Raw genomic sequence first — 57671 nt, forward strand, 5'->3', positions numbered from 1 at the left:
CTGGGGGTTTTCTTATACAAATAAGAAACAGCCCCTTTCCGCTCGACGGGAGGGGCTGTTCGCTGAGGAAGCAGCGGTGCGAGGGCATTCAAGTGAGTTAATATTACTCACTTTGGAGTCGGTCGCGCGGTGCGGGGAGCTCAGTTGAGTTAATTTCACTCATCTCAGGGCGGTTGCGCGGTCCGGGGAGCTCAGTTGAGTAAATTTTACTCATCTCAGGACCGGTCAAACGGTGCGGTGCATTCAGTTGAGTAAATATTACTCATCTCAGGGCGGTCGTGCGGTACGAGGAGTTCAGTTGAGTAAATTTTACTCATCTCAGGACCGGTCGAGCGCTGCGGGGAGTTCAGTTGAGTAAATTTTACTCATCTCAGGACCGGTCGAGCGCTGCGGGGAGTTCAGTTGAGTAATGGGCCGGTCTGTCATACAGTCTGTAGCATTCGGTCGGGTCCTTTGCGTCTCATCGATGGTCGAGCATGCAGGCATGTCGTCAATAGGAGCTCATGCCCCAGAGCGAGAAGGAGCAAGAACATCCCTGCTTCCCCTCTCTTCCGGTTGCCTCAAGCGATCATAGCAATCCCGGCAGCAGCCCAGGGGGAACTCGATCCGATAGAAGCCCGTCTTGAAGACGGCCGCGGATTGCGCCATCTCCTTCATTAGCTCGCAGCTTAAACAATAAAAGTAGTGCGTCTTCCCCATAGTCGAAGCTCCTCTACTATAACCACTTGGCAAGTTTCTTGCGCGAACCGCTGTCGATTCGGCTATCGTCCCGCAGCAGGTATCTCTGTTCGTTCCGATCGAGAACGACCCGCTCTCCGTTTGCCAGAGCCGTCACGCTCTCATAGAGAGGCCCCGTCAGAAATCGGAACTCGCCGGAATCCGTCTCGACCGTCCAGCTATAATCACCGAAGCGGCGCTGAATCGAAACGATCCTCTCGATTCTCGGAAGGAAGGGATTGAGGCGAAGCTCGTCGGACAGAGCAGCCATGCTGTACGGATCCAGGCCTTCCAGCGTAGGAAGCACTCCCCACTCGGATCCGTCCCGGTCTCCTACCCAGATAGAGCCGTTCGGATCGGAGAGAGGGAATAACCGCCGGACAAGAACCGGCCCTCCGCGATCGCCCCATGCGGCCGTCAGCATCCCTCCTTCCTCCTCCTTCCGGAAGCGAATGCTCTCCGGAGAGATCCAGCCTCTCGCAAGCCCGATCATACTCGAACTCATCTTCATTCCCCCAATACGCGTTCACCTGGCGACTTGCTCCGCCTTCGGAGGATCGCTTCTCGCGTCCAGAAGCTTGCTATAAATGCCGCCTCCGGCCGCGAGCTCCTCGTGGGTGCCTAACTCGACGAGACGCCCCTTGTCCAGCACCGCGATCCGATCGGCGCTGCGGATCGTCGACAGGCGATGCGCGATCGCGATCGTTGTCCTGCCTTGGCATAAATAATCGATCGCGGCCTGAATGTCGCGCTCCGTCTCCTGATCGACGGAGGACGTCGCTTCGTCCAGCAGCAGGATCGAAGGATCGAGCAGCAGCGTCCGCGCGATCGAGATTCTCTGCTTCTCGCCTCCCGACAGCCTTACCCCGCGTTCGCCGACCCGGGTGTCATAGCCGAACGGCAGGCGCTCGATAAAGGCGCTGGCGCGGGCCAACCGGGCCGCCTCCATGATCTTCCGCGGCGTCGCGTCCTCGATTCCGTATGCGATGTTCTCCGCGATCGTCCCGTCGAACAAGAACGTGTCCTGGAAGACGATTCCGATACGGCGACGAAGATCGGCGGGGTCCGCCCGCTTCAGATCGACGCCCCCGATTCGGATGCTTCCGGCATCCGGATCGTAGAAGCGGGCGAGAAGCTGCAGCAGTGTCGACTTGCCGGCCCCCGTATGGCCGGTGATCCCGAGCTTCTCGCCCGGCCGGATCGTCAGATGAATATCGCGCAGAACCTCCCGCCCGTTCTCGTACCCGAAGGAAACCCCGTCGAAAACGATCTCTCCCCCGCCCTTGGGCAGAGGCATCGTCGTTCCCCTTACCGGAAGCTCGTCTTCGGAATTCAGCAAATCCAATATGCGGTCGGCCGCGGCAAGCGAAGCGTTCGCCTGGCCGGCCAGGTTCATGTTCCATTGAAGCTGCCCGAGCAGCATCGACAAATAAGTCGTAAAGGCCACTAGAGTTCCAAGGCTGGCCGTACCCTGAATGACGAACTGGCCGCCGATCAGCCAGACGACGGCGATTCCGCCGGAGATCGCCAGGTTGATCATCGGCTGCAGCCATTGCAGCAGCCGCTGCTGCTCGATGGAACGGCGAACGGAGTCCTCGTTATATCGATCAAAGCGTCTCTTCTCTTCCTCCTCGCGGCGGAAGGCTTTAATGACACGTATGCCTTGAAGAGCTTCGCCTATATATTTCTGAAGCCGGTACTGCGTATTCCAGGTCCGGTTCATTAGCGAACGAATTCTCGGCCATAGCCAGAGAACGACGATCGCGCACACCGGAAGAAATGCCGCGACTCCAAGCGCGAGACGTCCGTCTATCGCGAACAATATCGCGAAGATAGCGCCCGCCAGGATAACTTGAGCCGCCAACTGCGAGATTCCTTCGCTGAGGAATCCTTGAACCCATGCGGTGTCGTTCTGAATGCGGCCGATGAACGGCGCGGTCGCTCTCTGTTCATAGTAGCGAACCGACAGCTTCATCAGCTTAGCGAACATGTCCTTGCGAATATGGCTCATCATTCGGTTGCCGATGGCGATTCCGATCATGGATTGATAAACTTGAAATCCGGCTTGCAGCCCATATACGATTATTAGAGTCGCGATGATTGCGATGAACTTCGACGTCGAGCCCTGCAGCACCCCTTCGTCGATCATAAGCTTCATCAGATAAGGGGGAAGAGTCTCGAGGCCGACGCCCGCGATCAGCACGGCAACGGATATCGCGATCGCCCTGCGATGCGGAGCCGCGTAGCTAAGCAAGCCAAGCAACGCCTTACCTCTTCGCTTCCACGTCAGCTTCTCTTCGGCGTTCTCCGGGCTGGGTGCGCGCTCCCCGGGAAGCGGAACCGAACCCTCCTCGTTCCTATGCGGATTCGCCCATCGTTCGATTTTATCCCGAAGCTCCCTTAAGCCATCCCGCCCGGCGAGCGCGCTCATCGCCAAGCGAACGGCTCCTCCGTCCTTCAGCTCAAGCTCCAACCATGCGCCTCCGCCCGTTTCCCGGATCGCCGCGCCGGCCGTCCGCTGCCGGTCAATCTTGCGAAGGCAAGCCCCCTTCGCGTCCCGAACCTCCAGCCTCGATGCGAGGAACAGTACTGTTCGGCGCTCCGTCCGGCCCGTCTCCGACAGGTCGGAGCTCCAGCTGTCGAGCGGCATCCCGCCCTCCTTCTCCTCATAGCCTCCGAGAGGCTTGTCCTCCGCTCGGGTCAAGGAACCGGTTAGAGCTGGCATCTTGTCGTCCTCCTTCGGCCGTGCCGGCCGTCTCGCGCCTTGCCCTCAGCTCCGAAGCGCGCGCCGTGATCGATAACAGCTTCGGGAAACGCACCGACCATCTCGACCACAGCCGTCTGGCAAGCCGCCTCTCCGAGATGATTTTCCCGTTGCGCTTAAGCTCGGACAGTACCCCGATTACTTGTTCCCTCCCCACCGGAACGTCCATGACAAAGTTGCCGTCCCCGCGCAGGCAATAACGCTCTCCCTCGTTCCCCGTCTCCGCGCGATGAAAACGATGAGAAGTGAGAACCCCTTCCGCGCTTACGAAGAGGCCGATCTGCCCGGGGCGGATACGTCCGGCGATCGGAACGAATCGGCATTCGTCCTCCGGCAGAATGTAGGGATACATGCTTAGTCCCGATGCCGGCAGGATCACTTCGCCTCGAGCGTTCATCAGGGCCAGGAATGTCTTCAGAAGCTCATCCCGCATTCCTGATCAGTCCGATGCCCGTCATCTGCTCGACGAAGCTCGCGATATCGGATCCGATCCGGCCGATATCGGCTCCTTCGTATTCCGCGGCCATGCGTTCGACCAGTTCTTCCTGCGTAAGCGAGCTCGAGAGCTGTTCCCAGATCCAGCTCGCCGAGCCGTTTAGCTTCGTCACCGCGAGCGTTTCTTGGTTCAACAGGATGATCTCTCCGTCAAGCTCCAGCATTTCTACCGATTGCAGCCTCTCCAGCTTCATGAGATTGCCTCCCAGAATCGATCGTTTTTCTGAAATTCAAGCTCATAGACCGGGATCCGATCCACGAGCGCTCTGCACAGGCGAACGACCTCGGTCGATTCCGACTGCTCGAAGGACCAGAACACGACCTTGTCGAACAAGGAGAACATCGCCTCGCTCTTCGACATCCCATGCTGCTTGATGTTCGAAGATTGCTTAATGAGATAGATTCCCTTGAGCGGCACCGGCCCGGCCGGATACGGCTCCTTGAAATCGTTGCGGAACGGGGAGTCGTGAATGAGAACCCGGCCGTCCTGCCGAATCTCCACCAGGGAGGTCTCGTCGGCCATGATCGGCCTCGGCCGCGACATCGAGGCGATCGTCGACTTGCCGGCGCCGGAATATCCCGAGAATAGGTAGGCTTGTCCGTCTTGAACGATACAGGACGAATGAATCACCAACCCCCAATTCCGTCGAGCCAGGATTCGGCTGTACCAGTTCAATAGTCCCGTCCGAAGTCCGAAATAGTCGTAAAAACGAAGTCGCGCGTCCTTCAGATCGGCGGCGGATTCCAACCGAAAGTCGGCTCGCTCGACCTCGATATCCCCGTGCTCGTTCTTTCGGTATGCGACAGGCGTCGCTTCGTCGTAGCTCTCCCCATAGCCGTCCTCTATCGTCAGCGAGTAATCCGGCTCGACGCCGGGCTTCGCGTCCACATATCGGTCCCCGATCGTGTACCGGACGAATGCGGCCGATCGTTCGTTCGCGAACCCTAGTCGGATCAGGAAACCGCCGATGAGCTGCCATTTCTCGACCACTGAATGCTCCCTCCTCTACCGGTAACTTGCGGGAGAGAGAGCGTGCTCTCTCTCCCCTTGCCGTTCATGCTTGCTTTCTCAGCGTCGGGTCGGGAGCGGATCAATGGCGACCGCGCGGCGGCCATTTACCGGACGGCCTTTGATGACCTTCGAACACGACGGCTTGATGAACCAGAACCTCAGGCTTCTCATAGGTTTTCAACTTGTATCACCTCGCTTTTCTGTCCTCATTTTATGATACATTATGTATCACTGTCAACACAATTTGTAACATTTCTGAACTTGCAACGACAGAAAAACCGCTTCGCCCGACATTATCGATTCCGGCCGACATCGCCAAGTAGGAAAGTTCGCCCGCTACAAAAGACTTATTCCGTTCGACAAGCCAAGCCGCGATCGCTATTGCCTGCGGATAAGGTTCGCCGATGACCGCCGGGTCATGGCTGGCCCGGAGGAGAACGCGATGATCGGGCGTATCCATAGCCGCGCGGCAATCGCGCGCATAGCCGGCTTTCGATTCATCGATCCTCCTCCTTGTGCCGTACAGCCGATAGTTCTGCAGGCCGGTCCTGCTCGAAGCCCCGATTCTCATCCTCGAAGCGGAAGGCGAGCCAAGAATTCCTTAAGGGCCGCCTCCCACGCTCTCATCGGCGGAAATCCGTTGCTTATGAGTTCCGAATGGTCCAGTACCGAATAAGCCGGCCTCGGAGCCGGTCGTTTGAACTGGTCCGACGTGACCGCGGACAAATCGACGGCGAGGCCGGTCAGCTCGAAGATCTTCTCCGCGAACTCGAACCAGGAGCAGGATCCCGAATTCGATACATGGTACGTGCCGTACTTCTCCGTCTCGAGCAGCCGGACGATCGTCTCCGCCAGATCCACCGTATACGTAGGGCTTCCGATCTGATCGCCGACGACCCGGATCGGGTCCCCTTTCTCCGCCAGCTTCAGCATGGTCTTCACGAAGTTCGAACCGTTCTCGCCGTACAGCCAGGACGTCCGTATGATGAAGAGCTTCGACAGCAATCCGGCCGCCAACCATTCCCCCGCCCGCTTCGACTGGCCGTATACGTTGATCGGCCTCGTCTCCTGGTACTCGTAGTAAGGCTTCTCCCCCATCCCCGGAAAAACGTAATCCGTGCTCACATAAGCCATCTTGGCCCCGTTCTTATTAGCCGCGAGCGCGACGTTGCGCGTTCCGGTCGCATTCACCTTGAACGCGAGTTCCGGCTCCGCCTCCGCCTGATCCACCTTCGTATACGCGGCAGCATGGACGACAGCCTCCGGCCGCGTTTCACCGAACATGGCCAGAACCGCGTCCAGATCGGTTACGTCCAGGGCGGCCCGATCCCAGGCAAGCACCTGCTCCGCATGCGGCTCCAGAGCCTTAACCATGTCGATGCCGAGCATGCCGCCTGCCCCCGTCACCGCCACCCGTCCGAACTTAAGTGCCATACGATCACTCCTTGGCCTTGATTTTCCGCCACCACTCTTGATTCTGAACGAACCAGTCGACCGTCCGCGCGAGCCCTTGCTCCAGGAAGATCGCCGGCTCCCAGCCCAGCTCCTCGCGAATCTTCGAAGCGTCGATCGCATAGCGGCGGTCATGTCCGAGGCGGTCGGTCACATGCGTAATAAGGGTTTCCGGCTTGCCCAGCCGCTTCAGCACGAACTTCACGATGTCGAGATTCGTCCTCTCGTTGTGCCCCCCGATGTTGTAAACCTCTCCCGGCTTGCCGCCGTGGAGCACCTTGTCGATGGCGACCGCATGGTCCTCGACATGGAGCCAATCCCGGACATAGAGACCGTCTCCGTAGACCGGTATCGGCTTATCCTCTATCGCGTTCGTTATCACGAGGGGGATCAGCTTCTCCGGAAAATGATACGGCCCGTAATTGTTCGAGCAGCGCGTAATGTTGACGTTCATTCCATAGGTTTCGTAGTAGGCGCGGACGAGCAGGTCGGCGCCCGCCTTGCTCGAAGAGTACGGACTGTTAGGGGCGAGCGGCGTCTTCTCGGTAAAATAACCGGTCTCGCCCAAGGTGCCGTACACCTCGTCCGTCGAAATCTGAACGTACTTTTTCACTCCAGCCCGGCGGGAGGCTTCGAGCAGCGTCTGCGTGCCGAGAACGTTCGTCCGCACGAAGAGCGACGCGTCCTCGATGCTTCGGTCCACGTGGGACTCCGCGGCGAAATTGACGACCGCGTCGAAGCCGCCTTCCCCGATCAGCTTGCCTACCAGCTCGCCGTCCGCGATATCCCCTCGGACGAAGGCATAGGGGGCATTCGCATCCAGCTCTCTCAGATTGTCCAAGTTCCCGGCATAGGTCAGCTTATCGAGATTCACGAGGCGATATTCCGGATATTTGGCGGCCATATAACGGATGAACTGGCTTCCGATGAACCCGGCTCCGCCAGTGACAAGCAGCTTCATGGATGATTCCCCTTTTCCGACTTCGAATTAGCCGTACTCTATATTCGATGCGGAAGAGCGGCTTCATGACCCATATATAAGCCTGTAATGGCGAATGCCGAAACGGTCCGAAGGATTGCGCCAATAGGTGATGGCGCAGTCCTTCGGACCGTCTCCGCGATGCGGCTTATGGTTCATTGGAGTGCCGATCGATCACGATTCGGCTTGCAGCTGGTTCTTTATCAGGTCATGGAGCCGATTCCGCTCCGCTTGTTCGACCAGGTAATAATACACGCCGTTGATCATGCTCCCCTTGCCTTCGACGAAGGTGCTCTCGATTCTATCGAGCTTCTTCCGGTACTTCAGCGCGATATCCTGGATTTCCCCGAAGCTCAGATTCGTGCGAACGTGATCGCCGACCGCGTCCAGGATCGGCAGCAGCGAGCTCGTATTCGTCCAACTCGTCGCGCGCTTGATAATATCCGTCGCCACTTGCTTCTGCCGGTCGTTTCTGCCGAAATCGCCGCGCGGATCGTCGTAACGCATGCGCGAGTATTTGAGAGCTTTCTCCCCGTTCAGATGCTGCGGACCCGCCGGGAACGATTCGCCTTCGTAATCGAAGGCGAAGGGATTGTCGACGTCGACGCCGTCCAGCGTATCGACGATCTGCTTGAAGCCCTCCATGTTGATTTCGACGTAATAATCGATCGGCATGTCGAGGAACTTCTCGACGGTCGCAAGGGAGCCTTCCACTCCGTCGTAAGCATAGGCGTGGTTGATTTTGTCCTCCATGTCCCGATAAACGAGCTCCGTCCGCGTATCCCGGGGAATGTTGAACATCAGAACCGTCCGATTATTCGGATTGACCGTCATGACCATGATGGTATCCGAGCGGCCCCGGTCGTTCCGGCGTTCGTCCACGCCCAAGAGCAGGACGGAGAACGGGCTCAGGCGATCCGTAACCGGCGGTTCCGGATCGGCGGGGATCTCCTTGTCGCTGCTCACGTACCTTGGCCTCTCGGAAGGAAGCGGCCTGTAGATTTCTTTGGCCGTCGCCTTCATCGACCAATAGAAGTAGCCGGCTATGCTGACGGCGCCTACCGTCAATACGAGCGCAACGCTGATGCTTATCCCGAGCCAACGTCTTTTTTTGCCACGCGCCATCCTCATTCGTCTCCTTGTAAGAATATGTCGGATTCGATCTTCAGCATTCGAACGGCCGCGGTTCCTTCGCAAGCTGGCGCCGCCGGCCCATATATTCTCTAAGCGCTTCCTCCCAGGCTCGCATCGGGGGGAAGCCGTTTGCCTTTAGAGCCATGTGATCCAGTACCGAATAGGGAGGCCTTGCCGCCGGCCTCTTGAACTCGGCGCTCGTCACCGCCGCCAGCTCGGCTTCGATGCCCGCCAGCTCGAAGATTCGCTCGGCGAATTCGTACCAGGAACACGACCCGGAATTCGAGATATGGTACGTGCCGTACTTCTCCGTCGCCAGCAGCCGCACGATCGCCCGCGCGAGGTCGGCGGCATAGGTCGGGCTGCCGATCTGATCGCCGACCACCCGAATCGGCTCCTTCCTCTTCGCCATGTTCAACATCGTCTCCACGAAGTTCGGTCCGCCCTCTCCGAACAACCAAGACGTTCGGACGATAAACAGCCGAGGCAGGAGGCTGCCGGCAAGCCATTCTCCCGCCCGCTTCGTCGATCCGTAAACGTTGACCGGCTGCGTCTCCCGGTATTCGTTCCAAGCGATGTCCCCGGTCCCGGGAAAGACGTGATCCGTGCTGACGTAAACCATTTTCGCTCCGACCGTCTCCGCGGCCAGGGCTACGTTGCGCGCTCCGATCGCGTTCGCTTGGAACGCGAGGTCCGGCTCCGACTCGGCCTGGTCGATCCTCGTATATGCCGCCGCGTGAACGACCGCTTCCGGACGGCGCTCGCGGAACATGGCCAGAACCGCGTGCAGATCCGTTACGTCGAGATCCGCCCGCTTCCAGGCGTATACCTGCTCCGCATGCGGCAGTAAGGCTTTGCTTACATCGTAGCCGAGCAATCCCCCCGCTCCCGTCACCGCTACCCGTCCGAATGCTCGTTCCATAAGACTTCTCCTCGAATTTTTTCTTCGGCCGTCATTTGCGTGAGACAACGACCGCACTGCTCCCGGTACAGCGTGTGAATCTTCGATTGTCCCGGGCACTGCTCGGTCAGCAAGCGGCCCAGCTCCTGGAGCAGATGAACCCTATCCCTCACGGACATCTCGAGAAAGCGCATGCCGTGCCGGTATAGGTTGCCTTCCCGCCTGCTCCAGACGATCTGCCCGACTATCCTCATTCGATTGCAGCCGGCATCCCATTCGATCTCCAATCCGATTCCGGGAGCGGCCGGAAACAGAAGGGCGCTGACAAACCCGCAGCCGCCCGGGCTAAGATCGAGCAGAAGCACGGTTCCCGGACTGGAGCGAACGCCGCTTGCGCTTACCCATACGATTCGAATGCTCGCTTTCATTCCGCTTGCGAGCCGTATCCGGACGTACATTCGCCGATTGGGCTCGGGAACCAGCCATTCTTCCGCCATGTGCCCCTCCATTAAGCCTTTTTCATGTATTAGGTTGACCGTACCGGGATAAACTGTATATAGATATGATACATAATGTATCCTTTGCAGTCTTAACGTTATGCTACTTAATGTAACTTGTCAAGGATATTCTGTTATTTTACCGCTTCAAATGTGACAATTTGTCTCATGCGAACAATTTTGCAACAAAACGTATTATTATGGATTTAGCGAATTGGAGGGAGAATTCAAGAGGATGAACATCGGTAACCGAATCGCGGAACTTAGGGATGCGAGGGCTCTCACTCAAGAGCAGCTCGCGACAACTTTAGGCATCTCTCGCGCCGCCCTTTCCCATTACGAGAAGAATAGACGGCAGCCGGATTTCGACACCTTGATCAAACTGGCGGACGAATTCAACGTCTCCGTCGATTATCTATTGGGTCGAACGAAGCGGCCCGAGATTACGCTTGATCCGGTCGTTCGCCAATTCGTGGACGATCTCGAGCTGTCCGAGCAGGAAATTCTGGAACGGTTCTCGCTTAAGGTGGACGGCACCAAGCTGAGCCCCGAAGAAGCCAAGCGATTCATTGCTTTCGTCAGGGCGGAGAGATCGATGGAAACGAACGGTTGATTCGAACAAAAGCCCCCGTCGGTTCGGTTCGAACCAACGGGGGCGATGCGAAACCCTTTATGTACGGTGCCTTATTATTGAAGCTCCGAATGATTGGGAGTCTTGTTGTCCAGCCACTTCTGGTAGCACAAACCGAGTTGATCGAGTATGGTGCGAACATCGACGTATAGCTTCTCCGTTATCTCTTCTCTATCCATCTTCTCCTTCTCCATCTCCATCTTCCTCTCCATCCCCATCCTCAACTTTGCCAAAAGTTAACTAAAACAACTTTTATTATACAGAGAACGTTGCGGATAACTTGTCGCAATGTAGGAAGATAGCGCCGACAAGCGGGTACTATTTTTGTCGAAGGGAACCGATCGGGCGTTTTCACGGGTATTTCATTTGCCGGAAGCCGCCCCGCCGATCATTTGGAGCTGGACACGGTAATCGGCCGCTTCTTCAAATCCTGGTCCGCTATCATGGCCAAGTACTTTCCGTATTCGTTCTTCATCATCGGTTCCGCCAAGTTAAGCAATTGCTCTCTCGTAATATAGCCCTTTTGGAAGGAAATCTCCTCCAGGCATGCGATTTTTAAGCTTTGCCTTTTCTCGATCGTTTCGATGAATTGCGCGGCTTCCAGCAACGATTCATGCGTCCCGGAATCCAACCAGGAGAAGCCTCGTCCCAAGATTTCCACATGCAGGTCGCCTTGGTCCAGATACGCCTTGTTCACGTCCGTAATCTCCAGCTCGCCGCGCGGGGAGGGCTTGATACTCTTCGCGATGTCCACGATTCGGTTATCGTAAAAGTAAAGCCCTGTCACGGCATAATTGGTTTTGGGCAACGCGGGCTTCTCTTCGATCGAAACGACTTTGCCCCTATCGTCAAAATCCACAACCCCGAAGCGGCCGGGATCGTTCACGTAGTATCCGAATACCGTCGCGCCGCGTTTTCTTCTGACCGCTTTCTCCAGCATCTGCTGCAACCCGTTCCCGTAAAACAAGTTGTCTCCCAGGATAAGCGCGACGCTGTCGCCGGCGATAAACGACTCGCCGATGATAAAGGCCTGCGCAATCCCGTCCGGCGACGGTTGAACGGCATAGGAGAAAGAAACGCCCAAATCCGATCCGTCCCCGAGCAGCCGCTTGAATCTCGGCGTGTCTTCCGGGGTGGAGATGATAAGAATATCGCGGATTCCCGCGAGCATGAATACGGAAAGAGGGTAGTAAATCATCGGTTTGTCGTAAACCGGCAGCAGCTGCTTGGATATTGCCCTCGTTAATGGATATAGCCTCGTCCCGCTTCCCCCAGCCAACAAAATGCCCTTCATTTCCTATCTCTCCTTTTTCTCCTTTGATCGTCTGCTTTTGATCGAAACGTTTCGTATCTAACTAAATCTAATCTATGATACATTTAGTATCATGTCAAGCATTTTGTTACGATCGGTGTCGAACTTGTCTTGACATGATACAATTTGTATCTTAAAGTGTGTGTAGATAGTCCCATTTAAGGAGTTGGGAAGTCGATGATCGTCCGCTTTTTGCAATCCCTTTATGACCCTGGGTTCCCCTTCGATCATTCGGAGGAGGAGTATCGGCAGCTTCTAACGGTTATCGAACGGTCCGCGATCGGAGCCCAGGCTTACACTCTTCTGAAATCCGGCGAACGATTGGCGCAGGTTCCCCCGTTTTTCCGCGATCGGCTTGCCGAGCTGTATCAGGCCTGTTTCGTGCAAAATTACCTCGTGAAGCGCGAAACGGATCTGCTTCTTCGCGAATTCGACCGAAATGGCATAGCGGCTATTCCGCTTAAGGGAACCGTTATGGCCGAACGGTTTTTCGGTCATTTTGCCGGCCGCGGCACTTCGGACATCGACCTGCTGATCAAGCCCGATCAGATGAAGGAGGCCATCGCCTGCGTTGGGAATGCCGGCTTCTCGACTCCCCTGGAGGAGAATCCGGAGCATTACCACCTGGAATGGGTGAAGAAGATTCCAAGCATGCCCGGCGCCTTAACCGTCGAGCTGCATTGGAGTTTGGCTCCCGATCGAACCTCCCGCATGAGGATGGAGGCTTCGTGGGAAACCTCGGAGCGGCTTCCCGGCTATCGGCATGCCCGGATTCTGGGAACGACTTATACGTTTTATTCCTTATGCTTGCACGGCGCCAGCCATCGGATGGACTCCCTGAGGTATGTGCTGGATCTTTATCATCTCCTGAATGGTCAACGCGAGAAAATAGATCTGGAAGAAGTCTGGCGGCAGGCTCGTTCGGATGGAACGCGGAAAAGGGTCGCGGCGGCATTATCCATCCTATATAGCTTATTTCCGGAGCTGCATAAGCAGCATAAGCTTCCCTTCCATCCGAAGGTTCGGTTCTGGAAGCCGGCTTACGTGCTGAATCCGCCCGATCCGGACGGGCCTCCCCCTAATCGCGCCCTAAACAAGCAGCTCTTTATGCTTGCCGCGATGGATTCTTGGCGCTATCGTTTCGCCTACCTGGCGCAAGCGGTATTCCCTTCCCGGGGACTGGCCCGTTACAGCATGGACGAAGCCGGACCCGCGGGCTCGCTTCCCGCGATGTATTACCGCCTCTATAAGCAGCGGCTCCGAAAGCTGTTCGGAGGAGCGCAGAGCTAACCTATTGTATGGAAAGAATCTCGTCTTCAGAATGGTGTGTTCGAGGAGGAGATGGTCGCAGACGGGACTATCTCTTCGGCAAGCATCGAAGCAGAAGCCGCCGCCAAAAGATCAGGGGCCGTCCCTAAGTCAATTTCGACGACTTATGGGACAGCCCCTTTTCCTTTATTCGATAGCGTTGCTCAGTCCGTCGATTTAAGCAGCCGGCCGATCATGACCGCCGCTTGCGCCCGATCGGCATAGAGCTTAGGCTTGAAGCTGCCGTCGATGCCCTGGATCAGACCTTGCGAGGTTGCGAGGCGGACAGACTCGGCCGCCCATTCGCTGACCTCGGCCGAATCGCGGAACGGCAACTCTTCGATAAGCTCATTCGAGCCTGCGGTACCGCCCTTGGCGTACGCGTACGCTTTCTCGATCAGTACCGCCATCTCTTCGCGCGTAATGCGGTCTGCCGGAGCCAAACGGTTGCCGCCGACTCCCTGTATCCATCCGGCCCGGTACGCCGCCGCGATGGCGTCATAGTACCAGTCGTCTTCATGGAGGTCCTCGAACGGAAGCTGCTCGTTCGCGGCATCCAGTTTGAGCGCCCTGGCGAGCATGACCGCGAATTCGGCCCGAGTGACTTCTCCCGCCGGATCGAATCGGTCGCTCGTCACCCCCGTTACGATTTGTCTGGCGGCTAGAGACTCGATCTCCTTCCTCGCCCAGTGGCTCGCGATGTCCTCGAAAGTCTTAACGGAGGTTAAGACGGCAACTTCCGAGAAATGCGACATCTCGAGCTTCAGGGCTCCGGCATCGACCGTTCCTCCGAGATAGATCCAGGTACCCTTCGTTTCGTCCAACAGATAGACGCCCGAGAGATCCGCATCCGGCTTTTCCGTTGTCGGTAGGCTTAAGCGGGCCGGCTTGGCCAATTCGGCGACCTGCACTCCGTTCCGCTGAACCGTAATAGCAAAGGCATTCGAAATAGGTTTGAGCGATTGACCGGAAGAGACGTTATCCCGGTCCAGAGATCTCTTGGCGATCGTGAACGTCAGCTTGTCTTTCTCTTCGACTTTCAGCCAACCCGGAGAAAGCTCTACCGCAAAGCCTCCCATTCGAATGACGATCGGCTTCTGCTTCTCGGCCGCCAGCTTCCAAACCGCTCCATCCAACCCGAATTCCAGCAGGTCGAACGGCTTGTCGGACGGAATGTCGAACGCCAAACGAGTTTCCGTTCCGTTCAGCGACTTCAAAGCCTCCTCGGCATCCGGCACCAATGTCAATTTAATGCCTTTATCCGTCGTTTCGTATTTCGCCGCCGATTCGCTTGGAGAAGGAGCAGCTCCGCCACCTCCGCCTCCACCTCCGCCTCCTGGCGGAGGCGAATCCGGTATTTTCCCGGTACTGAATTCGATCGCGGCGCCGATCTCGGATTCAAGCCCTTCTCCGAATATGGATTGTACGGCAAAGGAATACTTGGTGTCCGGAGTCAAGCCTTCGGCATGATAAGCCGTATCGGTTGTCGTCGCCACGCGCTTCCCATCGAGGTACACATGGTATCCGGTAGCCCCGCCAACCGGCGGCCACTGAATGTCGATCGAGCGAAGCGTATTTTGGGTCATGTTCAAGCCTAACGGCGCCTGAAGCTCCATCTTCACGTCAAGCGAACCTGACTTGAGCGTTTCATTCTGCTTCGTGTCCACCGCCGTAACCTGGAAGGAATACGTTTGTCCCGGCGTTAAGCCTTCAAACGAGTAGGAGGTTCGATCCGTCGTCACGACCGGCGAATCTTGCCTATAGATGCGGTATTCGGCGATTCCGTCCTTGTCCGTTGCCTCGTTCCAAGTCAGGGTGACGCCGGTCGTCGTTTTGGCCTCGACGCGCAGGCCGGATGGCGGCGCCGCCATGGTCTCGATCGAGACCGGTTCGCTGGCTTCCGACGCGTTCCCGGCGTGATCGATGGCTTTCACGTTGAATTCGTACGGGGTCTCCGGCGATAAACCGGTCAACTCGTAGCGGATTCGATTATCGCTGTCGTATACGACATTCGTTACGCTGACGGCAGAATCGCCATACCCGATCCGATATTCGCGAATCCCGACGTCATCGGCGGAGGAAGTCCACGATAGGGTAACCCCGTTGTGCGTAATGTCGGATGCAGTCAGCCCGGCAGGCGTAGAAGGAGGACTCAAGTCGATAGCGGCCGGTGTATCTATCCTAACCTTGTCGCTAACGGATTGGTTGCCGGCCTTGTCGACTGCCGCAACGGAGAAATAATAGGTAGTCGAAGGCGCAAGATTGGTTACGACGCCGTAGGTTGCGCCGGTAACGCTCGCCTTCTCGACGTCGTTCACGTAGATCTTATAGCGGTCGACGCCGATATTGTCGCTCGCTTCTTGCCAGGACAATTCGACGGCGCTATGATCCTCGCTCAGCACCGGCTCGTTCAAGACGGGCTTCGTCGGAATGCCTCCGGCCACATCGCCCGTGTTTATGACCGCGTCGATCGCGTCATACCATACCTCCGCCATGACCTTGTAGCCATCCGCGTTCGGATGAATGTCGTCGTTGCCGGGATCCTGGTAATATTGGCTGGTGACCATGGAATTCATGTCGACGATTCCGACTTTCTTGCCTTCTTCCCGCAGTTCCCGAACCACTTCTTTTAGTTCTTCGTTGTACTGTCTAACGAGAGGAATAAGCGTATTATCGAACAGATAAATGTCGGGGATGGCCGCCGTGATGACATAGGTATCCGGAAGGCTGTCCGTAATCCGTTCGATCATCCCCTTCATATGCCCGGCCTGGTTGCTGTAATGCATCATATAGTTCGTTCCGGCCATGAGAAGAACGTAATCGGGGGCATACACGGGTACTTGGCTGTCCACCACCTCGGCGATTTGTTCCGTCGTATATCCGGGGTGGCCTTCATGATCCGGATCGAAACCGGCCTTGTCCGCCTCGTTATCCTTCACGGAACCGACGAACAGCACATCCGAGCTTTCAGCCTGCAGCAGCTCCCAGAGAGGTCCCCGGTACCCCGGGGGGATAGGATATCCTAGCGTAAGGGAATCCCCCACCGGCATAATCGATATCGTATTCGCGGGCTTCTGAGTCGCAATGCGCAGCGTGTTGCTAGGCTGGGAGACCGGAGAGGAGCTTCCGTCCGGCTTGGCGACGACATAGAAGGAATAGGCCAATACCGCGTCCTTAAGGTTTGTCGGAGAGTACAATTCCTTCCATGTGTAGGAAGTGCTCTTCGTCTCGGCAATTTTCTCGTCGCCCTTTCCGTCGCCGGTTTCGTTCACCCGGTACACCTCATAGGCGTATCCGTCTCCGTAAAGAGGCTTGTCCCATTCGAGGCTGACGGAAGTATCCGTTTGGGCCGTCTTTCTAAGATGGGTCGGAGCCCATTGATAGGATAACTTAACATTGTCAAAGTAAGCCGTTCCTTTGGCATTCGCTTCATAAGCCTTGATGTCAAGCTCAACCTTGGCATAACGAGTGCCTTCCGGAGCGATTCCGTTAAGGAGCACCGTTTCAAAATCGCCGTTCGGTTGATAAATGTTTTTGCTAAAATGGGCGATATACGCTTCCTCGTAATTCAGATCGACAACGTCGAATTTCTCATCATAGAAATCGATCCGCACGGTAACCAGAGTAGGCAGCGTCGCATCGGTCGATTCGAAGAATACGTCGGTTGCCAGCTGGAAAGGTTGATTGGGCTTGGCTTCGACCACTTGATGGGCTTCCGCCACTCCCCATTGCACCGGAATTTGGTCCGCATGGATTTTCAACACGCGGTTCCCCGGCTCGGTTGGCGAATCGACGACTTCGATATCGTCGGTCGAAGGCCATTTTTCCCAAGAAGCGATCGTTCTCGGAGGCTCCGGAGCCTCTTCGAACGTGCCGTTGCCTAACAAATTGACATCGTACTCTTCGGGTTTGCCCTCAACGGTAGAAGCCTTTAGGTAATTCGCGGGAACGAACGAAAAGAATAGAACGACGATTAGACACCATCTGGCTGCAAGCTTCATTGATATCTCCCTTCATTTTTCCTATTCTCCCTAAATCGTCAAAGATGCGGCAACAGGAGGCGGCTTTGGGAGGAATTTATGTTACTGATTGTATCATCACGCTCGCATTTCGGTAAATAATGTTATTTTGTAACGTTTGGTATCATCATGTCGAAATAAAAAGGATAATCATTAGAATTCATTAATAAAGGTCAACCAGAAATCTCTGGCTGACCCGATTCGGATATGTCCGCCCTGCCCATGCTCGTTATTTTTGTCTGTTCAAGGCCACTTGGCAGGCAGTCACGTAGAAACGCGGCTGAAGCATGAGCCAAGTGTTCAGCCGCACTGCCTTGGCCAGAGCGCCCCAATTGCCCGAGCCTTTGGCATACCGCATATAGCTATAGCTTTTGATTCGATCCGGATTGCCGATATCCGCCAATTTCTTCTCGGCGATATGCAGCTCGCTCTTCAGCATCTTGTCTACGTTCCGGGATTGGTTGGCGTCATGCAGCCGATAGCTCAAGAGGTACCGGTCAAGGAAGACGAGCTTGCCGCCGCGGGCGTGGCGGAGCCACATGTCCCAATCGTCGGCTTGATCCGCGGACACGTCGAACCCCCCGATAGCGGCAAGCGAGTCGCGTTTTAACAGCACCTGGGAGGAAGTGCACAGCTGGTTGCCTTTAAGCAGCGACTTCAGCGTTAATTTCGGTTTGTTGATCCGGTACATGCGGCGAATCACGCGCCCTTTGGCATCGATCCGGTAGCCGTTCACCGCCACTCCCGTGCTTCCCGTACGGACGATCTCCCGCACGGCCGACTCGATGAAGTCGGGTTCGATCACGTCGTCTTGATCCAGAAATAAAATATACTCGCCGGTCGCAAGCGACAATCCGCGATTGCGGGTAAACGTCGCTCCCCTGTTCTCCTGCTCCAGAATGCTCACTCTTGGATCTTTCATTTTCTCGATAATGCTTGCGGAAGCGTCCTTGGTGCCGTCGATGATGCATATCACTTCAAGATCGGCATGGGTCTGGTTTAACGCGCTGCGAAGCGTCTCCTCGATGTACCTCTCCCCGTTATAGATGGGAATGACCACGCTTACGAGGTTTTTCTCCCGTTTCGCCATATTCGATGCGCCTTCCTTCTTTGCTTTTCCAATTTCGTAGCTTTCGAGCGGCAGCGTAATAGATGAGGAGCGCGACGCCGGCTCCCGCCGAATCGATCCCCGCATCCAGGATAGAGGGTCCTCTTCCTTCAACGAATACTTGATGAAGCTCATCCGTCACTCCGTAGGCCGAAGCGCCGATCCATGCCAACCAATAGGACCGCTTGGCTTCGTTCAGCATGGATTTAATAAAGACCGCAAGCAACGCGAACAGGAGGAAATGCGCGCTCTTCCTCGACAAGTAGTTAAGCGCGTTAACGACTTGCCCGTCGGAGATCCCGAAGAAGGCCGCGATTTTACCGTCGGTGCTTGCGGATGTAAATAAAGGCGATTGCGTGAAGTAGAATATGATTCCACACCACAGGATAGGGATCATAACCCAAATCTTTCTTTTCATGAAACGGGGGGGTTATCCGACGGAGATGATGCCACCGTACATCTCGCATTCCTTAATGATCTTATGCCACTTCGACAGCTCTTGGTACCAGCCCAGCGTGATGGTTTGTTCGTTCTTGACGAGCCCGCCGGTGACGAGCTTGTCGTAGATTTCGAGCGCCCCGTCCGCCGCCGTCCATTTTGCCTTCCAGTTCAGCGTCTTCTCGATCTTCTCGAAGTTGACCCGGTAAGAGCGATGATCCGGATCGCCATACCACGAGATGGTCACGTCGATGGGAAGCGCTTCGGCGATCTCTTCCGCCAATTGTCCCAATTGATAATTGTTCCGGTCGGAGCCGACATTGAAAATTTGGCCGTTGATCGCCGTCTCCTCGGCTTCCAGCAGCAGGCACATGACGTCCGTCGTATCCTGCACGTGCACCATCGGTCTCCACTGCGTCCCGTCTCTCATGAGAGGGATATCGCCCTTCTCCCATGCTCCGAGCGTCATCCCGTTGATCGCCAGATCGAACCTCATTCTTGGCGAATATCCGTATACGGTCGCCTGCCTGATCACGACAGCCGTGAAGGTAGCATCGGCAAGAGGAAGGATGTCGCGCTCCGCCTGCTCGTTCGCTTTGGCGTAGGTCGTCAGCGGATTGGTCGGCGACAGCTCGTCGACGATGACTCCGTTGTCCTGGAAGCCGTAAATGCTGCAGGAGGAAGGGAGAATGTACCGCCTTACGCCGGCTTGCTTCGCGAGCCTGGCGCAATTGGCCCGGGCAAGGTGGTTGATCTGATAGGTAGCCTCCTGGAACAATTCCCCGCTCGGATCGTTCGATATCGCGACCAGGTCGATGACGGCATCCACGTCTTCGAAGTGCTCCTCCGTCAACCTTCTGCAGTCTTCTTTGATCAAGGTCAGGTTGCCGTGCGAGGACAACTTATCGGTTCCGAAGAAAAACCGGTCGATCGCCTTCACGTGATAGCCTTTATTCAGCAGCTTAGGAACCAGCACGCTGCCGATATATCCGCCTGCTCCGGTAACTAATACAGTCTTCGCCATGTTTATCCTGCCTCCGTATATTCGGTTTCAAGCTGTTTGACATAGTCCTTGAATGAAGGTTGCTTGCGGTCCTTCTCCGATAGAATCGGGTCCGTCGTCGGCCAATCGATGCCGAGGTCCGGATCGTTCCACAGAATGCCGCTGTCGTGCTCTTGCGAGTAATATTCATCCACTTTATAGAGAACCTGAGTATTCGGCTTTAAGGTGCAGAACCCATGGGCGAAGCCTTTGGGGACGACAAGCTGAAGCTTGTTGTCCTCTGAGAGCTCGACTCCGACCCATTCGCCGAACGTAGGAGAGCCTTTTCTCAAGTCCACGGCGACGTCGTAGATGGCTCCCGTAAGCACCCTTACGATTTTCGTTTGGGCTTTGGGGTGGTTCTGAAAGTGAAGGCCGCGAATGACGCCGACCTGGGCAGACAGAGAATGATTATCCTGAATCAGATCGAATGTCAGCCCCAGCTCTTCGAATTTCTTCTTGTTGTAGCTTTCCATGAAAAATCCCCGATGGTCGCCGAACACGTCCGGCTCGACGATGAACACGTCTTTGATTTTCGTCTCAACCAGCTTCAACTTTTTGACCTCCCTGTTTCTCGCGGATGGCATCCACCACGTATTGGGCAAACGGAAACGAACAAGTGAATGCCGGCGAAACCGCGTTTAAAATATGCATCGAACGATGGTCCCCTTCGATGACGAAGTCCTGCAGAAGCTCGAGCGTCTCCTTGTTCAGAAGCTGGGCGCGAATGCCCGGTCTCATAAAATCGCCGAAGCCTTCGCTGTCGATCTTCTTGACCATCTTCAAGGACAAGCCGATAAAGTGACTCTTGACGTACTTTCTCATCTCCTCGAAGGCCAAGGTTCTGAAGTTGAAGGCATTCGTGAAGAACAGCTTCATTTCGAACTTGAGGACGGACAGAAATTCGCCGAGCTTGAAATTGGACAACCCCTTGTAATTCTCGCGCCAGAAGGCGGGAATGGCGGTCGGCCCGATCTTGATGCTGCCGTCCACCGTTTTGGTAAAATGGACTCCCAGGAAGGGGTTCTTCAAATTAGGCACCGGATAGACGTTCGTTTGGAGATCCGTTTTGTTTTTGGCGTATTTCAAATAGATCCCCTTGAACGGAATGATCGTGTACGCCAAGCCGAAGCCGGCCTCGTGCGCGATTTTGTCCGCATACAACCCTGCCGCGTTGATAAAGTATGCACATTCGAACACTTCGTCGCCGGCATGGACCCGGCCGTCTTTCTGGCTTTTGTACGGACAGTTAAAGAAGATCTCCACCCCGCTCGCGGTGATTTCTTCCTTGAGCTTGGCGCATACTTCCACGGGGTCGACCGTGGACGTCGTCGGAGAATATAGAGCCTTCTTGAACGTTTTGACGTTCGGATCGATGAGGTGAAGCTCGTTCTCGTTCAGCCAGCGAAGATCGACCCCGTTGCGGTCCGCCCGTCTCTTCAGCTCATACAGGCCCTGCAGCTCCTCCTCGCTGGTAGCGACGACGATCTTCCCGCATTTGTTGATCTTCAGGCCGTTCTCTTCGCAATATCGCGTCATGGCTTGATTGCCCTCTCGGGTAAACTTCGCCTTGAGGCTGTCGGCCGAATAATAGAAGCCCGCGTGCAGGACGCCGCTGTTTCTGCCGCTGCTGTGTTGGGCGACGTCGGCCTCTTTCTCGATGATGGCTATCTTCCGTTCGGGAAACCTCCGTCTCAGCTCCCTGGCGATCGTGAGTCCGATGATGCCCCCGCCGACGATGAGATAATCGACATATCGCATATAAGCCGCTCCTTTAAGCTATCTCTACGGACGGATGCAATACGCTTTCCTTGATCTCCAGCCATGCCCGAAGCGCTAAGCTATTGGGAATCTCCACATCGTCGAAGGTGAGGATTTGGCCTTCGCGTACCGGCCGGGTGATCACCGCATCCGACAGCAGTCCGATCGGCACATGCTCGGCGTGTCTGCCGATCTCGACGGCGATTCCCCTAACCTCGAAGCTGCCGATGCCGCGTTTGATCTCGTGACCGGGATAGAGATCCTGCTTGGCGACCGCCGCGGCGCTGATCCGGGGATGAGTGCCGTTGTTGAGAAGAACCCCTCCGCCGCTCAGGACTCTGCGGATCGTCTTCAGAATTTCCAGATGGCACAGATGATAGTTCACGAGAAGCGTGTAATAAGGTCCTTCGCCCATCTTGTAGTAGCGAAGCGCGTCTTTGTGCCGTTCGTCGATCTCGGCCGTGATGAATACGCCGGGCGGCGTCTTCGGCGAGAGGATGTAGTCGCTGACCGGATAGCCCAGCTCCCGGGCCTTGTCCGCAAGCTGTACCCCGCCGGAATGGGCGTCGTCGGACAGGACCCCGAGCAAGCCGTCCTCCGCGATGCCCGCTCCGAGGCCGTTCGCGACGAACACCTGCTCGATCTGCACTTTCGTTCCATCCGTGAACGAAGTCGTCATCTCCAGGCTCGTGCCGTTCCGCTTCGACCAATATTCCATTTCTTCTTCGGTCGGGTCCAGCTTGAGGAAGCCCTTCACGTTCCCGTATACCAAAGGCTTGAAGCCCATTTGCTTGACGTTCTCGTGCAAAGCGGCCAAGCAACCCGGCTGGTCTCCTTCCGCTTCGGTAATGAGGCCTCGACGCGCGAAATAGGAGCCCGTCGTCACCTGGAGCTCGGAATTCATCGTAACGACCGGAATAGAAGCATTTATCGCTTTATCGATGACGTCGGTTCCGTACAGCACGTCGCCGCTGCACTCGACGATCAAATCGGAGCTCTCGATCAGCTTGTCTGCGCTGTTCGTCAGCAGCTCGAAGCTGGGAAACCCTTGCATCGTTTGGATATCTCGCCTGGTCAGGATGCGGGAAATAACAAAATCAGGATCGTTCTCCAATGCCATGATCAATCCACGACCGATAAGCCCGGTGCCGACTACGCCAATTCGTTTTACATTCGCCATTAGTGCATCCCCTCAATAACAATTTATGATACTATTTGTATCATTTGCTCGATTATTACAGTACGATACAATTCGTGTCATGTCAATAGCTTTTTTGGTTCAAAACCCCATTCCCGCAACAATAATCCCTATTCCTTAGCCCTCATAAATAATACAATTCGTAACTAAACGCATATCCCTCCCCTTCCTTTTCATTCCGCATCAAAATATGATACAATACGTCTCATAAATAATGCAGCTCTCTAATATAAGGTTGAATTTCTTGAAGAGGGGAATAAATCTTGGGGAGAAGCTGTTAAACGGCGAAGGGAGTGTAAGGAGCTGAGAAGCAATCGAGCGGTCTTTGTCTTGCTGATTATTGCGCTTATCGTTTGCCCGGTTAACGGGTCTCTGACAACCACTCATGCGTCGGATAATCTTGCCAATATGCTTGTCCTTACGAAGAACAAGAAGGAGATGCTGCATAACGACAAGCGAGTCGTTGCCTCGCAGCCCTATCAAATCGTAGGGGGAACGCCCTATGTCGCGCTGAACGGCATCGCGCAGCCCTTCGGATTCAAGCTCTCCTACAACGCGGCCACGAAAGAATCGATCGCCGAATCCGCGTCGACCAAACTGATATTCAAGGCGGACAGCAACCGCGTAATGGTGAACGGCGTCGCGAGAACGTGGTCGATCAATACCCTGACGAGGAGCGGATCGCTCATGGTCCCGCTTCGAATGTGGGCCGATCTGACCGCAAGCACCGTATCCGTTCATAATAATGAAACGATCGTCAAGTGGCCGTCGTCATCGAATCCTGCCGCGCAGCCTCTTCCACTTCAGGTTAGCGCCAACGGTCGGTATCTTGTGACCTCCGACGGCAAGCCCTTCTTCTGGCTGGCCGACACGGCCTGGGAATTGATTCAAAGATTGAACCGCTCCGAAGTGGAGACCTATCTCAAGAGCGTTGCCGAGCAAGGCTTCAACGTCGTCCAAGTCACGGCGCTGACGCATTTCTGGGATCTCGGCGTGCCGAACGCCCTCGGGGACCTGCCGCTGGCGGGAACGGATCCGGACAAGCCCCTCACGACAACGGGGAACGATCCCTCCGACGAAGAGCAGTACGATTACTGGGATCATGCCGATTACGTGATCGACACGGCGGCCTCTCTCGGGATCTATGTTGCGCTGCTGCCTACTTGGGGCAAATATATCATCGACAACAGCGCCCCTCCGCACAACCAACCGTACGAAGGCCTCTTCGACAACGCCAAATCGTACGCTTTCGGCAAGTGGATCGGAAGCCGGTACGCGAACCGCAGCAACATCGTCTGGGTTCTCGGCGGCGACCGCTCTCCGGATACCGACGCCAAGCGGCAGCTGATCCGGCAGATGGCCCAGGGGATCGAAGACGGCGGCGGCGCGCAGCTCATGACTTATCACCCGATCGGAGGAGATTCGTCTTCCGAATGGTTCCAGAACGAGGACTGGCTGGATTTTAATATGTATCAATCGGGCCATCTCTCCGTCGACTATCCGAATTACGAAGTCATTGCCGCCGATTATCTCAAGCAGCCGGTCAAACCGGTCATCGACGCGGAGCCGCGCTATGAGAACAGCGGGATCAACTTCAGTTCCGAGAACGGCCGATTCTCTGCCTATGACGTGCGCCAAGCCGCCTATTGGTCGGTATTCGCGGGCTCGTTCGGTCACTCCTACGGCAATGGGGCCATCTGGCAGATGCACGCACCGGGGCTTAAAGCGGACGAATCCCGTTATTGGTACGATTCTCTGGACATTCCCGGAAGATCGCACATGCAGTACGTTCGCAAGCTGATGGAATCCAGGCCGTTTCTCGAGCGCGTTCCGGACCAATCGTTAGTGACCGACGCCTTATCGGGCGGGGAGCATCTCCAAGCGACGAGAGGAACGAATTACGCTATGGTCTATTCCCCCAGAGGCGCGGCCTTCTCGATTCGAATGGGGAAAATATCGGGCGAAACGGTAACGGCGCGCTGGTATGACCCGCGAACGGGAGTCAGCACGACGATAGGGGATTACGCGAACGAGGGGGTTCAGGAGTTTCGTCCGCCTTCCGGCGGAATAGGGAATGACTGGATCCTTATCCTCGACGACAAAAGCGCCGGCTTCTCCAATCCGTGACCGGACAAAGAACAAGCAGCCAGTCTCGTCGGCTGCTTGTTTCTTTAGCTATGCTCGCTTACCTAGGGTTGGTTCTCACCACCAAAGGATTGCTGAACGGTCCCCAGTTCTGCGCTTTGTCTTTGGCTTTGACCGTAAACGTATAAGAAGTATTCGGAGAGAGTCCCGTGGCCGTGAATTGCAGATTGGAGAAGTTCTGCGTATAGCCGAAATAAACTCCGTTCCGGTAAATGTCATAGACCTCGATCCCGCTGGCGTCCGTCGATGCGGTCCATCTCATCGTAACCGAAGTTGCCGTCTTCGAGACCAGCGTCAGATTGCCGGGAGCCGTTGGGGGCGTCGTATCCCTTCCGGGCTCCGCGTCCGTCGTCACGACCAAGGGAGCGCTGAACGGTCCCCAGTTCTGTGCCTTATCTTTAGCCTTGACCGTAAACGTATAGGACGTATTCGGACTTAGTCCCGTGGCCGTAAACTGCAGATTATTGAAATTTTGCGTGTATCCGAAATAAACCCCGTTCCGGTAAATGTCATACACTTCGATTCCGCTGGCATCCGTCGATGCCGTCCAGCTCATCGTAACCGAGTTCGTCGTCTTCGACACTAACGTCAGATTGCCCGGGGCCGTCGGCGGCGTCGTGTCCTTGCCGGGATCCGCGTCCGTCGTTACGACCAACGGGTTGCTGAACGGTCCCCAGTTCTGCGCCTTGTCCTTGGCCTTCACCGTGAACGTGTAACTCGTATTCGGACTTAGCCCCGTGGCCGTATACTGCAAATTAGAGAAGTCTTGCGTGTACGCCAGATAAGCTCCGTTCCGGTAAATGTCGTACACTTCGATTCCGCTGGCATCCGTCGATGCCGTCCAGCTCATCGTCACCGAGTTCGCCGTCTTCGACACTAACGTCAGATTGCCAGGGGCCGTCGGAGGAGTCGTATCGACGCCCGTATCCGCGTCCGTCGTCACGACTAGCGGGCTGCTGAACGGTCCCCAGTTCTGCGCCATGTCTTTCGCCTTGACCGTAAACGTGTAAGTCGTATTGGGAGCGAGTCCCGTGGCCGTATATTGCAAATTGGCGAAGTCCTGCGTATACGCGAGATAAACTCCGTCCTTATAGATGTCGTAAACGTTTATTCCGCTCGCGTCCGTCGATGCGCTCCAGCCGAACGTAACCGAGGTTGCCGTCTTCGAGATCAGCCTCAGATTGCCGGGTGCCGTCGGAGGCGTCGTATCTCCCGGTTCGGGCTCTTCGCCCGCTCCCGGAGGCGGGTAGGCTTTCGATTTGTCGTCCAGAACCAGAACCCAATCGTTATTGACTCCGGTAGAGGGCGGAGTGAACGCCCGGGTTCCCGTGTTCGCGAAATCTCCGATCAACGTATTGGCGCCCGTCCTTGGGTCATACCAGTAAGCCGTAACCGTCGAGCCCGAGATTTTGCCCATATTGACCGTAAACGGAGTCCGCGCGTAGATCATGGCATAGCTTGTGCCGCGGGTGCAGCGGATATGGTCTCCGCCGGTTAAGGCGTTCGTTACCAAGGATTGGTCCGGCACGCGCTCGAGGAACGGCCTGGATTCGATCAGTCTCCGGACGTATTTCATCTGGATTCTGCCTTGCGCGTTCAGGGCGTCGTACCATGTGACATTCTCGTCCGCCATTCTCCCGGGCGCGCACATTTGCCAAATGGACCCATGACCGTACGTGTGGCCGAACGAGCCCGCGAAGACCGACCAATAGGCCGCTTGCCTGACGTCGTAAGGAGTGAACCGGCCGTTCTTGGAATCGAAGTTGATTCCGGCGTTCTCGTATCTGGGCTCGTCGTCCTGCACGGGCTTGACGGGGGTCCTTCCGTAATCGGCAACGATCACGTTGTAATTCGGATAGTTCTGGGAAGTATGGCCCGATTGATACATATTGAAGTTCAGCCAAGCATCGTTATGGAACCATTCGGAAGACGACTTCCCTCCCATCGGATGGAAGGATTTGATCTGCGTGCCGCCGCCGTCGGCGAGCCCCTGGGCCATCTGCCGGATCAGCTGCCGCTTGGCGTCGGTATCCGGGGCGCGATCGCCGCCGAGAACCCAGACGATATTGCTTCGGTTCGCGTACCGGCTTGCGATCCACTTGCCGAAGTTATACGCCTTGGCATTCGTGAAAATCCCTTTGTAAGGCTGATAGTAGGGGGAACCGCTGTTGTCGATGATATATTTGCCCCAGGTAGGGAGCAGCGCGACGTAGAGGCCGAGCGATGCCGCCAGGTCGATCACGTAATCGGCATGGTCCCAATAATCGTATTGCGCGCCGTTAGAGGGATCGCTTCCCGGTGTCGTTAGTGGCTTGTCGGGATCGGCTCCCGTCAGGGGAAGGTCCCCTTGGGCATTCGGCACGGTGAGGTCCCAGAAATGAGATAAGGCCACGATTTGAACGACATTGAAGCCTTGGTCGGCACAGCTCTTGAGATAGGTCTCCACTTCGGCGCGGTTCAGCCTCTGGAGCAATTCCCAAGCCGTGTCGCCCAGCCAGAAGAACGGGCTGCCGTCAGAGGCGACCAGAAATCTGCCGTTGCCGCTTACTTGCACTCTTTTATCTGCCGCAGGTATGTTGATCTCCTCCCTTGTAATCGCGTAATCGTCGGCATAGTACTGCCTTCTGCTTGCGTCCGTGTTCTCGTTCGTCCAATGCGGCTCGCCCCATGCGATGGAGAACGCATAGCGGTATTGGCTCGCCTTCATCGTTTGCATGTCGGGCAAGCCTCCGACCTCGGACAATCCGATCGGTTTCCCGCCGCCGAAAGCCCATAGATTATCGTGATGGCTTTGCAGAAATTCGTTATAGTAAATATCGTGCGTAAGAACATCGACCTTGCCATCCGTCCCGACGACGCCGTTCGTCACCGTACCCGGATAATAACGCCTATAGTCGTCAATGTACGGGTCGGATTGCCTCGGGCAATGGGAATTCCATACGAACAACAGATTGTTCAGTCCATGGTAGACGACTAACCTGTTATAGATTAGCTCCCATAAAGCTTTATAATTGTTCTTCTTGCCCCACCAGAACCAGTATCCGTTCATCTCATGATACGGCCTGAACAAAACCGGCACGCCGGCGTCCCGAAGGTCCTTGAGATGAACGGCGACTTTATCGTACTCGGCTAGCAGCCAGTTATAGGGAGCCGTGCCGGGCGTGATGCAGGCGTCGAACTCCGCCTGGGTCTTGTAGCCTTCGGTCTTGTTCGAATCGTTCCATACGTTGGCCCAGGTATTGGCCGTCAACGGGAATTGCTGATGCCACGAGAAAGCGACGATTCCGCCAGCCTGCCAATAAGCGATGGCCGCATTGACGGTCGCCCTTCTATAATTGAGAACGGTTGCATCGGAGACGCCCGTGATCGTTCCCAGCTCGAAGCTCGAAATCGCGGGATACTTCCCGCCGGATATGGGAAGCACCAGTCTGGTGATATTGCCGTTCGGTTCTTCTATCCAATTATGCTGGCCCGTCAGCATCCCCCGGTCGGAGCCGGACAAGTCGTTTAGATAGGACAGCAGTTCCTTGGATTGCCTCGAAGCATTCCCGTTTACAGGTGGTTGTCCTGTCATCCCTTCTAACCGCCTTTCCTGAAAATTTGGACAATATATTATATTCAGGACTACGATCTTGTTCCTCCGATAAGTAACTCGCGATATTCGACCAAATGAAAAAAGCCGGCATCGGAACCTTCCGATGCCGGCCGCAGCTGCGCCGTTTCTATTCATAGGCGGGTATGGCGCCCCGGCTTCGCAAGGTTTCCACCGAACCCCGGATGCTCTCCATTCTGCATTCTTGTACCAATCGTTGCCCTGGTGACCGGACGAACAAGGAGTTGATCAGAAGATACCCCCGTTTGACCAGCAAAAACAGGACCAGTCGGATTCGCGCCGGCAATCGATTATTCCATACCGCCAAAGATACCCCCTGATAATAGTAGCGGCGTTTAATCCATTCCGGCCTCAGGCGGCTGGCATCGATAAAATGGGCGACACTCATGCCGGGAATGTAGAGCAGCTTCTTGCCTTGGCTTTGAATCTCCTCAAACAGCCACGATTCTTCTCCGGACAACAACGAATTTCCCTTCCGTCCCAGTTCCTCGGGGAATCGGAGCTCCTTGAAGATCTCCTTGCGGATCGCCATGTTAGCCCCAAAGGGATGCAAGCGGCGCGGATACGTACGCTCCTTGTCGCCTAAGTTCACGATGGTAAATCCAAGTTCAAGCTCCTTGACCAGCCAATCGGGCTTGGAAGTCTCGAAGTTAGGGTGGATAATGCCTCCGATCGCCGCCGCATCCGGATAGCGTTCGAACGCCGACTGGACGCTCGTCAGCCAGGAGGAAGACGGGATCGCGTCGTCGTCGAGAAACGCGATAATCGAACCGGACGATTCGGCAATCCCCCTGTTTCTGGCTACGGACAGCCCCTGTCGCGCCTCGAATACGTATTTTAAGTTTACTTTTCCTCTTAAACGCTCGATGCACTTGGCAACGATCACGGAAGTATGATCCGGCGAGTTGTTGTCGACCACGATTACTTCCGCTTTCGCGATGCCGGATACGCTCTCGAGCGACAGCAACGTTTGTCGAAGCAGCTCGGCCCGGGAATACGTGCATATCACGACGGATACGGAAAGGCTCGAACGATTCGATTCCATAATCCCATTCCTTTCTGGTTATCGAATTTCGCGGCTGCGATCAGGAGCTGATCGGGATAAGCTCTTCCGCCGTTTGCGTCCTCAGCTCCTTGATTCTTCTTGCCGGCACGCCGGCATAAAGCCCGTCTGGTTCGCAATCGGAGCAAACGACGGCTCCCGCGGCGATGATGCATCCGTCGCCGATCGTTACTCCCGGCAGCACGGTCGCTCTCGCTCCGATCCAGCATCCGTCTCCGACCTTGATCGGTTTCCAGATGGATTCGCCGCCCCTCATCTCATGAGAGCCGATCTTATGCGTCGACGTGCAGAAGATAACGTCGAAGGCAATCTTGCAGTTGTTTCCTATCTCCACATGGTCTTCCACGACGCAGGAGTGGTTTAGAAAGGAGCCGTAGCCGATCTTGATATCGGTGCCTCTGAATTGGCACCTTGACCGGATAGCGTTGGTAAGCGTTTGGATGCCAAGCCGCCTGTACAGAAACGCCCGAATTCGATTCGGCAGAAGGCTGGAAGCCGCAATATTGTTGACAAGTATGGCCCATATGAAATCTTTGATTATCTCTATATCCATTCGAACACAGCCTCCTATTCGGATGAGCCATCCAGCCACTCAAACCAATCATGACACGTTCCATCGTTACCAATGTCTGCGCCACCCGAATGAGGATTTTGCCCTATTCGCTCTTCATCACCGGCTCGACTGCCTCATCTTAGACAATTCATCCCTTGTCAGCACGCGGTCGTTAGCGTACAGCGCCTGAACCTGGTCCGGAGCGTTCTTTTCCTCGATCATCTCGGACCATGTCATAAACCAGACGTAATGGTTCTGAGCTTCGGATAGCACTTCGTCGGCAGGCAATTCCCCGTTCTCCCCCAAGGCGACGGGTTTGCCTTCGGCCAACCGGACAAGCCGGTCGTAGTATTCCTGTTCGTATTTATTATCGTAAATATCGATGGCGATCACATCCGCGCGCTCCGGCCCGACATAATACTTCTCGAAGTCGTCTGCCCACTCAAGCGTTGCCGCGCTCCATACCCACAGCAAATTGTTAAGCTTATGCACTTTCGTATATCGCTCGTACATGATCTCCCACAGCTTGGCGAAGTCGGGCTGCCCTCCCCACCAGAACCACTTGCCGTTCATCTCATGGTAGGGCCGCCACAGGACCGGGACGCCCGCATCCCGAAGCTTCTTGAGATAAACGGCCGTCCGGTCGAGATCCGCGATGTGCTTCTTGTAGAGATCGGTTCCCGGCGTGATGATCTCTTGAAACGTCTCGCCGGAAATCCCCCCGTTATTGATCATGTTCCAGCAATAGCAGGCGCCGGGCTGGTTCATGTGGTAGCTGATCGTCACGATGCTCCCCGATTTATTCCACTCGATGGCGTTCTTCACTACCTTATCCCGGAAGCCGGCGAGCTCCTTCTCGGTTTGATTCGTGATTCCGCCGAACTCGTATCCTTTGACCGCCGGATAGTCGCCCGTAAGCTGCTTCAACCATTTGTAATAATGATCGGGAGCTTCCAGATAATCGTGCTGGCCGCTCAGCGTATATTGGCCGTTAATCTCATAGAGCAATCGGAGCAGCTTTTGCGCGCCGTCCGAGGCATTTTTGTTTACGGGCTTGGCTTGAATCCGATCTTGGGCGGAATTCGCAAGGACGGTCATGCCTAAGAGAAATAGAACCAGGACGGCTCCCCCGCAGATCGCCCAAGCTCGGTTGATCCTCATAGCCTGGCATACCTCGCCTCGTTTACTTCTGCATCCGCCACTTTAATCCAAGACTTCGTCTCGAAGCAGTAGCGCCGTACGACTCGAGCCGGAGATCCCACCGCGATACTATAAGGCGGGACGCGTCCCTTGACGACGCTTCCCGCGCCGATGACCGAACCCTCGCCCACATCCGCGCCGGCCAGAATGCATACGTTCTGTCCAAGCCACACCCCGGCGCCGATCCGGGTCCGCTTGGAGGCGGCCGGTTGATCCATGTAAGGCGGTCCAAGAGGATCGAAGGAATGGTTATTGTCGCTTATGTAGCATCTCCCGGCAATCATGACTTCGTCTTCGATGACGAGAGATTCCACGCAGGAGATGTGCACGCCATGCTCCATCGTCACTCGATTGCCGATTTTCAGAATCGGCGCGCCCGCTCCCCCTTCCGGGGGATAAGCTTCGATTCGGCAATAGGGGCCTATATACACTCTTTCCCCCAGCTGAATGAGCTCCGGGTTTTCCGTATAGAATGGGGGGCTTACGCTAGACCGGGAGCCGACTTTGTAGAATAGGTGCCGGTACCACAAGACCGTATAGAGTTTGTTCCTTGCCTTGCGAAGTCCTTTATGAAGGAATCTTACCCCTCCGGACATACGCATTCCTCCCTTTGATACCATACGCGGCACTATTGATCATTGCTGCGACCGCACGGCAGCCTGAGTCTTTCTGCCGCGAATCAGGCTTATCAACCATCTATAATCGTCCGAGCCGGGCAGCAGCGTTCGCAGATTAAAGCGGAATTTCCATTCGAATACGACGGCAACGAAGAGCAGCCTTATCACGGAAGTCAGCAGCAGGGCCCAACCGGCCCCGATCACGCCATGCTCCGGCACGAGGTAATACATGAGCGGAATGATCAGCACGACGCCTATCGCCTGCGATACGGTAGCGACGAAGGGCTTCCCGGTCGCCATGAAGGCTTGGGCCAGCATGAGGGCCGCGCCGCTCAGAACGACCTCGAGCACGAGCAGCCGGAAGATATCGGTCGATCCCTCGAAGCTGGAGCCATAAAGAAGATGGATCAGGAAGGGAGCCGCGACCGTGAAAGCGGCCACGAACGCCAATGCCGCAACCAGGCTTAATTTGAACACCCGCAAGGTCAGGAGAGCCGCGTCCCCGGGCGGAAGGCTCGATGCTTTGGGATACAGAACCATATTGATCGAGGACGAGAACACGGCCGCGACCCGCGAGAAGCTTACCGCCACGACGTACAGCCCTAACGGCCCCGGAGCCAGAAGATGGATAAGGATTATCTGATCCAAATACAGGATCAGATTGCCGAGAAGATCAATGCCGTACGCTCCGAAGCCGTAGGCTAGAATCTTCTTATAAGCCGACCGCATTCCGGCGAAGACGGGCCTATAGATCCGCATGGCTCGGATCATCGCCAGGACCGTTACCGGTATGTACGTAGCCGTATAGGCGATGGCCGAAGTAATCGGCGTCAATCGGTCCCCCATGGCCAGAAGCAGCAATGCCGCTAGGGTCAATAGAGGCACTAGATACCTCATTCGGTTGAACAAGTGAAATTCTTCCCGTCCTCGAAACAGGGCGTTATGCATAAAGAAGAGAAGCACGAACGGAGTGGTGGCCATTAGCCATTGGGCGGCAACCACGTCTTCCGCCTCCACCCAGGCCGGAATGAGCAGCAGCCCTGCCGCAACGCAAATCGCTCCGGCACAGACGGTAAGCCACAACGAAGCGTAATACAGTTTCGCTTCATGCATCGGGTCTTTCTTCATATGGTAGAGCAGCGCGGCATGAATTCCGAAGGTTCCGGCAAAGGCAAGGAATTGCGGCCAGAGGATCAAGGCCGTCTGAACGCCTCTGCCCTCTGGGCCCAGGAAGCGAGCCGTTATTATTCCCGTCGCCATGTTAACGACAAGGATGGCAACGCTGATAGCCATCGTTATGAGCGTTTGTCCGAGCAATCCTTTGCGATTCGCCTTAGAGCGCGGAGGCAGCACGCTGCTTGCCGTCGTATCCGTCCCGGCTCTAATCATGACATCGCACCGTCGTTCGTTCCGTCTATGTTGCATTTAACCTCAAGGCAGCCTGCAATCACCGGGTTTCCACCTTTCCGACGACGCGTATTCCCTGAACGGAAGGCCCAGGAAGCGATGTCGCCAACCAAGCATTTCTCTTGCTTCTGCGTCCTTCACCTTCTGATCACGTTTCGAAAAAGGAGAAAGACGATAAACCATGGCTCCAAGATGTATCTTTTCCAAAGCCTTCTCGGTTCGGAGAATAAACGATACAGCCATTCCAAGCCGAGCCTCCCCAGCCATCTCGGCGGCAGCGGCTTGACGCCGGCGTAGTAGTCCATGAAGGCGCCCAGACTCCAAATAAGCTTCGTTCTCAGCCGATGGACATTGCAGCGTATCCAGTCCTCCTGTATCGGCATCCCCATGCCGACCAGCACGAGATCGGGTTCGAACCGGTTCACGAGCTCGATCACTGCCTCGTTCTCAGCGGAATCCGCCGACTTGTCGAAATACCCGTGATAACAGCCAAGCTGCAGCTTAGGATGATCGGCGAGGAACCGTTCCGACGCCTTCTCGGCCACGCCGGGCTCGGATCCCAGCAGGAACACTCGATACCCGCGCTCTTCGCATTCGCTGAACAATCGAGACAGCCAGTCCAAGCTTGTCAGTCTATGGCTTCGATTAAGGCGATGGCCGAATAGCCGACCCAGCCACACGATGGGCATTCCGTCGATATGAATCAAGTCGGCTCGATCGTAGAAAGCACGCATCGATTCCACGCGGTTCGACAGGTACAGGCTATGAAAATTATGATTGCCGATCACCTTGGTATCTTGGCCCGCGTTGGCCTGATGAACGTACTCGATCAGCTCGTCTTCATTAAGCGCATGGAACTTGATGCCCAGCATCTCGTAGCTCTCCACGATCGACCGCCTCACTTCGCTATTGTAATTAGATTCCAAGCAGGGACTAATAGCTTCCGGATTAAGTTCAACCTTTGCGGTACGGGCCGGCGGCCGGCAATCACCGCTTCTCGCCTCTTCCGACGCGCAATTCCCTGAGCAACAGGCCAAGGAACTTCATGTCGTCGAGCAGATACCTTCTCCAAAGCCTTCTCGGCTCTTGGATCAAACGCCACAGCCATTCCAGGGACGACCTCTGAAGAAAAACCGGCGCCCGTTTGACTTCGCCCGCCATATAATCCAGGGCGGCGCCGACGCCAATCGAGATCGGCGCGCCGTATTGCCTGTAATGGCGATGAATCCATTTCTCCTGCTTCGGCGCTCCCGCCCCGACAAGAACGATATCCGGCCGCTTGCTGCGGAGCATCGAAATGATCCACCGGCATTCCGCCTCGTTGCTTTCGAATCCGTAGGACGGAGAATAGGTGCCTACGATGTTGATCTCCGGATACTTCGCCTCCAGATTGAGCCGCGCCTTATCGGCTACCCCCTCCGCCGCGCCGAGAAGAAAGATCCGATACCCCCTCTTCGCCAGCCGGCGGCCAAGCTTCGGCATGATATCCGACCCCGCGACCCGTTGCTTAAGCGGAGTCCGCAGAAGCCGGGAGGCCCAAACGATCGGCATTCCGTCGGCGACGACCGCCGTCGCTTGGCTGTATACGTCCCGAAAGTGGGCGTCCTGCTGCAGCTTCATGAGATGATCCACATTGCAGGTGAGGATATAGCAGGGCTTGCCGGCCAGGATCGCGCGGTCCATAAAGGCCAGCAGGTCGTCAAAATCGTAATTGTCGAAGCCTATTCCAAACAGCTTTACCTTGCTCATGCGAACTTCTCCTTATCGGAGTTCGATAAGGCGCCTGTCGCGTTGAGATAGATGCAGAACGGGAGGATAAACTGCAAGGTCGATAACGTATTGTCGGAGAGAGAGTAGATCAGAAAACCGATAATCAGGACGGCAATATAGATGCGCAGCCCCTTCGCGGTTTCGCGAATGACAACCGAAAATAGAAAGAAGAGCGCCGCGAACAGAATAATCGCGCCTATTAGGCCGCCATCGTAATAAAACCGAATGTATTCGTTATGGGGGACCGTAAAGCCCTCGAAGATGCTGCCGTCGTTCGCCACGAGGACGGCGCCGAGCCCTTTGCCGAACCAAGGCGAGCCCTCCGCCCCCTTAAGAAAGTAAGTCCAGGCTTCAAGCCGACCGGAGAGATCGATCCCCGCGCCCGTCGTTCTCTCGAAGGAGCGTTTCTTTAGGTTGTCGAGCTGCAGCCACACGGAGGTTCCCAGCACGGCGACAAATCCGATCAACGGGATCAGGAGCGCGGTCTTTCCTTTCAGGTACTGCTTTACCAGGTCATACAGGAAGAGAAAAACCATCAGCAAACACGAGATCAGCGCGCCTCTTGTGCCGGTCAGCAGCAGAATCAAGAAGTTGATCGACATCATCGAGTAATGGAAGACCAGCCTATCCGGCCGACGCTTCGCTTCGATGATCGATACCATGAACGCCATGAACGCGAGGAAGGCAAGATGAGGCGGAATGTTGGCTCCTTCCAATCGGACGGCGCCGGTGAATTCGGTCAAAAACAGGCTGTAGAACCCGACCGTATCCAAGGCAAAGCCGACGAATACGCTGATAAGAGGCAAGAAGCAGATGAGATCGACAAGCTTGGCGGCGACCGGCTTCGGCCAACGAATCAGCATCATGACGAACGGCGAGGACAAGCCGATAAACGCCTTGATCGGTTCGAACGCTCCAAGCGACGGAGGCCTATCGGCCAGAAGGTAGGTGAAGGCCAGCATAACGGCGAGCGCGACGACGGGCGCCGCTTTCTTCCCGTAAACTCCGTACTTGAGGGCGGCAGGCAGGCATAACAGCAGGATAAAAAACTTTTGAAGCGATAGCAGGTCCATTCCTAGCACATGGACGTCAAAGAGATACTGAACCGAGACGGCCGAAGCGGCGAGAAGCAGATATCCGCCCCAATGAGGAGACTGAACGGTCAGCAGGACGACCGCTATGCCGACGACGGCAAGGGCCGTAAAGAGCGGCTGATAAGCAACGGAGATTCCTAGCCCCGCAGCGACGAGCACCAGCAAGGACGGCGGCACTTTCGCTGCTCCATATCCACCGAGCGCGAGTTTGTTCATAGGCAGGCGTCGCCTTACGCTTCGTTCAGCACAAAGCCAAGAACGTTAGCTTTCACGTGCGTAAGCAGCTCTTTCGACTTGACCGCGGCTGACTTCTTGACTTTGCCGGCACGAATGACGAATACGATTCCGTCGCATTTCGAAGCGATCAGCTGAGCGTCCGTCACTTCAAGCAGAGACGGCGAATCGATGATGACGGCATCGTAATTCCTCCTGGATTCCTCCAGCAGCTTCTCCATGCGGCTGGACGCCAGCAATTCGGACGGGTTGAACGGGGTAGGTCCGGAGGTCAGCAAGGTGAGCCTTTCGATCCCGCTTGAAATGGTGCAAGCCTCGACCGGCGTCCCTTCGGCAAGAACCTGGGTTAACCCCGTCCGGTTCGCGATTCCGAATACGGAATGCAGAACCGGGTTGCGGAGATCGGCATCGATCAACAGAGTCTTCCGGCCCTCCTGCGCGTAGGCGGTCGCCAAGTTGAATGCCGTCGTCGATTTGCCTTCGTTACGGATGCTGGACGTAACGGCAATGATGGCGGTGTCTTTGCCAGCGAGCGAATATTGCGCGTTCGTCCGCAGCGATCGGTAGGCCTCGGATACGGATACTCCCGGGATCGTCATCGTAATCACCGGTATCTTATTGGTTTGCCGTGGCATAGACGCCATCCCCTACCTTCCTTGCCGACGTTTTTTTGCGGCTCTTCACAGGGTCGATTCGGCCGACTACGGCCAAAGAGGGAATACCGAGAATGTCCTTCGCGGTTTCTTCGTCCCGGATCGTTTCGTCAAGATGCTCCTGCAGGAACGCGATCGCGATGGCAACCGCCAGAGACAGGACGAAGGCGATAACGGTGTTCAGAATCAAATTCGGCGTAACCGGCTGCGGTCTTTTATCGAGCGACGCTTGTTCGAGTATGGTGATGTTGTCTTCCTTCATCACCTCCGCCGCCTTGGCCTGCAGCGACATCGCCACGGCATTGACGATCGTCGCCGCCTGCTCATAGGAGCTGTCGCGCGCCGCGATGGTGATCACTTGCGTATTTTCGCTGGCGGTAAACTTGACCATCTCCATCAGCTCTTCGCTGTCCATCCCGTATTCCGGATGCTCGCTCGCCACCGTTCCCATCACGGCACCCGTGCGGGCCAGCTCCAAGTAGGTCTTGGTCAGCAGCACGTTCACCGATACGTCGTCCAGCGTGATGCCGGCATCGGAGGTTTTGTTGACGATCACCTTTACGGACGCTTCGTATTTAGGCTCGATCATGTAGTGGGTGAACAAGCCCGCCGCAAGGCAGCAGACGACCACAATCGCGGATATCATTCCCAATCGGTTTCGAATCACGCCGGCCATTTTTTTAAGATCCATCTGCATTTCCCTTCTCTCTTCAGTTCTGGTATCGCCCGTTCGGATGACCGGACGTTCTCTCCCGCTCAATAAGCGTCTTTCGGAAAAACGATGACGACGAACGTTCGAAGGATGATACGCAAGTCGAACAAAAGGCTCCTGCGGCCAATATAGTCCAGATCCATCTCCACCATCTGCTTAAAAGAAAGCCCGTTTCTTCCGCTTACCTGCCACAACCCGGTGCATCCGGGCGGTACCAGCAGCCGAAGACGGTCATAGCCGGAATACTGCTCCACCTCCCGGGGCAAACCGGGCCGGGGACCGACCAGGCTCATGTCGCCCTTCAGCACGTTCCACAATTGGGGAAGTTCGTCTACGCTCGTTTTGCGGATCCACTTCCCGATTCTCGTTACGCGCGGGTCTTCCTTGATCTTGAACATGGCGCCTTCGATTTCGTTCCGGTGCTGCAGCTCGGCCAGCAAGCTCTCCGCGTTAACGACCATGGACCGGAATTTATACATGTTGAACGGCTTGCCGTCCTTTCCGATCCTGGTTTGCTTAAAAAAAACGGAGCCCCGGGGTTCCGAGATTTTGATCAAAATCGCAATGACGATAAATACCGGCAGCAGGATGATGATCCCAGCGGCGGCACAGATGACGTCGAGCAGCCTTTTCTTGGCGAAATAACCGCGGTCTGCCGCGCCAATGCCGATAAGCCGGGATTCGGCGGAATAGGTTCGCCCCATAACCAGCGTTTCGTTACTATCGGAATAGTCATGCATTCTCCCTTTTCCTCTCCCTGATTCTCTTTATACGATCACCTGAGAAGCGGTCTGCTGCTTCAGCACATTCTCCATTTCGTGCATCAGATAAGGTCTGAGCTCTTCGTTCTGGAGAGCGAACTTCAAGGTCGTCATAATGAAGCCGAGTTTCTCTCCTACGTCGTATCTCACGCCTTCGAATTGGTACGCGTATACATCCTGAGTTTCGTTAAGCCTGCGGATCGCATCCGTAAGCTGAATCTCGCCTCCGGCTCCCGCTTCCTGATGCTCCAGGATCTGAAAAATCTCGGGAGTCAGGATGTAGCGGCCCATGATCGCAAGGTTCGAAGGAGCGGAGCCCGGGAGCGGCTTCTCCACAAGCGTGCGTACGTGATACAATCTATCGTCGCTCTCAAAGCCGTCTATGATCCCGTATCTTTGCGTCTCCTGGTTGGGAACCGGCTGGACGCCGATAATGGAGGACTGCATGAGCTCGAACTTGCGGATGAGCTGTCTCAGGCAAGGCTCCTCCCCTTGCACGATGTCGTCTCCAAGCAGAACGGCGAACGGTTCGTCCCCGATGAAACGCCTGGCGCACCATACCGCGTGGCCAAGACCTCTTGGATCTTTCTGGCGAATATAATGAATGTCGAAGCCGGAAGGCCGGCGCACCTCTTCGAGAATCTTCAGCTTTCCTTTCTCCGACAGGATCGACTCGAGCTCGAACGCATGGTCGAAATGATCCTCGATGGCGCGCTTCCCCTTGCCCGTCACGATGATAATGTCTTCGATCCCGGACTTGATCGCTTCTTCCACTATGTATTGAATGGTCGGCTTATCGATGATGGGCAGCATTTCCTTCGGCATTGCTTTGGTTGCGGGCAGAAACCGGGTTCCAAGGCCCGCTGCCGGAATGATCGCTTTTCTAACCTTCTTCATGGCCACTCCTCCAAATGGGTTGAACTGATTATTGGACCAGGCAAGATTTATGGACGGCAGCGAGAAGAATGTCATCCGATTGTCCGGCCCTCATGCATGACCGGGCTAGACGGTCCGACAATGCGTTTCTTTGCTTTCTGTCCATGCGATGTCACCTTTGATCATTTGAATGATACTAATTGTATCATTTCCAAGATCAATATAAGACACAATATGTATCACTGTCAAGTCGTTAGACCCGAAATTTTTCCAAAAACGCTTTCATTACGATACATTTAGTATATATAGGAAAGTAGATTTCTCGGACTAGTCAGATACGATTTGTTAGATCGCGGAAAAATTTCGGGAAGAAGTCGAATCGCGAAGTGGGTCGCAGGAACTTGAGGAACGTAGTTAATTCGGAGGAGCTTATCTTACGAATAAGGCGATTTACCCCTTTACGCCTGGTTTTGGGACGATTTAACAATTGTTTAAGCTTATTTTGTTTGACTTGATACATTATGTATCATAAAATAGGGATGGAAAAACTAGTACATACGTAGCTCTTTGACGACAACTAAAATACTCTTATGAAAAGAAGGTCAAGGGAATGGACAATAAAAGCAGGTACAGGGCATTATGCGCCAAAAATCCGGATATCCCTATCTTTTCGAGGGATTGGTGGTTGGACATCACGGCCGGGGAAGATAACTGGGATGTCAGCGTGGTGTTGAAAAATAACGAGATTATCGCGAGCTTGCCCTATTTAAAGACAAAGAAATATATTTTTAATAGCTTAGAAATGCCGAAGCTGACTCCCTGCTTAGGGGTTTGGATCGAATACCCTAGCAATCAGAAATATACGACCAAGCTATCCTACGAGAAGGAAACTTTCCAGGCTTTAATCGACAACCTCCCGGATTTCCATTTCTTTTATCAGCATTTCCATTGGTCCGTCACGAACTGGATGCCTTTTCACTGGCATGGTTTTATGCAAAGTACGGATTACACCTACCTGATCGAGAACACCCAAGACCTGGACCAAGTCTTTCAGAATTTTCGCGAGAATATCCGCCGGGAGATCCGCAAGGCGGAAAAATCGCTTACGGTAATAGAAGAGGAAAATATCGACGCCTTCTGCAACACGCAAAAAAAGACGTTCGACCGCCAGCAGATGGATAATCCCTACAGTCCCGAGCTAATCAGGAAGTTGGATGCGGCTTGCAAGGAAAGAGGCTGCAGAAAAATATGGGTCGCTATCGACGGCTCGGGGCAAATCCATAGCGCGATCTACGTCGTATGGGATTCGAAGGCCGTCTATTATTTAATGGGAGGAGGCGACCCCTTGCTTAGAACTAGCGGCGCGGCCTCCTTGCTGATGTGGAACGCGATTAAGGAAGCCTCCAAGCAACGGAAGCACTTCGATTTCGTAGGGAGCATGTTCGAGCCGATCGATCGGTTCTTTCGAGGGTTCGGAGCGGTGCAGATGCCGTATTTGAAAATTTCCAAGACAAACGGCAGGCTGGCTAAATTTTCCGTGTTATTGAAGGAAGGCATGAAGCTATTGCGGTAAAGGCTTGAGCGAACCATTGCAGTCGCCTGCAATGGTTTTTTTATTTGCGCGCGCCGCAAAGACGCTGTCCCGGAGTTCCGCGGACAACGATTCCTTTGCGAATTCGCCCTACTCTTCGCCTTGATGATGCCGAGACGTTACTCGCTCCTTATTTTCAGCCATCTCTCATAGTCGATCCCCAGCTGTTCCAGAATATCGCGGATATCTAATTCCATAGGCTCGTTCGGTCGTTCGACAGGCTCGCAAACGGTAATCACTTTGCTCTCTATCACCTTATCTAATCCCTCTCTAACACCTATTATGTACAGCCATAGTCATTATAGGCCATTTTTCCTGCAGAGGGTGTCGACCGGGGCGAGCATTTCCGAAATCTTATTTCGGAAGTTTTGTCGAATGAATCCGACTTTCACGTCTATTTGGCTTTTGGGGGTTATTCGGAGTTTCGGCGGACGACCATCCAAGCGAATGAAGCGTTTTCCTCAAAAGAGCCTTAATTTGTCGGAAGATAGCTTCCGTCATGCCGGCAACAAGCCAGGCATAGAGAACGAGTCCGCAAGCCAGAGCGGCGCCGTACAGAAGGAGGACCGGCGCGGACTGCCGGGAGGGCGATCCTAACCAAGCGGAGAAAAACAGCAGAACGGGCATATGGTTCAAATAAAGCGGATACGTTAAACGGGCAAGCCCGCCTGCTACCCCTTGATTCTCCCGAAAGGGCGTTACGCGCCGGGGTTTATTGTAAAGGCAGAGGATGAAGTAGAGCAACGCGAAGCAGGCGGTCCCGATCGTAAAGTGCGGGAAGAAGCCTTCCTGCAAACCGAAATGGGCCATCGGAGGGACGATGCCGCCTCCTAGCAAAGCCAATACCGTCGCGGCGACCGAAGCCGTTATCGCCAATGCGCCTATCGCATGGCTGGAAATTCGGAGCAGAGGAACAACGGAGAGAAGGCTTCCGAGAAGCCAAATCGCGAAATAAGCAAGCATGCTCATGCCGATGAACCACCCGGTTAAGATCGCGGCTCCTAGATAAGCGGCCTTCATCCACTTGTTCGGGGCGAACAGGAATTGCAAGATACAGGCTAGAAGGATAGAGAACCAAAATTCGCAGCTTAGAATCAGCAGGGGCAAATTCGCACCCAAGCTATCGGCGTGAATGCCTTGGAGAAAAAGAAAATGGGCCAGGACCGTTATTCCGTCGATTGGCTGTAAGGGCTCTCCCTCCCCCGTCAACGAGTATAAGGCATTGCTTCCCCATAGGCATGTCAGCAGCAACGCCGGCAGCAACAAGCCCCAGAGCCGCTTCAGCCTGCTATAAAGATAAGAAGGCCATGACCACTTCCCATTCGGAATCGCTTTGAGCAGATTCGCCGTGTTGGCATAGCCTTCCGCGACGAACAGAACGATGACGAACGGGAGGCCGGCGTTGATCCCTTGAACGTCATTTCCGGCAAACAGCCAAGCCAGCAGGGTGCAAAGCATGAATCCAAGAGCGGACAAGCCTCTGATCAGACCGAACGAACGAGAAGCCCTGCTGCGGGAGCGAAGCTGGTTAACGGGAACGGCCCTTCTATCGAATCCGGATATTTCCGACATCTCCTGTGCTCCTCTCCAAGCTTCAAGCGCGCTCTCCGAGCTTCTGCTGAACTTATCTTCAAGATCGCTACGATGATACTAATTGTATCATATTAAACATGCCGATTCCAAATCCTTCATCTCCTAGGCTTAGAAAGCAAAAAAAAGACGTCCGGGATCTTCTCCCGAACGTCGTTTCGATGATCATTAGTTGCCGCCGGCTCTCGCCAGCTCGCGCATATTGGCTTCGAATGCCGCAAGCATGGCTTTCTCGCCGCTGAGGCCTTGGGCCTCGACTTTGGCGATCTGCTCCAGCATGCGCTTGTAGTCCTTCGGAATGACCTTGACGAAGCGAGGCTGGAACTGCTCCCACTCGTCAAGCACTTGGCGGCCGAGCTTGCTGCCCGTATAACCGACGTGCTTCTCGATCATTCCGCGTACGAAGGCGATCTCCTTCTCGTCTTCCAGCGACTCCAATCCGATCATCTCGAAGTTGCAGCGCTTGTGGAAGTCGCGATCCCAATCGATGACGTAGGCGATACCGCCCGACATGCCCGCCGCGAAGTTGCGGCCGGTCTTGCCGAGAATGACGACGTTTCCGCCCGTCATGTACTCGCAGCCGTGGTCGCCCACGCCTTCGACGACGATGTTCGCGCCGCTGTTCCGTACCGCGAAGCGTTCGCCCGCGACGCCGTTCACGTAGGCTTCGCCGCTTGTCGCGCCGTAGAAGGCGGTGTTGCCCGCTACGATGTTCTCTTCCGCCTTGAAGGTAGCCTTCTTAGACGGATGGACGATGATCTTGCCGCCGGACAATCCCTTGCCGACGTAGTCGTTCGCGTCGCCTTCGAGAGTCAGCGTCATCCCGTTCGGAATGAAGGCGCCGAAGCTCAGTCCGGACGTTCCGACGAAATGGAAGTTGATCGTGTCTTCCGGCAGTCCGGCCTTCCCGTAGCGCTTCGTTACCTCGTGTCCGACGATTGTGCCGACGACGCGGTTGATGTTCTTGATCGGGAACGAGCCTTGCACGCGTTCCTTGCTCTCCAGCGCCGGCTGCGCGGCCGCAAGCAATTGCGTCATGTCGAGAGACTCTTCGATCAAGTGGTTCTGCTGCTTGCGGTTCGTGCGGAACGAGCCTTCCGGCAGCTCCGGCATATAGAGCAGATCGGTCAGATCGACGCCGGCCGCCTTCTTGAAGTGGCTGATCGCCTTCTTCGTGTCCAGCAGGTCCGTGCGTCCGACCATCTCTTCGATGGTGCGGAAGCCGAGCTGAGCCATGATCTCGCGAAGCTCCTCAGCCATGAAGCGCATATAGTTGACGACGTATTCCGGATCGCCCATGAACTTCTTGCGAAGCTCGGGGTTCTGCGTGGCGACGCCGACCGGGCAAGTGTCGAGCTGACATACGCGCATCATGATACAGCCTAGTACGACAAGCGGCGCCGTCGAGAAGCCGTACTCTTCCGCTCCGAGGAGCGCCGCGATCGCGATGTCGCGTCCGGTCATCATCTTGCCGTCGGTTTCGACGACAACGCGGTCCCGCAGGTTGTTCAGGATAAGCGTCTGGTGCGTCTCCGCGAGACCAAGCTCCCAAGGCAAGCCCGCATGGCGGATCGAGCCGATCGGAGAGGCTCCCGTTCCTCCGTCATAGCCGCTGACCAGGATAACGTCCGCGCGAGCCTTGGCGACACCGGCCGCGATCGTGCCGACGCCCACTTCGGAGACGAGCTTGACGTTGATGCGCGCATGGCGGTTGGCGTTCTTCAGGTCGTGAATCAGCTCGGCCAAATCCTCGATCGAATAAATATCGTGGTGAGGAGGAGGCGAGATGAGGCCTACGCCCGGAGTCGTGCCGCGGACTTCGGCGACCCAAGGATATACCTTGCGTCCCATCAGCTGTCCGCCTTCGCCCGGCTTCGCGCCTTGCGCCATCTTGATCTGAATTTCTTCCGCGTTCGCCAGATAGTGGCTCGTCACGCCGAAGCGTCCGGAAGCGACCTGCTTGATGGCGCTGCGGCGGGAATCGCCGTTCGCGTCCGGCACGAAGCGCGCGGGATCTTCCCCGCCTTCCCCGGAATTCGACTTGCCGCCGATGCGGTTCATCGCGATCGCCAGCGCTTCGTGAGCTTCCTTGCTGATCGAGCCGAACGACATCGCGCCGCTCTTGAACCGCTTGAAGATCGATTCGACCGGTTCGACCTCTTCGATCGGCACCGGAGGCTGATCGAACTTGAAGTCGAGCAAGGAGCGAAGCGTGCGGATCTCCTCGTACTCGCCTTGAACGAGAGCCGAATACTTCTTATAGAGATTGTAATCGTTCGAACGGGTCGCCATCTGAAGCGTGTGAATCGTCTTCGGGTTGAACAGATGGTCTTCCCCGTCCTTGCGCCATTGGTAATCGCCGCCGGAATCGAGCTCCCGCTCGGCTCCTTCTTGGGTCGAGAACGCGCGGTAGTGCGCCTTAAGCGTCTCGGCCGCGATGACGTCGAGACCGACGCCGCCGATTCTCGATGGAGTCCACGTGAAGTACTGGTCGATAACTTCGGTCTTGAGGCCGATCGCTTCGAAGATCTGCGCGCCGCGGTACGATTGGATGGTCGAGATGCCCATCTTCGACAGAACCTTGACGACGCCCTTGTTCGCGGCCTTCAGGTAGTTCTTGACCGCCTTCTCGTGCGAAATATTGCGCAGCAGCCCTTGGCGGATCAGGTCGTCCAGCGTCTCGAACGCCAGGTACGGATTCACCGCGCTCACGCCGTAGCCGAGCAGCAGGGCGAAGTGATGCACTTCGCGCGGCTCGCCGGATTCGAGCAGGATGCTGACCTTCGTGCGGGTGCCTTGGCGAATCAGGTGGTGATGAAGCGCCGATACGGCCAGCAGCGAAGGAATCGCCGCGTTCTCTTCGTCCACGCCGCGGTCCGACAGGATCAGGATGTTATGACCCTTGGAGATGACGCGGTCCGCGGCTTCGCACAGCGTCCGAATCGCTTGGCGAAGACCTTCTTCCCCGTCCTTCGCGAGGAAGAAGATCGGCAACGTGATCGACTTGAAGCCCGGACGATGCACGTGGCGGAGCTTCGCGAAGTCTTCGTTGGAGACGATAGGAGAAGCCAGCCGGATGTGACGGCAGCTTTCCGGCTCCGGATTAAGCAGGTTGCGCTCCGGTCCGATCGTCGTGAACGTCGAGGTGACGATCTCTTCGCGGATCGCGTCGATCGGCGGGTTCGTGACCTGCGCGAACAGCTGCTTGAAGTAGTTGAACAGACGCTGCGGGCGCTCGGACAGCACCGCCAGCGGAGCGTCGTAGCCCATGGAAGCCAGCGGTTCGGAGCCGCTCGCCGCCATCGGCTCGATAATCTTGCGAACGTCTTCGAACGAGTAGCCGAACGCTTGCTGGCGCTTTTGGACCGTTTCGTGGTCCAGGACCGGCAGCTCGCTCGCTTCCGGCAGATCGTCAAGATCGATCAGATGATCGTTCAGCCATTCGCGGTACGGATGCTCGGACACGATCGCCTTCTTCAGCTCTTCGTCGGAGATGATGCGGCCTTGCTTCGTATCGACGAGCAGCATGCGGCCCGGACGCAGACGGTCCTTCAGCACGATATCCTCCGGAGGCAGCTCGATAACGCCGGCTTCGGAAGCCATGATGATCAGATCGTCCTTGGTGACGTAATAACGGGCCGGGCGCAAGCCGTTGCGGTCCAGGATCGCGCCGATCTGCTCGCCGTCGGTGAAGCCCATCGCGGCCGGGCCGTCCCATGGCTCCATCATCGTGCTGTGATATTCGTAGAACGCCTTCTTGTCGTCGTCCATCTCGTTGTCGTTCTGCCACGGCTCCGGAACCATCATCATGGCGACCTGAGCGAGCGGACGGCCGGCCAGATACAGGAATTCGAACGTGTTGTCGAACTTGCCGGTATCGGAGCCGTCGTGGTTGATGATCGGCTTCACCTTCTCCAGGTCTTCGCCGAACAGCTCGGATTCGAACAGCGTCTGACGGGCATGCATCCAGTTCTCGTTGCCGCGCAGCGTGTTAATCTCGCCGTTGTGGATCATATAATTGAAAGGATGCGCGCGCTCCCAGCTCGGGAACGTGTTCGTCGAGAAACGCGAGTGTACGAGCGCGATCGCCGTTACGACGCGCGGATCGTGCAGCTCCAGGTAGAACTGGCCGACTTGCTCGGTCGTGAGCATTCCTTTGTAAATGATTTTTTTGCTCGAGAGGCTCGTGAAGTAGAACGTCTCTCCGCCTTCGATGCCGGAGTAACGGATCGCGCGCTCCGCTCTCTTGCGGATAACGTACAGCTTGCGCTCATAAGCCATATCGTCGGTGAGTCCCTCCGAACGGGAGATGAACGCTTGGCGAACGAACGGCTTCACGCGCTTGGCGGAGATGCCGAGCATATCGTCCCGGGTCGGAACCGTACGCCAGCCGATCAGAGACAATCCTTCCTCCTCGACGATGGAAGCGAACATCTCTTCATGCTTCGCTCTTTGCGCTTCGTCCTGGGTGAAGAATACCATGCCCACCGCGTACTTGCCGGAATCCGGCAAGGAGAAGCCCAGCTTCGCCGTTTCCTCGGAGAGGAATCCGTGAGGAATCTGCAGCAGGATCCCCGCCCCGTCGCCGGAGTTAGGCTCGGCCCCTTGACCGCCGCGATGCTCCATATTAATAAGAAGCGATAGTGCTTGCTCGACGATCTCGTGGGATTTGTTCCCTTTGATATGGGCGACGAAGCCCATTCCGCATGCGTCTTTCTCGTATTGCGGATCGTAGAGTCCCTGCTTAGGGGGTAATCCGTTCACGAACTGCTTCATATAAACGCAACCTTTCTGTAAGGAATGTGTGGGAGGGAACTTACTAGCAATCGCGACATCGATGCGAACGACCTGACGGTCTACGGTTCAAGCCTTAATCGTGCAACTTCTTCTCTATTGCAATAAACGGAGCGACACTCCGAGGGCTTGTGCTGGCGGAAGGATGATCTTGATTCTTCGTCAGTTGCTTGTGGCGGGGACGATTCCTCAAAAATCGCTTGTGGCGATGTTTACCTGTTGGAATTATAATAAACATAACGGCTTGGCAGGCTGGGAGACGCGACCGGTTAGGCGATTTCCGCGTTAGACGGCCATACAACCCGTTATTTTTATAATTATTCATTTTGTAGTTATATTATTTTAACACCACGATGTCAAGAATGGCAATTTAATATTTTTATGATTCCGATAAGCCGTTTCATTCATGAACATTCGACAATTAGATCGGAGGACTGTACTCTTTGAAAACCCTAAGAACCCTATCGGTTGCCGTCATCGCAGGCGCTTTGGCCGCGTCTCCCTTCGCCGCGGCGACCGCATCCGCCCCCGTCGGCGAATCCGCACGATTAGCCGCTATGCAAGCCGAAACGTCCGTCTCTTCTCCTTATCGGATCGTAATCCTCGGAGACTCCGTGAGCGCAGGCTACGAGCCTGGCGTCCAGGAATGGAAGGATGTCTACGGATACGGGGACCGTCTTTATGAACAAGCGCTCCTGCACGGTCGGTCGGAGCTCAGCAACTATGCCGTCGTAGGCCTTACCTCGGAAGGACTGACCAATCTTCTCCAAGGGGCCAAAGACAACAAAAAGCTAACATTCGATCAAATCCAGGATTTCTCCAAATTCACGGACGAACGCATTACGACGCTGGCGAACGAAGTCGGGGCGAAGACCTCCGAGCTTAACGGAGCGCTTAAGCAAGCGAACCTGGTCGCGATGACGATCGGAGGCAACGACTTCCTTGATTATATCCGCAGCTTGCTCGACAAAGATCCGCAGGAAGCCGTAGCGCAGCTCAATGCAGAAATAGACACCAAATTGAATAATTATGCAGCGCAAGTAAAAAAAGCGGTGCAGTTGATCCACGAATTGGCGCCTAATGCCGTTATCAAGCTGTCCGATCAATATCTCCCGATGCCCGTTCAATACGACGCCGACTTATACGGGCAATTCATCAAAGTAACGGATACGCTTGCGGGACTGCTGGATGAGATGGAAGCGGAGCTCGACGAAGAAGGCGTTCCCGTCGATATCGTACATATTCGTTCTCTGTTCGCGGGCAAGGAGATGTCGTTGACCCACATCTATTTCGAGAAGGACGTTCATCCGAACCAACTCGGCTACGCCGCCATCGCGGAGCAATTCTCGGACTCCGTCTGGCAGTCGTACACGCCGATTCCTGTCACGGAGAAGACGAAGAACGGCAAGCCGGTCGCTCCGGCGATCTACATCGACGGCAAAGCCTTATCGTCCCCTAACCAGCCGATGCTGAGAAACAGCACGACCTTCCTTGCCTTGACGGATGTCGCGAACGCGACCGGCGCAACCTACAAATGGGACAGCAAAACGCAGACGGTCACGTTCGTCAAAGGAAGCAATACGGTCGCCATCGCGATCGGCTCGAAAACGATGAAGGTGAACGGAGAGACGAAGCCTATCGCGACCCCGGCTTATCTGCAGCAAGTAGGCAGCGTCAAGAAAACATACGTGCCGCTCGCGGCCATCGCAACGGGGCTTCAATATCAAGTCGTTTACCGATCCAGCTTGAATACGGCCTTTATTCATTCGTAATATCGGCACAACGAACGGGCCTTATCCGGCCGTCCCGGAAGAACGGATCCTTCCGCCGGGACGGCCGTTTTGCCTTAATCGCAGGTCCTTCGCCGGTCCCCGCACCGATCTTCTATTTTTCCGTTCCCGTTTCTTGGGATATTCCGCCCGGAGAATTGACCATTCCAGGCCTGTTGATTCGAGCTTCGACGTCGACCGTCGCTTCGATCTCGGGAAATTTGGTCTCCCATTCGTCCTTGGCTTCGGCCCATATCTTCGGGTACTTCCGGTGATACGCGTTGGCGAAATCCAGAATATCCGCGTTCAGATCGCGCTGCAAGAGCTTCAAGGCATCTCGAATGCGGGCTTGGATATCCTTCTTCATTCCTTCCTCCATTTTCTTAAGGACTTGCGGATCCATCGGATTGAGCGGCGTGCCGTTCTGAACGAGATCGCCGGCCGTTCGTACTTTAATGTCCATTTTCCAGGTTCCGTCCTCGATTCTAGGAACCAGCTTGACTTTCGCGTGAAGGGGATGAATCGACACCTTCCCTTTGGCAGGGTCGTTCTCATAGGTAACCGTATACTCGTCGATTTCGTTCCGGACCCACAGGACTCCGCGCGTCTCCCTGGACGATAGCTCCCCGATCATTTTGCCGTCCTTGAATACGGCGGTTCCGGACAAATAGGCGATCGTCTCGAACGGCTTCGACGATTTCGACTTCGGAAGAATATGAACGAGCGGAAGCGCCTGCGCGCCGGATTCTCCCTTCAGCCGGATGCTCAGCTGCTCCAGGGTTACTTTCAGACCGATTCCCAACTGGGCCAGCTCCCGAATCACTTCCGACGATGACCGCTCGATCGGGGGGAACAGCTCCAAGACGTCCGCCCCTCTCCCTCGGCTTACGAACACGTACCCCCGTTCCCTGGGCTGCGGATGGCGGAGAAGAAAATCCATATGCTCCCGAATGCCCTCTCTGGCGATCTCTTCGCCGAATATAAACACTTTGCACTGGCCCCAAAAAATCTTCCGCGGGATGACCATCTGAAGCTTGGAGATGGCATCGGCGATATCGCTGCCCGATGCCGTGCGCGTGACCGTTTGCTTGGCTTGTCCTCCTCCCCCTCCTCCGGTGCCGCCGTCGCCGCCGCCCTTGACCTTCGGTATGATGATTTGCGCCGTAACCTCCACCGAATTGTTCTGTTGCGGCTTATCAAAGGCGATGGCCGTAATGAGCGAGAGGTCGTTCAGCTCCACGCGATCCCAGCAGCCCGACAGCAACAGCAGCAACGCGATCGGGGCTGTGATCTTCCCTATAGCGAACATCGAACTCGGCCCCCTTATCTCTTCGGGACGAAGCTATTCCTCGACCAGCGGCCTTAAAGGCCCAAACAGACTATCGAATACGGACGCCAGACCGGGCGTGTTCGGCAAATCGAAAAAGGCCATGATCCAGGCGCTCAGCAGCAGCAGGACAAACAACGTCCTCTCCTTGCCGGGAATTTTCTTTACTCTTTTGCGCTCGAACCAAACGATAAACGCGACGGCGATCGTCACTTCCGCAACCAACGCTTTATTCAACGGCGTTTTTTCCTTTCGCGGGCAGGTTCGGGCTGCCCTTGAAGACTTGTCTGGCGGATGCGGCCAGCAGCAGCAATAACGGAATCGCGTTAAAGAACGCGAGAAGCTCGAAGGGCGATACGTACTTGATATGATTGTCGAGCGACGGCAAATTGGGGTAATCCCACAGGCTGAACAGAACGCACCAGACGGCCAGGGGATAGACGACCATGCGATAATCCTTAAGCTCCAAGGTCTGAACAAGCGACGTAGTGGCCGCATAGAGAAAGATCGATAGCTTCAGAAAATTGCCGATGACCCACATCGCCACGAGCAGCGCCTCCAGGTTCTCGAAGAAGTTGGCCAGGCTGATGTAGCGAAACGCGGTCAGAACCGGATACACTTTGTCGGCAGTGTCCGGTCCCAACAAAAACAGGACCAGCAAGGACGCATACAAGCCGCTGAACAAATCCGCCGCGATGGAGACGGCCGCCCACTTCGCTCCTTTCTCCGGATTCGACAGCAAGGGCAAAAAGAAGGTCATGAGAAAAAACTCCGACGTATAGGCGTTCGGAGCCAGGGAACCCTTGAGAACCGGAATCCACCCTTTCTCCAGAACGGGAAACAGATGCTGGACGTTCAAATCGGGAAGAAGGAGCAGCAGAACGAAGCTCGGAATGACGAAGACGGGCGTTAAAATCGTCGCGGCCCGGGCGATCAGCTCCACTCCTCCCCGGACGGCGATGGCCGCTAGCAGCAAAATGGACGATAGGATGACCAAGAGCGGCGTTTTGAACATAATCGCGCTTTTCACGAACTCGGCATATTGCCGAGCGATTACGCCCGTTAAGTAGAGCAAAAAAATAAAGTAGGCGAAGCCGACGATTTTGCCGGGAACGGTTCCTATGATTTTAACGCTGTATTCGATAACCGTTTGACCCGGGTAAAGACGGTGCAGCCGCACCGCAAGAAACAAGGTCAAAGCGCCCGAGATCCCGGACAGGATCGGCGTCAGCCACAGATCGTTCCCCGCATATTGCGCCGTTATCGTCGGCAAGGTAAGAAAAGCCGTCGCGATGACGGCGGGATACAGCATGAGCGCCATCTGCAGCCCGGATATGGTCCCCTTCTCCGGCTTCATCGCTACTCCCTCCTTCGATTACCCGGATTCCCCGCCATGTTCCGGCCCCGGCTTCAGACCGGCGGTTTCGCGGTATTCGTCGTAGCTCCCCGTCAAGCGCGGCCTCCTCTTCATGGACCACCAGGGTGCCCGGTACAAAACATCCTTGAATTCGCCGAAATTCGGCGTTTGGAGGGTAGACAAGTACGGCACGCCGAACGAGCGAAGGCTGCACAGATGAAGCACGAGCGCAATAATGCCCATCATGATGCCGAGCAGCCCGAGCGACCCTGCCAGGAAAATCATCGGAAACCGAAGCATCCGGATCGAGATTCCCGCGATGTATCTCGGCGTCATAAACGAGGAAATGCCGGTCAGGGCGACGATAATGACCATCGGCGCGGACACGATCCCGGCCTGCACCGCCGCTTGGCCGATGACGAGCGCCCCGACGATGCTTATCGCCGAGCCGACCTGCTTAGGCAGGCGCACGCCCGCTTCCCGCAGCGCCTCGAACGTAATCTCCATGAGAAGCGCCTCGACAAGGGCGGGGAAAGGCACTTCCTCCCGGGAACTCGCCATGCTTAACAGAAGGGAACCGGGCACCATCTCCTGGTGGAAGGTCAGGACAGCCACGTAAAGCGAAGGCAGCAAAAGCGAAAACAACAAATAGCTGTAGCGCAGCCAACGGATGACCGTCGAGATGATATACCGTTGATAATAATCCTCCGGGGACTGCAGCAGCGAAAAAAAAGTGATCGGAGCGACGAGCGCGAACGGAGTGCCTTCCACCAGAATGGCCGCGCGGCCTTCCAGCAAGTTGCCGCAGACGACGTCCGGGCGTTCCGTGCTGAGCAGCTGAGGGAACGGGGAATACGGGGTGTCTTCGATAAGCTCCTCGATATAGCCGCTCTCCAGGATGCCGTCGATCCGGATTCGTCCCAGCCGAGCTTTGATTTCGTCGATGAGAGTGCGATCCGCCAGGCCCTCCACGTAGGCGACGGCGATCTTGGTTTGCGTGTAACGGCCGATTTTCATCTCTTCGATTTTTAGCTTCGGGCTTTTGACGATCCGCCGAATCTGCGACGTATTGACCCGGAGCGTCTCGGTAAACCCCTCCCGCGGTCCGCGAACCGAGGATTCGGCGCTCGGCTCCTCGATTCCGCGTTTCTCCCATTTCGTCAACCCGAGCGCAAGCCCAGCCGTTTGCCCGTCGCGAAGCAGGATCGGCTTGCCGTCCAGGACGTGCGCGAGACAATCCTTAAACGTAAGCACGTCAACCTTATCCGACACGGTAAGCGCCCGATCCCGTTGCAGCGGAGAAATCACCTGTTTTTCTAGCCCTTCGTTATCCGCGAGACCTTCGATATAGACCAGCAACGCCCTGCCTTTGCCTTCGATATCGATAGAACGGTAGACGACGTCGGAGCAGTGCGCAAAGACGGAGCGGAATCGCTCTTCGTTACGATTCAGCTCCGGGTAGAGCGTTTCGTCAGGCGATTGGCCCTCGGCGGCTGGCGGCTGGATCAAGCGGCGATTCCCTACTTTCTTAAAGGTTGATCGGGAACATAGAACGGACGAACGGATCGGGTTTGCTTAACCTGTATGGTACTCTTTTTTTCCTTTATTATGCAGGAACATATCCCCCAAAAGTACGCAATGCTCTGTAGCGAATTCCGATTGCTTTTGGGGGAGCCCCCGGGTGTATCCGCAGGAAAATTGCTTTGTATCATTTCCTAAGCTATAAAAAAACGGCGCCGGGAGGTTCGCCTCCCCGGCGCCGCTTGCTATTCGCGTTCGCGTTATTTAACGACTACGTTGACTTTGACTTTCTTGCCGCCGAACGACACGGTTATCGTCGCTTTGCCCTTGCCGTTCGCCTTGATCAGACCGTCCTTGGCGGTAGCTACCGCGGCTTTGGACGTCGTCCATAGGCCGGCCTTGCTCACGTCCGCTTCGGATTGATCCGCGTAGGTCGCGGTCGCTTTGAGCTGGAACGTCGAGCCTTGGGCCATCGTTACGTTGACGTAATCCGTCTCCAGATACTTCAGCGTGTCGACATCGACGGCAACCTTCGCCGTCTTGCCGGCGTACTTGACGGTAATGGAGGTCTTGCCGTACGCGACTGCCGTCACCTTGCCGTCCTTAACCGTCGCAACCTTAACGCTGCTGGACTTCCATTCCGATAGGTCGGTGACGTCCTTCTCCATTCCGTTGCTGAAGATCGCCGTCGCGGTAAGCTTCGTTGTGCCTCCGGACTTCATCGACAGGTTGGCTTCCGACAATTCGATCCGGCTGATCTGATCGACGCCGACCGTGATCGTGACCGACTGTCCTCCGTAAGTGGCCGTGATCGTTGCCGTGCCTTTGGCGTAAGCGGTCACGAGGCCTTTCTTGACGTCCGCTACGGAAGGCTTGCTCGACTTCCAGGTCGCTTTGTCGTTGACGTTGACAGGATCGCTGTCTTCGTCCACCGCGGCGGTCAGCGTAATTTGCTGTTTGTCGCCTACCGACAGGTTAAGCGCGCGAGTATCCGCTTCGACGACATCCGCCAGTCCTACCTTAACCGTATAGGTGAGGGACAACCCCCCGTATTCGGCTTTGACCGTCGTCGAGCCTTCCGCTACCCCGGTGATCACGCCGTCCTTGACGGTCGCGATCTTCTCGCTGGCCGAGGTCCACTCCGCTTCCGTTCTAACGTCCTTATCTCCGGAAGAGATGACGGCCGTCAGTTCCGCCGTGGCTTCTCCGTCCACGTCGACGCGAATCGTCTTCGAATCGGTCGTCAGCTTGGACGGAATGTCTACGTATACCGTAACCTTGGCCGTCTTGCCTCCGTAGGTGCCGCTAATGACGGCCTTGCCCATCTTGTACGTCGAGATCAAGCCGTTCTTGACGTAAGCGACATCCTCGTCGCTGGAGCTCCAAGTCGCCTTGTCGGTGATCTTGGCGGTTTGGCCCGTCGAATAGGTAGCCGTCAGATAAACCTGCCTGTCGACGTCGCCGGCGCTCAGCGTCAGCTCATCGTCGCTGATCTCCAAGTACCTGGCGGTCTCGACATCGACCGAGATCTTGACCGACTTGCCGCCATAGGTTGCCGTAATCGTCGCGGTACCCGATGCCACGGCCGTAATGACGCCGTTGCCGCTTACCGTGGCGACGGACTCGTTGCTGGATTTCCAAGTGGCCGAGCTCGTCACGTCAGGAGTAGGGTTCTCGGCGGAGGAATCGGCCAACTCCGCCGTAAGCGTGATGGATTTGGTGTCGCCAGCTTGCAAGAACACGTCCGTGCTGCTTGCATTCAGAACGGAGGTGGCATCGACATCGACCGTAATCTTGGCCGTCTTCGAGCCGTAAGTGGCGGTCAGGGTCGCCGTTCCGTCTTTGTAGCCGGTAATGACGCCGTTCAGAATGTCGGCAACGTCCTCGTTGCTGGACGTCCAGGAAGCGATATTCGTAATGTCTTTCTCGGAGTTATCCGCGTAAGTCGCCATGAGCTTGATGCTCTTGGTCTTCTTCAACAGCAGGGAGACCTGCGTCGCGCTCGCGTCGATGCGCTTGGCGGTGGAAACATAAACCGTCATCGAGACGCTCTTGCCGTTATAGGTCGCGGTGATCGTGGCGGTGCCGGCCGCGACCGCGGTGACGACCCCTCCGTCCACCGTCGCGACGGCCTCGTCGCCGGACTTCCATGTTGCCGAACCGGTTACGACCTTGTCGGACGCGTTATCCCCATAGTTGGCGTTCACTTGGGCGGTAGCTTGTTCATTCGGTTCCAGGAAAATCTGAGGCGTGGTCGTCGTCAGGCTGCTCGGGACGTCGACGTAAACCGTAACGTTGGCCGTCTTGCCGCCGTAGGAAACCGTGATGACGGCCGTTCCCGTCTTGGTGGCCGTTACTTTGCCTTTGACGGCGAAGGCCGCGTTCTCGTTATCGGACGTGTAAGAAGCCGTGCCGGCTACGTTCGACGTGGATCCGTCCGCATAAATCGCCTTGACCGTCAAATCGGAAGTGGCTCCGGCCGACAGCGTCAGCTTGGACGGAGTCACGTCCAAATACTTGGCCACTTCGACATCGACCGTAATCGAAACGGACTTGCCGTTGTACGTAGCCGAAATGATGGCAGAGCCCGACTTATGGGCCGTGATCTCGCCTTCGTCGACGGACGCGATCGAGGAATCGCTCGACTTCCATTCGGCGCTGCCCGTCACGACCGAGCTTCCGCCCTCCGCCAGCATCGCGGTCAGCGTAAGCTTCTTCATATCGTTAACGTTTAAATACAGGCTGTCGTCGTCAACCGTCAAAATGGACGTCTTGTCGACGTCGACGGTGATCGTCGTGCTCTTGGTGCCGTACGTTGCCGTCAAGGTAGCCGTGCCTGGCCCGTAGCCGTGGATTTCGCCGTTTACGAAGTCGGCTACGTCCTCGTCGCTGGACGTCCAGACGGCGCTGGAGGTGACATCCGCCGGCTCGCCGTCGGAATACGTCGCCGTAAGCTTGACTTCGGCGGACTTGTTCAGCAGGATCGAGACCTTGGAGTGATCGGCTTCCAGCCGGCTGATCACCTCGACCTTCGTATCGACGGTCACGGTCTTGCCGCCGTAAGTCGCGGTAATCGTCGCCGTACCGGCGCCGATCGCCTTGACTTTGCCGTTGACGACCGTCGCGACATTGTCGTTCGTGGACGACCAATCGGCATCGGCCGTGACGTCAGCCGTCATATTGTCGCTGTAAGTGGCCGTCAGATTGATCGTAGCTTCGGCGCCCTTGCGCAGATCCAGGCTTTGCTTATCCTTCGTGAGCGCTTTGACCTTCTTCGTGACGGTGACTTGGGCCGTTTGCGTCACGTTGTTATAGGTAGCGGATACCGTCGCCGTTCCTACCGCCTTGGCCGTAATCGTTCCGTTGTATATAGTGGCAACCTTCGTATCCGAGCTGCTCCAGGTGGAATACACCGTCAGATTCTCCGTCGAGTTGTCGCTGTACAGGCCCGTCGCGGTGAGCGAATAAGAATCCCCCAGCGACAAGGTCACTTCGTTGGTCGATAGAATGATCTTGGACAAAGTAGCGGTGGACGCGCCATAGGCCGATGTCGCAAACACGACACTCAGAACTACGGCAAGCATCAGCGATATCCATCGGTTCGTTCTTTTGGTCGACTTCATTAAATCCTCCTGGTTAGCCCTATGTATTTACCTCTAACAGTTGTTAACGGCAAATTTCAGCGGAAAATGAAGGAAATTCGCGAATTGTGAACAGAATTAGGACCATCGACTCACAAAAGCTCGTATGGAGACAAAAACAACCCCATGCAACCGAAAGCCGCATGGGGTTGTGCCTCCGTCAGGCATGGACGGGAGCTTCTAAAGGCGCGATTCGATAACGATCCGACTTGCCGCTTCTGAGCTTGAACAGCGCCAAGGTAAGGACGATAAACGCGGCCGCGTATGCCGCCAGCAGCAGGAGCTGCTCTCCGATCGAAGACGCCGAGCCTCCGGCGAGCGCGAGGCGAAGCGCCTTGATCGCGTGCGTCATCGGCATCCATTCGCCGATCGTCCGCAGCCAGCCGGGAAGCATGACCGCCGGATACGTGCCTTCGCTGGAGGCCAGCTGCAGCGTCAGCAGAACGACGGCGACGAAGCGCCCGATCGTATCCGCGAGAGTGACGAAGAACTGCACGATCGTCATGAACGTGAGCCCGATCGCCGCGCTGATCGCGTAGAAGAACGGAACGTTCGGCACGTCGAGGCCGATTCCGTAGATCAAGACCGTATCCACCAGAATCGTCTGAAGGAGCA

Annotated in this window: 46 protein-coding genes (1 of these 46 running past the window's edge); 5 read left to right on the forward strand and 41 right to left on the reverse strand. The window is 55.9% G+C overall.

The window, feature by feature from the left end; genetic code table 11:
- Positions 1–715: 715 nt before the first annotated feature.
- From H7B67_RS13340 to H7B67_RS13385, 11 genes are all read right to left on the reverse strand, one after another.
- On the reverse strand, positions 716–1222 hold the full coding sequence (locus tag H7B67_RS13340; protein WP_185120343.1) for a DUF1854 domain-containing protein: 507 nt from the start codon (positions 1220–1222) through the stop codon (positions 716–718).
- 21 nt (positions 1223–1243) lie between these two features.
- The gene (locus H7B67_RS13345) at positions 1244–3442 is read right to left on the reverse strand and encodes an ABC transporter ATP-binding protein (RefSeq protein WP_185120344.1); all 2199 of its coding nucleotides are present in this window, start codon (positions 3440–3442) and stop codon (positions 1244–1246) included.
- Positions 3384–3914, reverse strand: coding sequence for a hypothetical protein (locus H7B67_RS13350; RefSeq protein WP_185120345.1), 531 nt, complete (start codon positions 3912–3914; stop codon positions 3384–3386). Before H7B67_RS13350 ends, H7B67_RS13345 begins: the two co-directional genes overlap by 59 nt.
- The gene (locus H7B67_RS13355) at positions 3904–4170 is read right to left on the reverse strand and encodes a PqqD family protein (protein WP_185120346.1); all 267 of its coding nucleotides are present in this window, start codon (positions 4168–4170) and stop codon (positions 3904–3906) included. The genes H7B67_RS13350 and H7B67_RS13355 overlap by 11 nt, the downstream gene beginning before the upstream one ends.
- A complete protein-coding gene (locus H7B67_RS13360) occupies positions 4167–4967 on the reverse strand; it encodes a hypothetical protein (protein WP_185120347.1) in 801 nt (266 codons plus the stop codon). The genes H7B67_RS13355 and H7B67_RS13360 overlap by 4 nt, the downstream gene beginning before the upstream one ends.
- 399 nt (positions 4968–5366) lie before the next feature.
- Positions 5367–5489, reverse strand: a complete 123-nt coding sequence (locus H7B67_RS31110; RefSeq protein ID WP_281067838.1) for a hypothetical protein — start codon at positions 5487–5489, stop codon at positions 5367–5369.
- Between the two features lie 66 nt (positions 5490–5555).
- Positions 5556–6422, reverse strand: a complete 867-nt coding sequence (gene rfbD, locus H7B67_RS13365) for a dTDP-4-dehydrorhamnose reductase (protein ID WP_185120348.1) — start codon at positions 6420–6422, stop codon at positions 5556–5558.
- Positions 6423–6426: 4 nt separating this feature from the next.
- Positions 6427–7401 (reverse strand): dTDP-glucose 4,6-dehydratase, encoded by a 975-nt coding sequence (gene rfbB / locus H7B67_RS13370; RefSeq protein ID WP_185120349.1) that lies wholly within the window; start codon positions 7399–7401, stop codon positions 6427–6429.
- Positions 7402–7593: 192 nt separating this feature from the next.
- A complete protein-coding gene (locus H7B67_RS13375) occupies positions 7594–8544 on the reverse strand; it encodes an LCP family glycopolymer transferase (protein ID WP_245363586.1) in 951 nt (316 codons plus the stop codon).
- A 40-nt stretch (positions 8545–8584) separates the two neighbouring features.
- On the reverse strand, positions 8585–9475 hold the full coding sequence (gene rfbD / locus H7B67_RS13380; protein WP_185120351.1) for a dTDP-4-dehydrorhamnose reductase: 891 nt from the start codon (positions 9473–9475) through the stop codon (positions 8585–8587).
- On the reverse strand, positions 9451–9951 hold the full coding sequence (locus H7B67_RS13385; protein WP_185120352.1) for a PilZ domain-containing protein: 501 nt from the start codon (positions 9949–9951) through the stop codon (positions 9451–9453). Before H7B67_RS13385 ends, rfbD (H7B67_RS13380) begins: the two co-directional genes overlap by 25 nt.
- Positions 9952–10186: 235 nt before the next feature.
- Between H7B67_RS13385 and H7B67_RS13390 the strand changes: the two genes are divergently transcribed.
- Positions 10187–10564, forward strand: coding sequence for a helix-turn-helix domain-containing protein (locus H7B67_RS13390; RefSeq protein WP_185120353.1), 378 nt, complete (start codon positions 10187–10189; stop codon positions 10562–10564).
- A gap of 74 nt (positions 10565–10638) precedes the next feature.
- Here H7B67_RS13390 and H7B67_RS13395 read toward each other — a convergent pair whose 3' ends face one another.
- Together H7B67_RS13395 and rfbA are read right to left on the reverse strand one after the other, a co-directional pair.
- Positions 10639–10782, reverse strand: coding sequence for a hypothetical protein (locus H7B67_RS13395; RefSeq protein WP_185120354.1), 144 nt, complete (start codon positions 10780–10782; stop codon positions 10639–10641).
- A gap of 188 nt (positions 10783–10970) precedes the next feature.
- Positions 10971–11876, reverse strand: a complete 906-nt coding sequence (rfbA, locus tag H7B67_RS13400) for a glucose-1-phosphate thymidylyltransferase RfbA (protein ID WP_185120355.1) — start codon at positions 11874–11876, stop codon at positions 10971–10973.
- 195 nt (positions 11877–12071) lie between these two features.
- Here rfbA and H7B67_RS13405 point away from each other — a divergent pair, with 195 nt between their 5' ends.
- A complete protein-coding gene (locus H7B67_RS13405) occupies positions 12072–13184 on the forward strand; it encodes a nucleotidyltransferase family protein (protein ID WP_185120356.1) in 1113 nt (370 codons plus the stop codon).
- A 182-nt stretch (positions 13185–13366) separates the two neighbouring features.
- Here H7B67_RS13405 and H7B67_RS13410 read toward each other — a convergent pair whose 3' ends face one another.
- The 7 genes from H7B67_RS13410 to H7B67_RS13440 all read right to left on the reverse strand — a co-directional run bounded on the left by H7B67_RS13410 (position 13367) and on the right by H7B67_RS13440 (position 22750).
- Positions 13367–17203, reverse strand: a complete 3837-nt coding sequence (locus tag H7B67_RS13410; RefSeq protein WP_185120357.1) for a fibronectin type III domain-containing protein — start codon at positions 17201–17203, stop codon at positions 13367–13369.
- A gap of 247 nt (positions 17204–17450) precedes the next feature.
- Positions 17451–18311 carry a glycosyltransferase family 2 protein gene (locus H7B67_RS13415; protein WP_185120358.1) on the reverse strand — a complete coding sequence of 287 codons (861 nt, stop codon included), beginning with the start codon at positions 18309–18311 and terminating at the stop codon, positions 17451–17453.
- Positions 18262–18747, reverse strand: coding sequence for a VanZ family protein (locus tag H7B67_RS13420; protein ID WP_185120359.1), 486 nt, complete (start codon positions 18745–18747; stop codon positions 18262–18264). The genes H7B67_RS13415 and H7B67_RS13420 overlap by 50 nt, the downstream gene beginning before the upstream one ends.
- Positions 18748–18759: 12 nt before the next feature.
- Positions 18760–19791, reverse strand: coding sequence for an NAD-dependent epimerase/dehydratase family protein (locus H7B67_RS13425; RefSeq protein WP_185120360.1), 1032 nt, complete (start codon positions 19789–19791; stop codon positions 18760–18762).
- Positions 19792–19793: 2 nt separating this feature from the next.
- Positions 19794–20363, reverse strand: coding sequence for a dTDP-4-dehydrorhamnose 3,5-epimerase (gene rfbC / locus H7B67_RS13430; protein WP_185120361.1), 570 nt, complete (start codon positions 20361–20363; stop codon positions 19794–19796).
- The gene (gene lhgO / locus H7B67_RS13435; RefSeq protein WP_185120362.1) at positions 20350–21570 is read right to left on the reverse strand and encodes an L-2-hydroxyglutarate oxidase; all 1221 of its coding nucleotides are present in this window, start codon (positions 21568–21570) and stop codon (positions 20350–20352) included. The genes rfbC and lhgO overlap by 14 nt, the downstream gene beginning before the upstream one ends.
- A gap of 13 nt (positions 21571–21583) precedes the next feature.
- Entirely contained in the window at positions 21584–22750 is a 1167-nt protein-coding gene (locus H7B67_RS13440; protein WP_185120363.1) for an SAF domain-containing protein, read from the reverse strand.
- Between the two features lie 348 nt (positions 22751–23098).
- Between H7B67_RS13440 and H7B67_RS13445 the strand changes: the two genes are divergently transcribed.
- On the forward strand, positions 23099–24895 hold the full coding sequence (locus H7B67_RS13445) for an apiosidase-like domain-containing protein (RefSeq protein WP_245363585.1): 1797 nt from the start codon (positions 23099–23101) through the stop codon (positions 24893–24895).
- Positions 24896–24953: 58 nt separating this feature from the next.
- On the opposite strand, the gene H7B67_RS13450 is transcribed toward H7B67_RS13445, so the two are convergent.
- The 13 genes from H7B67_RS13450 to galU all read right to left on the reverse strand — a co-directional run bounded on the left by H7B67_RS13450 (position 24954) and on the right by galU (position 39487).
- Complete coding sequence (locus H7B67_RS13450) at positions 24954–28487, reverse strand: apiosidase-like domain-containing protein (protein ID WP_185120364.1); 3534 nt, start codon at positions 28485–28487, stop codon at positions 24954–24956.
- 148 nt (positions 28488–28635) lie between these two features.
- Complete coding sequence (locus H7B67_RS13455) at positions 28636–29571, reverse strand: glycosyltransferase (RefSeq protein WP_185120365.1); 936 nt, start codon at positions 29569–29571, stop codon at positions 28636–28638.
- Between the two features lie 40 nt (positions 29572–29611).
- A complete protein-coding gene (locus H7B67_RS13460) occupies positions 29612–30142 on the reverse strand; it encodes an acyltransferase (RefSeq protein WP_185120366.1) in 531 nt (176 codons plus the stop codon).
- A gap of 117 nt (positions 30143–30259) precedes the next feature.
- Positions 30260–31303 (reverse strand): glycosyl hydrolase, encoded by a 1044-nt coding sequence (locus tag H7B67_RS13465; RefSeq protein WP_185120367.1) that lies wholly within the window; start codon positions 31301–31303, stop codon positions 30260–30262.
- Complete coding sequence (locus H7B67_RS13470) at positions 31300–31938, reverse strand: acyltransferase (RefSeq protein ID WP_185120368.1); 639 nt, start codon at positions 31936–31938, stop codon at positions 31300–31302. Before H7B67_RS13470 ends, H7B67_RS13465 begins: the two co-directional genes overlap by 4 nt.
- A 39-nt stretch (positions 31939–31977) precedes the next feature.
- Positions 31978–33348 carry a lipopolysaccharide biosynthesis protein gene (locus tag H7B67_RS13475; RefSeq protein ID WP_185120369.1) on the reverse strand — a complete coding sequence of 457 codons (1371 nt, stop codon included), beginning with the start codon at positions 33346–33348 and terminating at the stop codon, positions 31978–31980.
- 155 nt (positions 33349–33503) lie between these two features.
- On the reverse strand, positions 33504–34253 hold the full coding sequence (locus tag H7B67_RS13480) for a WecB/TagA/CpsF family glycosyltransferase (protein WP_185120370.1): 750 nt from the start codon (positions 34251–34253) through the stop codon (positions 33504–33506).
- Between the two features lie 100 nt (positions 34254–34353).
- On the reverse strand, positions 34354–35115 hold the full coding sequence (locus tag H7B67_RS13485) for a WecB/TagA/CpsF family glycosyltransferase (RefSeq protein ID WP_185120371.1): 762 nt from the start codon (positions 35113–35115) through the stop codon (positions 34354–34356).
- A complete protein-coding gene (locus H7B67_RS13490) occupies positions 35112–36446 on the reverse strand; it encodes an O-antigen ligase family protein (protein WP_185120372.1) in 1335 nt (444 codons plus the stop codon). Before H7B67_RS13490 ends, H7B67_RS13485 begins: the two co-directional genes overlap by 4 nt.
- Positions 36447–36460: 14 nt before the next feature.
- Positions 36461–37099 (reverse strand): CpsD/CapB family tyrosine-protein kinase, encoded by a 639-nt coding sequence (locus H7B67_RS13495; protein ID WP_185120373.1) that lies wholly within the window; start codon positions 37097–37099, stop codon positions 36461–36463.
- Positions 37080–37808, reverse strand: a complete 729-nt coding sequence (locus tag H7B67_RS13500) for a YveK family protein (protein WP_185120374.1) — start codon at positions 37806–37808, stop codon at positions 37080–37082. Before H7B67_RS13500 ends, H7B67_RS13495 begins: the two co-directional genes overlap by 20 nt.
- Positions 37809–37873: 65 nt before the next feature.
- A complete protein-coding gene (locus tag H7B67_RS13505) occupies positions 37874–38533 on the reverse strand; it encodes a sugar transferase (RefSeq protein WP_245363600.1) in 660 nt (219 codons plus the stop codon).
- Positions 38534–38596: 63 nt separating this feature from the next.
- Positions 38597–39487, reverse strand: coding sequence for a UTP--glucose-1-phosphate uridylyltransferase GalU (galU, locus tag H7B67_RS13510; RefSeq protein WP_185120376.1), 891 nt, complete (start codon positions 39485–39487; stop codon positions 38597–38599).
- Between the two features lie 589 nt (positions 39488–40076).
- On the opposite strand from galU, the gene H7B67_RS13515 reads away from it, so the two are divergent.
- Positions 40077–41039, forward strand: a complete 963-nt coding sequence (locus H7B67_RS13515; RefSeq protein WP_185120377.1) for a GNAT family N-acetyltransferase — start codon at positions 40077–40079, stop codon at positions 41037–41039.
- Between the two features lie 372 nt (positions 41040–41411).
- On the opposite strand, the gene H7B67_RS13520 is transcribed toward H7B67_RS13515, so the two are convergent.
- Positions 41412–42629 (reverse strand): acyltransferase family protein, encoded by a 1218-nt coding sequence (locus H7B67_RS13520; protein WP_185120378.1) that lies wholly within the window; start codon positions 42627–42629, stop codon positions 41412–41414.
- A 186-nt stretch (positions 42630–42815) separates the two neighbouring features.
- Positions 42816–47423: a glutamate synthase large subunit gene (gene gltB, locus H7B67_RS13525; RefSeq protein WP_185120379.1), complete on the reverse strand. Its 4608-nt coding sequence runs from the start codon at positions 47421–47423 to the stop codon at positions 42816–42818.
- Between the two features lie 461 nt (positions 47424–47884).
- Between gltB and H7B67_RS13530 the strand changes: the two genes are divergently transcribed.
- The gene (locus H7B67_RS13530) at positions 47885–49213 is read left to right on the forward strand and encodes an SGNH/GDSL hydrolase family protein (RefSeq protein WP_185120380.1); all 1329 of its coding nucleotides are present in this window, start codon (positions 47885–47887) and stop codon (positions 49211–49213) included.
- A 112-nt stretch (positions 49214–49325) separates the two neighbouring features.
- Here H7B67_RS13530 and H7B67_RS13535 read toward each other — a convergent pair whose 3' ends face one another.
- From H7B67_RS13535 to H7B67_RS13560, 6 genes are all read right to left on the reverse strand, one after another.
- Positions 49326–50519 carry a Ger(x)C family spore germination protein gene (locus H7B67_RS13535; protein ID WP_185120381.1) on the reverse strand — a complete coding sequence of 398 codons (1194 nt, stop codon included), beginning with the start codon at positions 50517–50519 and terminating at the stop codon, positions 49326–49328.
- Positions 50520–50552: 33 nt separating this feature from the next.
- Positions 50553–50774 (reverse strand): hypothetical protein, encoded by a 222-nt coding sequence (locus H7B67_RS13540; protein ID WP_185120382.1) that lies wholly within the window; start codon positions 50772–50774, stop codon positions 50553–50555.
- Positions 50767–51894 (reverse strand): GerAB/ArcD/ProY family transporter, encoded by a 1128-nt coding sequence (locus H7B67_RS13545; RefSeq protein WP_185120383.1) that lies wholly within the window; start codon positions 51892–51894, stop codon positions 50767–50769. Before H7B67_RS13545 ends, H7B67_RS13540 begins: the two co-directional genes overlap by 8 nt.
- A gap of 18 nt (positions 51895–51912) precedes the next feature.
- Entirely contained in the window at positions 51913–53403 is a 1491-nt protein-coding gene (locus H7B67_RS13550; RefSeq protein ID WP_185120384.1) for a spore germination protein, read from the reverse strand.
- A gap of 272 nt (positions 53404–53675) precedes the next feature.
- Complete coding sequence (locus H7B67_RS13555; RefSeq protein ID WP_185120385.1) at positions 53676–57038, reverse strand: Ig-like domain-containing protein; 3363 nt, start codon at positions 57036–57038, stop codon at positions 53676–53678.
- A gap of 178 nt (positions 57039–57216) precedes the next feature.
- Positions 57217–57671 carry the final stretch of a YhgE/Pip family protein gene (locus H7B67_RS13560; protein ID WP_185120386.1) on the reverse strand. It continues 1669 nt past the right edge of the window, so only the last 455 of its 2124 coding nucleotides appear in the window; the start codon falls outside the window, past its right edge; it ends in the stop codon at positions 57217–57219.

Source organism: Cohnella thailandensis, assembly GCF_014212135.1.
Classification (GTDB): Bacteria; Bacillota; Bacilli; order Paenibacillales; family Paenibacillaceae; genus Cohnella; species Cohnella thailandensis.

What these genes read in the sequence shown, in the direction of transcription:
- lhgO (WP_185120362.1), bottom strand. Translation starts at nt 21,570, where the DNA reads ATGCGATATGTCGATTATCTCATCGTCGGCGGGGGCATCATCGGACTC.
- H7B67_RS13555 (WP_185120385.1), bottom strand. Translation starts at nt 57,038, where the DNA reads ATGAAGTCGACCAAAAGAACGAACCGATGGATATCGCTGATGCTTGCC.
- galU (WP_185120376.1), bottom strand. Translation starts at nt 39,487, where the DNA reads ATGAAGAAGGTTAGAAAAGCGATCATTCCGGCAGCGGGCCTTGGAACC.
- H7B67_RS13385 (WP_185120352.1), bottom strand. Translation starts at nt 9,951, where the DNA reads ATGGCGGAAGAATGGCTGGTTCCCGAGCCCAATCGGCGAATGTACGTC.
- H7B67_RS13485 (WP_185120371.1), bottom strand. Translation starts at nt 35,115, where the DNA reads ATGAGCAAGGTAAAGCTGTTTGGAATAGGCTTCGACAATTACGATTTT.
- H7B67_RS13455 (WP_185120365.1), bottom strand. Translation starts at nt 29,571, where the DNA reads ATGGAATCGAATCGTTCGAGCCTTTCCGTATCCGTCGTGATATGCACG.
- H7B67_RS13450 (WP_185120364.1), bottom strand. Translation starts at nt 28,487, where the DNA reads ATGACAGGACAACCACCTGTAAACGGGAATGCTTCGAGGCAATCCAAG.
- H7B67_RS13390 (WP_185120353.1), top strand. Translation starts at nt 10,187, where the DNA reads ATGAACATCGGTAACCGAATCGCGGAACTTAGGGATGCGAGGGCTCTC.
- H7B67_RS13375 (WP_245363586.1), bottom strand. Translation starts at nt 8,544, where the DNA reads ATGGCGCGTGGCAAAAAAAGACGTTGGCTCGGGATAAGCATCAGCGTT.
- H7B67_RS13420 (WP_185120359.1), bottom strand. Translation starts at nt 18,747, where the DNA reads ATGAAAAGAAAGATTTGGGTTATGATCCCTATCCTGTGGTGTGGAATC.
- H7B67_RS13350 (WP_185120345.1), bottom strand. Translation starts at nt 3,914, where the DNA reads ATGCGGGATGAGCTTCTGAAGACATTCCTGGCCCTGATGAACGCTCGA.
- H7B67_RS13520 (WP_185120378.1), bottom strand. Translation starts at nt 42,629, where the DNA reads ATGTCGGAAATATCCGGATTCGATAGAAGGGCCGTTCCCGTTAACCAG.
- H7B67_RS13395 (WP_185120354.1), bottom strand. Translation starts at nt 10,782, where the DNA reads ATGGAGATGGAGAAGGAGAAGATGGATAGAGAAGAGATAACGGAGAAG.
- H7B67_RS13340 (WP_185120343.1), bottom strand. Translation starts at nt 1,222, where the DNA reads ATGAGTTCGAGTATGATCGGGCTTGCGAGAGGCTGGATCTCTCCGGAG.
- rfbB (WP_185120349.1), bottom strand. Translation starts at nt 7,401, where the DNA reads ATGAAGCTGCTTGTCACTGGCGGAGCCGGGTTCATCGGAAGCCAGTTC.
- H7B67_RS13505 (WP_245363600.1), bottom strand. Translation starts at nt 38,533, where the DNA reads ATGGGGCGAACCTATTCCGCCGAATCCCGGCTTATCGGCATTGGCGCG.
- H7B67_RS13415 (WP_185120358.1), bottom strand. Translation starts at nt 18,311, where the DNA reads ATGGCGAAACGGGAGAAAAACCTCGTAAGCGTGGTCATTCCCATCTAT.
- rfbD (WP_185120348.1), bottom strand. Translation starts at nt 6,422, where the DNA reads ATGGCACTTAAGTTCGGACGGGTGGCGGTGACGGGGGCAGGCGGCATG.
- H7B67_RS13460 (WP_185120366.1), bottom strand. Translation starts at nt 30,142, where the DNA reads ATGGATATAGAGATAATCAAAGATTTCATATGGGCCATACTTGTCAAC.
- H7B67_RS13440 (WP_185120363.1), bottom strand. Translation starts at nt 22,750, where the DNA reads ATGGCGAATGTAAAACGAATTGGCGTAGTCGGCACCGGGCTTATCGGT.
- H7B67_RS13410 (WP_185120357.1), bottom strand. Translation starts at nt 17,203, where the DNA reads ATGAAGCTTGCAGCCAGATGGTGTCTAATCGTCGTTCTATTCTTTTCG.
- gltB (WP_185120379.1), bottom strand. Translation starts at nt 47,423, where the DNA reads ATGAAGCAGTTCGTGAACGGATTACCCCCTAAGCAGGGACTCTACGAT.
- H7B67_RS31110 (WP_281067838.1), bottom strand. Translation starts at nt 5,489, where the DNA reads ATGAATCGAAAGCCGGCTATGCGCGCGATTGCCGCGCGGCTATGGATA.
- H7B67_RS13495 (WP_185120373.1), bottom strand. Translation starts at nt 37,099, where the DNA reads ATGCCACGGCAAACCAATAAGATACCGGTGATTACGATGACGATCCCG.
- H7B67_RS13345 (WP_185120344.1), bottom strand. Translation starts at nt 3,442, where the DNA reads ATGCCAGCTCTAACCGGTTCCTTGACCCGAGCGGAGGACAAGCCTCTC.
- H7B67_RS13490 (WP_185120372.1), bottom strand. Translation starts at nt 36,446, where the DNA reads ATGAACAAACTCGCGCTCGGTGGATATGGAGCAGCGAAAGTGCCGCCG.
- rfbA (WP_185120355.1), bottom strand. Translation starts at nt 11,876, where the DNA reads ATGAAGGGCATTTTGTTGGCTGGGGGAAGCGGGACGAGGCTATATCCA.
- rfbD (WP_185120351.1), bottom strand. Translation starts at nt 9,475, where the DNA reads ATGGAACGAGCATTCGGACGGGTAGCGGTGACGGGAGCGGGGGGATTG.
- H7B67_RS13425 (WP_185120360.1), bottom strand. Translation starts at nt 19,791, where the DNA reads ATGGCGAAGACTGTATTAGTTACCGGAGCAGGCGGATATATCGGCAGC.
- H7B67_RS13465 (WP_185120367.1), bottom strand. Translation starts at nt 31,303, where the DNA reads ATGAGGATCAACCGAGCTTGGGCGATCTGCGGGGGAGCCGTCCTGGTT.
- H7B67_RS13355 (WP_185120346.1), bottom strand. Translation starts at nt 4,170, where the DNA reads ATGAAGCTGGAGAGGCTGCAATCGGTAGAAATGCTGGAGCTTGACGGA.
- H7B67_RS13515 (WP_185120377.1), top strand. Translation starts at nt 40,077, where the DNA reads ATGGACAATAAAAGCAGGTACAGGGCATTATGCGCCAAAAATCCGGAT.
- H7B67_RS13535 (WP_185120381.1), bottom strand. Translation starts at nt 50,519, where the DNA reads ATGTTCGCTATAGGGAAGATCACAGCCCCGATCGCGTTGCTGCTGTTG.
- H7B67_RS13545 (WP_185120383.1), bottom strand. Translation starts at nt 51,894, where the DNA reads ATGAAGCCGGAGAAGGGGACCATATCCGGGCTGCAGATGGCGCTCATG.
- H7B67_RS13475 (WP_185120369.1), bottom strand. Translation starts at nt 33,348, where the DNA reads ATGATTAGAGCCGGGACGGATACGACGGCAAGCAGCGTGCTGCCTCCG.
- H7B67_RS13470 (WP_185120368.1), bottom strand. Translation starts at nt 31,938, where the DNA reads ATGTCCGGAGGGGTAAGATTCCTTCATAAAGGACTTCGCAAGGCAAGG.
- H7B67_RS13500 (WP_185120374.1), bottom strand. Translation starts at nt 37,808, where the DNA reads ATGGATCTTAAAAAAATGGCCGGCGTGATTCGAAACCGATTGGGAATG.
- H7B67_RS13405 (WP_185120356.1), top strand. Translation starts at nt 12,072, where the DNA reads ATGATCGTCCGCTTTTTGCAATCCCTTTATGACCCTGGGTTCCCCTTC.